The sequence below is a fragment of the Synechococcus sp. W70.1 genome (genome assembly GCF_047461515.1).
GTDB lineage: Bacteria > Cyanobacteriota > Cyanobacteriia > Thermostichales > Thermostichaceae > Thermostichus.
This window is the reverse complement of sequence record NZ_JANSHH010000034.1, coordinates 1-57,345: the sequence shown is the minus strand read 5'-3', so window position 1 is coordinate 57,345 and position 57,345 is coordinate 1. Positions and strand designations below refer to the sequence as shown.

At 60.9% G+C, this 57,345-nt stretch carries 48 protein-coding genes, 1 tRNA gene and 1 pseudogene (1 of these 50 only partly in view); 27 read left to right on the top strand and 23 right to left on the bottom strand.

Translation table 11 applies throughout. From position 1 onward, the window contains the following. On the top strand, positions 1–249 hold the 3' portion of the coding sequence (locus tag NW808_RS09980) for a thiazole synthase (RefSeq protein ID WP_414421087.1). Its footprint begins 579 nt before the window's first position; only the last 249 of its 828 coding nucleotides appear in the window; its start codon lies off the left edge, out of view; it ends in the stop codon at positions 247–249. A 3-nt stretch (positions 250–252) separates the two neighbouring features. Here NW808_RS09980 and NW808_RS09975 read toward each other — a convergent pair whose 3' ends face one another. Both NW808_RS09975 and NW808_RS09970 read right to left on the bottom strand, forming a co-directional pair. Further along, positions 253–885: a class I SAM-dependent methyltransferase gene (locus NW808_RS09975; protein ID WP_414421086.1), complete on the bottom strand. Its 633-nt coding sequence runs from the start codon at positions 883–885 to the stop codon at positions 253–255. Positions 886–969: 84 nt separating this feature from the next. Continuing rightward, entirely contained in the window at positions 970–1,689 is a 720-nt protein-coding gene (locus NW808_RS09970; protein WP_414421085.1) for a DUF554 domain-containing protein, read from the bottom strand. Positions 1,690–1,838: 149 nt separating this feature from the next. On the opposite strand from NW808_RS09970, the gene NW808_RS09965 reads away from it, so the two are divergent. Together NW808_RS09965 and NW808_RS09960 are read left to right on the top strand one after the other, a co-directional pair. Next, complete coding sequence (locus NW808_RS09965; protein WP_414395987.1) at positions 1,839–2,363, top strand: GNAT family N-acetyltransferase; 525 nt, start codon at positions 1,839–1,841, stop codon at positions 2,361–2,363. Between the two features lie 3 nt (positions 2,364–2,366). Then, positions 2,367–3,077: an esterase/lipase family protein gene (locus tag NW808_RS09960; protein ID WP_414421084.1), complete on the top strand. Its 711-nt coding sequence runs from the start codon at positions 2,367–2,369 to the stop codon at positions 3,075–3,077. On the opposite strand, the gene psb29 is transcribed toward NW808_RS09960, so the two are convergent. Continuing rightward, a complete protein-coding gene (gene psb29 / locus NW808_RS09955) occupies positions 3,074–3,793 on the bottom strand; it encodes a photosystem II biogenesis protein Psp29 (RefSeq protein WP_414410223.1) in 720 nt (239 codons plus the stop codon). The two genes, NW808_RS09960 and psb29, sit on opposite strands and share 4 nt — an antisense overlap. 104 nt (positions 3,794–3,897) lie before the next feature. Here psb29 and proB point away from each other — a divergent pair, with 104 nt between their 5' ends. Further along, positions 3,898–5,013 (top strand): glutamate 5-kinase, encoded by a 1,116-nt coding sequence (proB, locus tag NW808_RS09950; RefSeq protein ID WP_414421083.1) that lies wholly within the window; start codon positions 3,898–3,900, stop codon positions 5,011–5,013. Between the two features lie 3 nt (positions 5,014–5,016). On the opposite strand, the gene arsJ is transcribed toward proB, so the two are convergent. The 3 genes from arsJ to ahcY form a co-directional block, all read right to left on the bottom strand. Further along, positions 5,017–6,303 (bottom strand): organoarsenical effux MFS transporter ArsJ, encoded by a 1,287-nt coding sequence (gene arsJ, locus NW808_RS09945; RefSeq protein ID WP_414421082.1) that lies wholly within the window; start codon positions 6,301–6,303, stop codon positions 5,017–5,019. Between the two features lie 19 nt (positions 6,304–6,322). After that, on the bottom strand, positions 6,323–7,333 hold the full coding sequence (locus NW808_RS09940) for an ArsJ-associated glyceraldehyde-3-phosphate dehydrogenase (protein ID WP_414395978.1): 1,011 nt from the start codon (positions 7,331–7,333) through the stop codon (positions 6,323–6,325). A gap of 104 nt (positions 7,334–7,437) precedes the next feature. Further along, positions 7,438–8,718, bottom strand: coding sequence for an adenosylhomocysteinase (ahcY, locus tag NW808_RS09935; protein ID WP_414421081.1), 1,281 nt, complete (start codon positions 8,716–8,718; stop codon positions 7,438–7,440). A gap of 68 nt (positions 8,719–8,786) precedes the next feature. On the opposite strand from ahcY, the gene ruvX reads away from it, so the two are divergent. After that, positions 8,787–9,266 (top strand): Holliday junction resolvase RuvX, encoded by a 480-nt coding sequence (ruvX, locus tag NW808_RS09930; RefSeq protein ID WP_414395974.1) that lies wholly within the window; start codon positions 8,787–8,789, stop codon positions 9,264–9,266. Here the strand turns inward: ruvX and NW808_RS09925 are convergent. Beyond that, positions 9,233–9,640, bottom strand: a complete 408-nt coding sequence (locus NW808_RS09925) for a YraN family protein (protein ID WP_414421080.1) — start codon at positions 9,638–9,640, stop codon at positions 9,233–9,235. The genes ruvX and NW808_RS09925 overlap by 34 nt on opposite strands. Continuing rightward, positions 9,618–9,740 (bottom strand): hypothetical protein, encoded by a 123-nt coding sequence (locus tag NW808_RS09920; protein WP_414396121.1) that lies wholly within the window; start codon positions 9,738–9,740, stop codon positions 9,618–9,620. Before NW808_RS09920 ends, NW808_RS09925 begins: the two co-directional genes overlap by 23 nt. 132 nt (positions 9,741–9,872) lie before the next feature. Between NW808_RS09920 and NW808_RS09915 the strand changes: the two genes are divergently transcribed. After that, positions 9,873–10,736 (top strand): M48 family metallopeptidase, encoded by an 864-nt coding sequence (locus NW808_RS09915; RefSeq protein ID WP_414421079.1) that lies wholly within the window; start codon positions 9,873–9,875, stop codon positions 10,734–10,736. An 8-nt stretch (positions 10,737–10,744) separates the two neighbouring features. Then, positions 10,745–11,656 (top strand): PfkB family carbohydrate kinase, encoded by a 912-nt coding sequence (locus tag NW808_RS09910; RefSeq protein ID WP_414421078.1) that lies wholly within the window; start codon positions 10,745–10,747, stop codon positions 11,654–11,656. A gap of 3 nt (positions 11,657–11,659) precedes the next feature. Here the strand turns inward: NW808_RS09910 and NW808_RS09905 are convergent, their stop codons facing one another. From NW808_RS09905 to pyrR, 4 genes are read right to left on the bottom strand one after another with little or no spacing between them, the layout of a single operon-like run. Beyond that, positions 11,660–13,384: an ABC transporter ATP-binding protein gene (locus tag NW808_RS09905; protein WP_414421130.1), complete on the bottom strand. Its 1,725-nt coding sequence runs from the start codon at positions 13,382–13,384 to the stop codon at positions 11,660–11,662. Positions 13,385–13,429: 45 nt separating this feature from the next. Continuing rightward, on the bottom strand, positions 13,430–14,023 hold the full coding sequence (locus tag NW808_RS09900) for a metal-binding protein (RefSeq protein WP_414421077.1): 594 nt from the start codon (positions 14,021–14,023) through the stop codon (positions 13,430–13,432). 30 nt (positions 14,024–14,053) lie between these two features. Further along, entirely contained in the window at positions 14,054–15,031 is a 978-nt protein-coding gene (locus NW808_RS09895) for a putative 2-dehydropantoate 2-reductase (protein ID WP_414421076.1), read from the bottom strand. A 47-nt stretch (positions 15,032–15,078) separates the two neighbouring features. Then, positions 15,079–15,618, bottom strand: a complete 540-nt coding sequence (gene pyrR / locus NW808_RS09890) for a bifunctional pyr operon transcriptional regulator/uracil phosphoribosyltransferase PyrR (RefSeq protein WP_414421075.1) — start codon at positions 15,616–15,618, stop codon at positions 15,079–15,081. A gap of 170 nt (positions 15,619–15,788) precedes the next feature. Here pyrR and NW808_RS09885 point away from each other — a divergent pair, with 170 nt between their 5' ends. Further along, positions 15,789–16,253, top strand: coding sequence for a pentapeptide repeat-containing protein (locus NW808_RS09885; protein WP_414410232.1), 465 nt, complete (start codon positions 15,789–15,791; stop codon positions 16,251–16,253). 60 nt (positions 16,254–16,313) lie between these two features. On the opposite strand, the gene NW808_RS09880 is transcribed toward NW808_RS09885, so the two are convergent. Beyond that, positions 16,314–17,027: a heme oxygenase (biliverdin-producing) gene (locus tag NW808_RS09880; protein WP_414421129.1), complete on the bottom strand. Its 714-nt coding sequence runs from the start codon at positions 17,025–17,027 to the stop codon at positions 16,314–16,316. 435 nt (positions 17,028–17,462) lie between these two features. Here NW808_RS09880 and rpoB point away from each other — a divergent pair, with 435 nt between their 5' ends. The 3 genes from rpoB to NW808_RS09865 all read left to right on the top strand — a co-directional run bounded on the left by rpoB (position 17,463) and on the right by NW808_RS09865 (position 26,738). Beyond that, on the top strand, positions 17,463–20,849 hold the full coding sequence (gene rpoB / locus NW808_RS09875) for a DNA-directed RNA polymerase subunit beta (protein WP_414421074.1): 3,387 nt from the start codon (positions 17,463–17,465) through the stop codon (positions 20,847–20,849). A 97-nt stretch (positions 20,850–20,946) separates the two neighbouring features. Next, positions 20,947–22,830 (top strand): DNA-directed RNA polymerase subunit gamma, encoded by a 1,884-nt coding sequence (locus tag NW808_RS09870; RefSeq protein ID WP_414395959.1) that lies wholly within the window; start codon positions 20,947–20,949, stop codon positions 22,828–22,830. Positions 22,831–22,913: 83 nt separating this feature from the next. Continuing rightward, positions 22,914–26,738 (top strand): DNA-directed RNA polymerase subunit beta', encoded by a 3,825-nt coding sequence (locus NW808_RS09865; RefSeq protein ID WP_414421128.1) that lies wholly within the window; start codon positions 22,914–22,916, stop codon positions 26,736–26,738. 642 nt (positions 26,739–27,380) lie between these two features. Here the strand turns inward: NW808_RS09865 and NW808_RS09860 are convergent. Beyond that, positions 27,381–28,406: a long-chain acyl-[acyl-carrier-protein] reductase gene (locus NW808_RS09860; protein ID WP_414421073.1), complete on the bottom strand. Its 1,026-nt coding sequence runs from the start codon at positions 28,404–28,406 to the stop codon at positions 27,381–27,383. Between the two features lie 100 nt (positions 28,407–28,506). Then, complete coding sequence (locus tag NW808_RS09855) at positions 28,507–29,223, bottom strand: aldehyde oxygenase (deformylating) (protein WP_414421072.1); 717 nt, start codon at positions 29,221–29,223, stop codon at positions 28,507–28,509. Between the two features lie 203 nt (positions 29,224–29,426). On the opposite strand from NW808_RS09855, the gene NW808_RS09850 reads away from it, so the two are divergent. Next, complete coding sequence (locus NW808_RS09850) at positions 29,427–29,738, top strand: hypothetical protein (RefSeq protein WP_414395950.1); 312 nt, start codon at positions 29,427–29,429, stop codon at positions 29,736–29,738. Here NW808_RS09850 and NW808_RS09845 read toward each other — a convergent pair. Then, positions 29,735–30,223 carry a pentapeptide repeat-containing protein gene (locus tag NW808_RS09845; RefSeq protein ID WP_414410238.1) on the bottom strand — a complete coding sequence of 163 codons (489 nt, stop codon included), beginning with the start codon at positions 30,221–30,223 and terminating at the stop codon, positions 29,735–29,737. The genes NW808_RS09850 and NW808_RS09845 overlap by 4 nt on opposite strands. Before the next feature lie 121 nt (positions 30,224–30,344). Between NW808_RS09845 and NW808_RS09840 the strand changes: the two genes are divergently transcribed. Together NW808_RS09840 and atpD are read left to right on the top strand one after the other, a co-directional pair. Continuing rightward, positions 30,345–30,653, top strand: a complete 309-nt coding sequence (locus tag NW808_RS09840; protein ID WP_414421071.1) for a DUF5320 domain-containing protein — start codon at positions 30,345–30,347, stop codon at positions 30,651–30,653. 169 nt (positions 30,654–30,822) lie between these two features. Beyond that, on the top strand, positions 30,823–32,250 hold the full coding sequence (gene atpD / locus NW808_RS09835; RefSeq protein WP_414421070.1) for a F0F1 ATP synthase subunit beta: 1,428 nt from the start codon (positions 30,823–30,825) through the stop codon (positions 32,248–32,250). A 4-nt stretch (positions 32,251–32,254) separates the two neighbouring features. Here the strand turns inward: atpD and rsmI are convergent, their stop codons facing one another. Continuing rightward, a complete protein-coding gene (rsmI, locus tag NW808_RS09830; protein ID WP_414410240.1) occupies positions 32,255–33,163 on the bottom strand; it encodes a 16S rRNA (cytidine(1402)-2'-O)-methyltransferase in 909 nt (302 codons plus the stop codon). Between the two features lie 88 nt (positions 33,164–33,251). Here rsmI and NW808_RS09825 point away from each other — a divergent pair, with 88 nt between their 5' ends. Both NW808_RS09825 and cbiB read left to right on the top strand, forming a co-directional pair. After that, the gene (locus tag NW808_RS09825) at positions 33,252–33,716 is read left to right on the top strand and encodes an RrF2 family transcriptional regulator (protein WP_414421069.1); all 465 of its coding nucleotides are present in this window, start codon (positions 33,252–33,254) and stop codon (positions 33,714–33,716) included. 49 nt (positions 33,717–33,765) lie between these two features. Continuing rightward, positions 33,766–34,692 (top strand): adenosylcobinamide-phosphate synthase CbiB, encoded by a 927-nt coding sequence (cbiB, locus tag NW808_RS09820; RefSeq protein WP_414405218.1) that lies wholly within the window; start codon positions 33,766–33,768, stop codon positions 34,690–34,692. 538 nt (positions 34,693–35,230) lie between these two features. Here the strand turns inward: cbiB and NW808_RS09815 are convergent. Further along, a pseudogene (locus NW808_RS09815) lies at positions 35,231–37,381 on the bottom strand (CBS domain-containing protein); the annotation flags it as partial. A 54-nt stretch (positions 37,382–37,435) separates the two neighbouring features. Further along, the gene (gene frr, locus NW808_RS09810) at positions 37,436–37,984 is read right to left on the bottom strand and encodes a ribosome recycling factor (RefSeq protein ID WP_414348012.1); all 549 of its coding nucleotides are present in this window, start codon (positions 37,982–37,984) and stop codon (positions 37,436–37,438) included. A 196-nt stretch (positions 37,985–38,180) separates the two neighbouring features. Between frr and NW808_RS09805 the strand changes: the two genes are divergently transcribed. The 4 genes from NW808_RS09805 to crtH all read left to right on the top strand — a co-directional run bounded on the left by NW808_RS09805 (position 38,181) and on the right by crtH (position 42,777). Further along, positions 38,181–39,014 (top strand): PD-(D/E)XK nuclease family protein, encoded by an 834-nt coding sequence (locus tag NW808_RS09805; RefSeq protein ID WP_414421068.1) that lies wholly within the window; start codon positions 38,181–38,183, stop codon positions 39,012–39,014. Positions 39,015–39,090: 76 nt separating this feature from the next. Further along, positions 39,091–40,212: an ABC transporter ATP-binding protein gene (locus tag NW808_RS09800; RefSeq protein ID WP_414421067.1), complete on the top strand. Its 1,122-nt coding sequence runs from the start codon at positions 39,091–39,093 to the stop codon at positions 40,210–40,212. Then, the gene (locus NW808_RS09795) at positions 40,206–41,135 is read left to right on the top strand and encodes an ABC transporter permease (RefSeq protein WP_414395939.1); all 930 of its coding nucleotides are present in this window, start codon (positions 40,206–40,208) and stop codon (positions 41,133–41,135) included. The genes NW808_RS09800 and NW808_RS09795 overlap by 7 nt, the downstream gene beginning before the upstream one ends. A 94-nt stretch (positions 41,136–41,229) precedes the next feature. Continuing rightward, entirely contained in the window at positions 41,230–42,777 is a 1,548-nt protein-coding gene (gene crtH / locus NW808_RS09790) for a carotenoid isomerase (RefSeq protein WP_414421127.1), read from the top strand. A 116-nt stretch (positions 42,778–42,893) separates the two neighbouring features. On the opposite strand, the gene NW808_RS09785 is transcribed toward crtH, so the two are convergent. Continuing rightward, positions 42,894–43,028 carry an MGMT family protein gene (locus NW808_RS09785; RefSeq protein ID WP_414410243.1) on the bottom strand — a complete coding sequence of 45 codons (135 nt, stop codon included), beginning with the start codon at positions 43,026–43,028 and terminating at the stop codon, positions 42,894–42,896. On the opposite strand from NW808_RS09785, the gene NW808_RS09780 reads away from it, so the two are divergent. Further along, the gene (locus tag NW808_RS09780) at positions 42,990–43,169 is read left to right on the top strand and encodes a hypothetical protein (protein WP_414410259.1); all 180 of its coding nucleotides are present in this window, start codon (positions 42,990–42,992) and stop codon (positions 43,167–43,169) included. The two genes, NW808_RS09785 and NW808_RS09780, sit on opposite strands and share 39 nt — an antisense overlap. Positions 43,170–43,375: 206 nt before the next feature. Here NW808_RS09780 and NW808_RS09775 read toward each other — a convergent pair whose 3' ends face one another. Next, positions 43,376–44,608, bottom strand: coding sequence for an imelysin family protein (locus tag NW808_RS09775; RefSeq protein ID WP_414421066.1), 1,233 nt, complete (start codon positions 44,606–44,608; stop codon positions 43,376–43,378). A 390-nt stretch (positions 44,609–44,998) separates the two neighbouring features. Between NW808_RS09775 and NW808_RS09770 the strand changes: the two genes are divergently transcribed. From NW808_RS09770 to NW808_RS09750, 5 genes are all read left to right on the top strand, one after another. Beyond that, positions 44,999–46,033, top strand: coding sequence for a chlorophyll a/b binding light-harvesting protein (locus NW808_RS09770; RefSeq protein ID WP_414421065.1), 1,035 nt, complete (start codon positions 44,999–45,001; stop codon positions 46,031–46,033). Positions 46,034–46,089: 56 nt separating this feature from the next. Next, positions 46,090–46,599 (top strand): flavodoxin FldA, encoded by a 510-nt coding sequence (gene fldA / locus NW808_RS09765; RefSeq protein WP_414358087.1) that lies wholly within the window; start codon positions 46,090–46,092, stop codon positions 46,597–46,599. 48 nt (positions 46,600–46,647) lie between these two features. Beyond that, complete coding sequence (locus tag NW808_RS09760; RefSeq protein WP_414410246.1) at positions 46,648–48,228, top strand: chlorophyll a/b binding light-harvesting protein; 1,581 nt, start codon at positions 46,648–46,650, stop codon at positions 48,226–48,228. 736 nt (positions 48,229–48,964) lie between these two features. Then, positions 48,965–50,935: a tetratricopeptide repeat protein gene (locus NW808_RS09755; RefSeq protein WP_414421064.1), complete on the top strand. Its 1,971-nt coding sequence runs from the start codon at positions 48,965–48,967 to the stop codon at positions 50,933–50,935. A gap of 44 nt (positions 50,936–50,979) precedes the next feature. Continuing rightward, positions 50,980–51,063, top strand: a tRNA-Leu gene (locus NW808_RS09750). Here NW808_RS09750 and NW808_RS09745 read toward each other — a convergent pair. Then, positions 51,064–53,193: a glycosyltransferase 61 family protein gene (locus NW808_RS09745; RefSeq protein ID WP_414421063.1), complete on the bottom strand. Its 2,130-nt coding sequence runs from the start codon at positions 53,191–53,193 to the stop codon at positions 51,064–51,066. It lies immediately after the preceding tRNA gene. Between the two features lie 207 nt (positions 53,194–53,400). Between NW808_RS09745 and NW808_RS09740 the strand changes: the two genes are divergently transcribed. After that, positions 53,401–56,100 carry a phycobilisome rod-core linker polypeptide gene (locus NW808_RS09740; protein WP_414406304.1) on the top strand — a complete coding sequence of 900 codons (2,700 nt, stop codon included), beginning with the start codon at positions 53,401–53,403 and terminating at the stop codon, positions 56,098–56,100. 24 nt (positions 56,101–56,124) lie between these two features. Here NW808_RS09740 and ruvB read toward each other — a convergent pair whose 3' ends face one another. Beyond that, positions 56,125–57,174, bottom strand: coding sequence for a Holliday junction branch migration DNA helicase RuvB (gene ruvB, locus NW808_RS09735; RefSeq protein WP_414421062.1), 1,050 nt, complete (start codon positions 57,172–57,174; stop codon positions 56,125–56,127). Positions 57,175–57,345 lie beyond the last annotated feature (171 nt).

Sequence of the window (57,345 nt, the reverse complement as noted above, 5' to 3'; positions counted from 1 at the left end):
GCGCCGCTAATTGTGGATGCCGGCCTAGGCTTGCCCTCCCACGCTTGCCAGGTCATGGAGTGGGGCTTCGATGGGGTCCTGCTCAATACAGCAGTGGCCCTAGCCCGGGATCCGGTGGCGATGGCCGAGGCTTTCGCGGCAGCGGTGCGTGCAGGCCGCCAAGCCTACCTAGCGGGGGCAATGGCTCCGCAGGAAACACCCCAGCCCAGCACGCCTGTTCTGGGCACCCCCTTCTGGCACCAGGGTTAACTGTCAAGCGACAGGCTTTTGCGCCTGGATGACCTGCAGGGCTCCTCCAGCGTGCAGGGTTTGCCGGACGGACTGCCAGCCCTGGTGCTGCAGGTACTGGGGCAAGTCCAGCTTGAGGAAGTGCCAGGCAGTCTCGGTCTCAAACAGGGCTAGAAACAGGGCCAGTCCGGGCCAAAGTAGGGGCTGGTGGGGCGCGTGCAAATCGAGAAGTAAAAGCCTTCCCCCTGGCTTGAGCACCCGCCAGACTTCGCGCAGCGCTTGTTCGAGGTCGGGGAAGGTCAACTCGTGCAGGGCCAAGCTGGTGTGTACCCAGTCAAAGCTGCTGGCGGGAAAGGGCAGATCCTGGGCAAAGGCTTCCACAAATTCAACGTTGGGTAGGCGCTGGCGGGCTGCTGCTAGGGCTTTGGGTGAGGCATCCACGCCGACCACGTTTTGACATAGCTTGGCCAGAAGCGGTGTCACTTCCGCCGGCCCACAACAGAGATCCAACACCCGATCCTGAGGTTGGATGGGGATCCCTTGCAGGGGCAAGCGCCGCAGCCGAGCATACCCCCCCACTGCCAGGGCCGCCGCGCGGCTAATGCTGCGGTAAAGCCAGGGAAAGCGGTAGCTCCAGTCGCGGAGGAAGGTGGCCATAGAGGCTTCTCCTACCCCACTAGCGGGATCTCCCAGCGTCACTTGCCGCCAAGCTGAGGGGAGTTGCTCCTTGCTCTGGACAGACTAGAGGTCAAGATCCCACAGCGGGAAGAATCCCACCAGCAGCTCCACAATCAGCAAAGCCGGCAACAGGTTGGCCACCCGCAGGCGCGCTAGGCCAAGCAGGTTAATGCCAATACCTAGGATGAGGATCCCACCGGTGGCCTCCAGGGCTGCAAGCAGGTCTGGACGCAGCAGGGGCTGCAGTTGTCGCGCCAGCAGGGCCACTCCTCCCTGAACCAGGAGCACCGGCAGGGCGGAAAACAGCGTACCCCAGCCCAGGCTGGCGGTAAAAGCCAGGGTGGCTATGCCATCCAGGGCAGCTTTGACCAGGAGCAGCGAGGGATCCCCCAGGCCATCCTGGATGGATCCCAGCAGCGTCATGGGCCCAACCAAAAAGAGAATGCTGGGGGCCACGAAGGCGCAAGCAATGGGGCTAGGGCCCAGCCAGCGGCTTACCTGCTTTTCTAGGGCTTGTCCCAGCCGCTCAAAGGTAGCCTCGAGATCGCTCCATTCCCCCAGCCAAGCTCCCCCGATCAAGGCCAGCAAGACCGTGACTGCCTGGGCGGCGCTGCTGAGGGTAAGGGCCATTTGCATCCCCAGAACCAACACCAGCAAGCCCATAGCTTGGAGCAGGGTTTGGCTGATGCGCTCTGGCAAACGACGGCCTAGTGCCCAGCCAAGGCCGCTGCCCAAGAGGATGGCGAGGGCATTGACGAGGGTGCCAGTGCCAGGGGGAGCCATAAAACTTCTCGCCGGCCAGCCTGAATTATAAGTCTCCCTCAAAATCTTCTCCAAGCCGACAGGGAAGCACCCGGGCAGACTGGCCGTTTCTGCTGCCAATCCTGGCTATACTGGGGACATGCTCACAGAGGTGGGCTTTTACTCCACTCATGGGTTTTTGGAAAGGCCTGTTTGGGTCAGCAGGGGCTGCCACCGCCAAAGCGTCAACGCAAACGGCTACACCTGCCCCTCGCCAGGAGACGGTGGCGGTGGGGGGGGAGACTATTGTCTTTAGCCTGGATCCCAACGTAGATGTGTACGAGCTGGAAGAGCTTTGCGATGCAGTAGGGTGGTCGCGTCGCCCCATCCACAAAGTTAGGAAAGCTCTGCAGCACAGTTTTTTGGTGGTCTCGATGTGGCAGCAGCGGGGCAGCTACCGACGTCTCATTGGCTTTGCCCGCGCCACCTCGGACCATGCCTTCAACGCCACCATTTGGGATGTAGTGGTCCATCCTGAGTTTCAGGGCCGGGGGCTGGGCAGGCGGCTGATGGAAAAGGTCATTCAGGAGCTGCGCGCTCAGGACATCAGCAACATCACCCTCTTTGCCGACCGGGAAGTGGTCAGCTTCTACGAGCGGCTTGGCTTTACGGCCGACCCCGAGGGGATCAAGGGCATGTTTTGGTACCCGCGCTAGCCCATGGCTCCCCTGCCCACAGTGATCTTGCCCGGTTATCTAGCAGGCGCCTCGGAGTACGAGCCTTTGCGCCAGGAGCTGGAGAAGCGTGGCTATCCAGCGCGAGTGGTACCGCTGCGGGTAGCCAGTTGGCTGCCCACGCTGGGAGGAAGGCCGGTCACGCCTATCTTGCGGGCTCTCCAGGCCACTGTCCGACGTACCCAGGCCGAGTTTGGAGCTGAGCAGGTGAACTTGGTGGCCCACTCCGCTGGCGGCTGGATTGCTCGCATCTACCTGGGATCGGTGCCCTACGGAGGTCAGGTCTGGCAAGGGCGGGATCACGTGGCCACCCTGATTAGCCTGGGATCCCCTCACACCAGCCGGGAGCGCTGGACAAGGCGCAACCTGGACTTTGTGAACACCCACTACCCAGGCGCCTTCTGGCCTCAGGTCAAGTACGTGTGCGTGGCTGGCAAGGCCATCCAAGGACGGCGCGTGGGCTGGGGATCCCTGTGGCGGCGAGAGCACTACCTCAGCTGGCTAGCCTACAACAGCTACCGGCTCACTGCCGGCCAGGGAGAACTCTGGGGAGATGGCATCACTCCCATCGAGGCGGCCCATCTGCCGGGAGCTATCAACCTCACCCTTCCCAATTGCTACCACTCGGGCCGCGGCGCGCGATGCTGGTATGGTTCGCCAGAGGTAGTCGAGAGTTGGATTGCTTACTTGGCCTAGCTGCTGGATCTTGGGGGATCGGCGGTGGAGCCGCCGGGCAGGGAAGCCGCCGACTGGCGACGTTCCTGTTGACGCCGGGCCGCTTTTACCATCTCCTCGAGAGCAGCGCGCGCCTGCTTCAGGCGGTCCAAGCTGCTGCGGTAGAGCTCCAGGTCTTTTTTCACCCTCTCTGGCGAGAAAGGCAGCTTCCTAATCACCTCCTCCAGAAAGCGGCGGCTGCGCTCTTCGGGATCCTTATAGAGGGAGGCAGCTACTGCCTCGTAGGCCGTGTAGAGGCCAACGGCCAAAACTCGGCTGTAGGCATAGGGAGGCTGGGTCATGCGCTGCAAAATGGCCTTTAGCCCCCCCACATCCTCCGCCTCTGGTTTGAGGCAGAGCAGGTTGTAGCGCTGCTGGGGATCCCCACTGCGCAGGAGCTCCAGCAGGTCACGGGCATTCCTGCGCACCACCTCCGGCTTGAGGTGGAGAGCCTTACAGAGGGCGTTGAAGATGACCTCGCGCTGCTCAGGAGAAGGGTAAGTCTCCATCAGCCCGTTGTAGAGGGTAACCAGCCCCAGGGCAAAAAAGGGATCGTAGACAAAGGCGCTGTTGACCGTGGCTAGGTGCAGCTCCACCAGCAACTCTTCCACCACCCGGCGATAGGCGGGGTGAATAGGGCGAGGATAGGCGCTCAAAAAAGCCGCTTTGGTGGCCGAAAAGGTGCGGACAGGATTCACAGGCAAAGAAAGAGAGCGGGAGGCAAACTTATAATATTCTCCCTCGGAGCGACCCCGCGGGCAAGCCGGGCTCTAGGGTTCAGTGGAGTGGGAGGGTTAGCGATATGGCAGCTGCAGAGGGAACCATTGTCGTCAAAATCGGCACCTCCAGCTTGACGGATCCGCAGACGGGCTCCCTGCGCCTTTCGGTGTTGGGGCCCCTGGTGGAGGTGCTGACACGGCTGCGCAACCAGGGCTATGCGGTAATCCTGGTCTCCTCGGGGGCGGTGGGGATAGGCTGTGCCCGCCTGGGCTTGCGCCAACGGCCGACGGCAATTGCGGAAAAGCAGGCGGTGGCGGCGGTGGGTCAGGGACGGCTGATTCGCCTGTACGACGATCTCTTCTCTGCTCTCAACCAACCCATTGCCCAGGTGCTGCTCACCCGAGGCGACTTCGTGGAGCGCAGCCGCTACGTCAATGCCAATCGCACCTTCACCCAACTGCTGCAGATGGGGGTTATCCCCATCGTCAACGAAAACGACACGGTGGCGGTGGAAGAGCTGAAGTTTGGCGACAACGACTCCCTCTCTGCCCTGGTGGCGAGCATGGTGCAGGCCAAGTGGCTGATCCTCCTCACCGATGTGGACAGGCTCTACTCCGCTGATCCCCACCGCGATCCCTCCGCCGAGCCCATCGAGCGGGTGGAGCACGGCATGCCTTTGCGGGTGAAGGCGGAAGCCCACGGCAACAGTGGCTGGGGCACCGGCGGCATGGCAACCAAGCTCGCTGCGGCTCAAATCGCCACCGCTGCCGGCGTGACGGTCGTGATCACCAACGGCAAACGGCCCGACCAGATCCCAGCCATCTTAGCCGGCGAGCCCATTGGCACCCGCTTTGAGCCCGCTCCTCAGCCGGTTAGCGCCCGCAAGCGGTGGATTGCCTACGGCCTTATCCCCGAGGGATCCCTGACCTTGGATGAGGGAGCCGTGCGGGCAATCTGTGAGCAGGGGCGCTCGCTGCTGCCAGCGGGGATTACCGACGTTTCTGGCGACTTTGAGGCGGGGGCTGCCGTGCGCCTGTGCGATCCCAGCGGGCGAGAGGTGGGGCGGGGCCTAGTCAACTACAGCGCCGAGGAACTGCGGCGGATCAAAGGCAAGAAAACTGCTGAAATCCCCTACATCTTGGGCTACGAGGGAGTCGATACCGCTGTCCATCGGGATAACCTGGTCCTGCTGGAGTGACCCTCAGTCGCCGGGCTTGACCACCCACTCCACAGGGGTTTTGGTGGGATCCGGCAATTTCAGCGAAAACAGCCCCGCCATCAAAATCAACAGGGTGGAAAACCAGAGGCAGCCCTCCAAACCGTAGAACTGGAAGACAAGCCCCGAAGTTACCGTTCCCAGCAGCCGCCCGCCAGAATTGGCCATGTAGTAGAAGCCCACATTGAGGGCCACCTCGTCGTCTTCGGTGTAGGCCAGCACTAGATAAGAGTGCACCGCCGAGTTAAAGGCAAAAACCATCCCAAAGAGGATGAGGCCGCCAGTGACCACCCACTCCGGCGGGAGGTCGGCCATGAAGGCGGTGGCAATGATGGCCGGCACTGCGGTCAAGGTAAACGTCCAGATTTGGAGAGTGCGGGCCTTGGGCGCGCGGCTTGGGCGACCCCCTCCCAACAGCTGCGGCGCCAGAAACTGGATGATCCCATAGCCGATGACCCAGATGGCCATGTAGCTACCCACCTGCATGAAGGTCCAGCCCAGGCTGTCGTAGAGAAACACGGGCAGGGCCACCACAAACCACACATCCCGCGACCCGAACAGGAAGAAGCGGGCTGCTGAGAGAAGGTTGATCTCGCGGCTTTTGGAAAACAGGCGTTTGAAGGGGATCTTCGCCTTAACCTTGCCCATGTCTGCTGGCAGCAGCGCCCCCGAACAGAAGATCAACGCCAGCGCCCCCGCCTGCACGAAGTTGGCCATGCGGAAGCCCATGGGATCGCCGTAGATCTCGGTGAAGATCTGCAGCAGGGCCGCTCCCACAAAGAACCCCACCCCCTTGAGGGCGTTTTTGGATCCCGTCAGCATGGCCACCCAGCGGAAGAGGCGGGATTCAGCCTCCCTGGGCACCACCAGGCGGATGGCGCTCTTGGAGCTCATCTTGGTGAGATCTTTGGCGATCCCGGCTAGGGCTTGGGCCGTCATTACATAGGCCACCTGGCCCCAGACCGGCCACTGCAGGTTGATCACCCCCAGCATCACCAGGCCAAAGATCTGAATGGCAATGCCGCCGTAGAGGGTCAGCCGCAGACCAAAGAGGGATCCAATCCAGCCGCCCAGGAAGTTGGTGATCACCCCGAAGATCTCGTAGAAGAGAAACAGCATGGCAATCTGAATCGGGGTGAAGCCCAACTTGTGGAAGTGAAGTAGCACCAACATGCGGATGGCGCCGTCGGTGATGGTAAAACCCCAGTAGGCAGCGGTTACCAGGGCGTAGTTGCGCACAGCAGCAGCCTGGGCGCTTGAGGCAGCAGTCATGGGCAGGTCTCCAAAGGACTTACAGACTAAGGGCCACCTTGCGGGCCAATTCCGCCATGCGGTTGGCGTAGCCCCATTCGTTGTCGTACCAGGCCAGAACCTTTACCTGGGTGCCGTCCACCACCAGGGTTGAGAGGGCATCCACAATGCTGGAGCGGGGATCTCCCTTGAAATCCACGGAAACCAAGGGCAACTCCTCATAGCCCAGGATGCCCTTGAGTTCGCCCTCGGCTGCCGTTTTTAAGAGACGATTAACCTCTTCCACGGTGGTAGGCCGCCTCACCTCAAACACGGCGTCGGTCAAAGAGGCATTCAGCAGGGGCACGCGCACCGCAATGCCGTTGAGCTTGCCATTTAACTCGGGGTAGATAAGGCCAATGGCTGTGGCAGAACCGGTGGTGGTAGGCACCAAGGAGAGCAAAGCCGAGCGGGCTCGCCGCAGATCCTTGTGGGGAGCATCCACCAGCGTTTGAGTGTTGGTAACAGCGTGGACGGTGGTGATCACCCCGTGCAGGATGCCGATCCCCTCGTGGATGACTTTCACCAAGGGGGCCAAGCAGTTGGTGGTGCAGGAGGCGGCGGTAAGCAGGTGGTGGCGGGACGGGTCGTAGAGGTGGTCGTTGACGCCCATGACGATGTTGAGGGCCTCTTTGTCCTGGACGGGAGCAGCCACAATGACCTTGCGCACCCCAGCCTTGAAGTAGGCCTCTAGCTCTGCGGCTTTCACAAACTTCCCTGAACACTCCAGCACCAGGTCGATCCCCAACTCAGCCCAGGGCACTTCGCCAGGAGATTTGCACTCGCTAAAGGTCAGGATTTTGTCCTGGATGCGCAACTTCTGGTCGGATCCCTCGATGTCGAGGTTCCAGCGGCCCTGCACCGAGTCGAACTTAAGTAGGTGAGCTGCGGCAGCAGGCCCGCCCTTGATCTCGTTGATGTGGGCAAACTCCAGCTCCGGCCAACCCCAAGCTGCCCGCAGCACCAAGCGTCCAATGCGGCCAAAACCATTGATGCCTACCCGCGCTGCCATCCCCCTCTCCTTCCAACGTGCAGCTAGGGAGAACCTCGCCCAGAGCTTATCAGAAGCACCCCTGCATTTCAAGTTGGGAAGTTGGGCAGCAGCGGTGTGTATTTCTAGGTTCCTACAGTCCAGGTGTTGCTGTACTCAATCTGCTCCGGGGTGAGGCTGTCGATCTGGACCCCCATGGCCTTGAGCTTAAGGCGGGCAATGGCCTCGTCCACCTCAGGGGGGATGGGGTGCAGCCCTGGAGCCAGCCGACCCCGGTTTTTCACCAGGTACTCGCAGGCCAGCGCTTGGTTAGCAAAGCTCATGTCCATAACGCTAGCCGGGTGGCCTTCGGCAGCAGCTAGGTTGATGAGCCGGCCCTCTCCCAGCACGAATACCGATTTGCCCGATTGAAGACGGTACTCTTCCACGAAGGGGCGTACTGTCTGTCGGGAAACGGCTCGCTCCTGCAGGGCCCCTAGGTCAATCTCGATATCGAAGTGGCCGGCGTTACAGACCATTGCCCCATCCTTCATGGCGTCGAAGTGCTCGCCGCGGAGGACATGCTTGTTGCCCGTGACTGTGATGAACAGATCCCCCAGGGGGGCAGCCTCGGCCATGGGCAGAACGCGAAAGCCGTCCATGACCGCTTCCAGGGCCCGCACCGGGTTGACCTCGGTCACGATGACCTGGGATCCCATGCCGCGGGCTCGCATCGCCACTCCCCTGCCGCACCAGCCATATCCGGCCACCACCACCGTCTTCCCGGCCAGGAGAAGGTTGGTACAGCGCAGAATCCCGTCTAGGGTGGATTGGCCAGTGCCGTAGCGGTTGTCAAACAGGTGTTTGGTTGCAGCGTCGTTAACGGTCATCACCGGGAAGCTGAGCACCCCTGCTTTAAGCATGGCCCGCAGACGCACCAAGCCGGTGGTGGTCTCCTCCGTGGTGCCGATGATCTCGGAGATCTGCTCCTGCCGATGCTGCACCAGCTCCGCCGTTACATCGCCGCCGTCGTCGATGATGAGGTTGGGGCGGTGATCCAGGGCAATCTGGACATGGCGGCGGTAGGTTTCCACATCCTCCCCCTTGATGGCGAAGACTGAAATGCCGTAGTCGGCCACCAGGCTAGCGGCCACATCGTCTTGGGTGGAAAGAGGGTTGCTGGCAATGAGGACGCTCTCGGCTCCACCCGCCTGCAGGGTCAAGGCCAGATTGGCAGTTTCGGTGGTGACATGACAGCAGGCTACTAGACGCAGGCCAGCCAAGGGCTTTTCTTGGGCAAAGCGCTCCCGGATCTGGGCCAGCACCGGCATCTCCCGCGCCGCCCACTGAATCCGCTGCTTGCCCAAGGGAGCAAGGCTCAGATCCTTGACTTCATGCTTAGGTAGAGACAGAGTAGCACTGCTCATGAGAAGACTCCCAACGAGGACTCCAGACAGGGAGAGGCCGTTCCAATGTCGCCAAGATGGAGACCCGCATGTCGACAAGCCTGAACTATTCTCCCACAAGGGAGCCCTTTTCGGCGCTGGGTCTGGATGTGGGCGATCGCCGCATTGGTGTCGCCGGCTCCGATGGGCTGGGGCTGTTGGCCACTGGCCTGGGGGTGATCCAGCGCCGTTCCCTTGCAGAAGATATCGCCCAAGTGCAGGCGTGGATTCGCCGCCGCCAGGCCACCGTGGTGGTGGTTGGGATCCCTCTTTTGGCCGATGGCTCAGTGGGATCCCAAGCCCGCAAGGTGCAGCGCTTTGTGCGGGCTCTCCAGGCGGCTGTGGATTTACCCATAGAGACAGTTAACGAGTACCTAAGTACCGTGCAGGCGGAGTGGGATCTGCGCCAGGCAGGGATACCCGCCAAAGCCCAGAAGGGTTTAATCGATCAGCAGTCGGCGGCCGTAATTTTACAAACTTGGCTGGATGAGCGGCGCTACCGCTCCACCTCAAAAGCTCCCTGCCGATAGTCGGCCAAAGCGTAGCCACCACCAGGCCGATATTCCACCAGGGCCACATCGAAGCGGCAGGCTGCTTCCGCTACCTGGGGATGCTGGCTTAGGAACGCCTGGGCAGCTCGGATCAAGCACTGCTGTTTTCGCATCCCAACTGCCAAAAGTCCGCCCTGATCCCAGCCCTGGCCGCGGCGGGTTTTAACTTCCACAAAAACCAGCAGCCCTGCCTTGTAGGCCACCAGATCCACCTCCCCCCACTGACAACGCCACCGCCGGGCCAGGATCTGCCAGCCTTGCTCTTCCAGGTACCGCTGCACGCAGGCCTCCCCGGCCCTGCCAGCCTCTTGAGGGGCGGTGTGCTTGCGCCTAGTGGGCAGAGCCGTTGCCATGATACTTGTCAGTGTCGTAGAAGCCGTTGCGGGTGCCAAAGTAGAAGCTTGCCAAAGAGAGGATCAGGGCAACCGCCACCAAGATCGATTTTGCCTCCACGCGGTTTTCTCCCACCTTTGTCCTCAGCCATGATAGCTTGCTCCGCCTTACCCCCTACCAGTTGAGGCAGAATGGGAGGAGCGTCGCTACTGCTTTTTGCCTCTCAAGCTTACCGTTTTCCTGCAGCCTCCTATGTCTTCCGCGCCCTCTATGCCAACTGCTTCCAGCGAGCCTCGCCTCCTCTTGGGCCTGCGGGCCGACGAGTTTCGCCATCCAGTGGATCTGCAAGCCACCCGCTCTCTGCAGCAACTGCCGGGCCTAGGCCTGCTAATTCAAAACTTGCTTGGCTCCACGGCGGGGGAGATGTTTTACCTGGATAACATTGCCTCCAGTATCCAAATCAACGAGCAGCAGTTGCCGGAAGTTTACCAGCTTTTGGTTCAAGCCTGCCGCATTTTGGATCTGGAGGTGCCCCAGCTCTATGTGCGGCAAAACCCTGTGCCCAACGCCTACACTTTTGCCATGCAGGGGAAAAAGCCTTTCATTGTCTTGCACAGCTCCCTGCTGGATTTGCTGGAGCCAAAGGAACTGCAAGCTGTCATTGCCCATGAACTGGGCCATCTCAAATGCAACCACGGCGTCTATCTGACAATGGCCAACCTTCTCGTGCTCTCCACCAGCTTGCTCCCCTTTGGCGGCCTGTTCTACCGCGCCCTGCAGGATCAACTGCTGCACTGGCTGCGCTGTGCTGAGTTTACCTGCGACCGGGCAGCGCTGCTGGTTACCCAGGACGCCAGAACCGTAATCTCAGTGCTGATGAAGCTGTGCGGCGGCTCGCCGCAGTTGGCCGCCAAGCTCAACGTGGATGCCTTTCTGGAACAGGCCCGCACCTACGAGGAGCTGGATAGCGATCTCTGGCAACTGGAGCTCAAGCAACTCCAAACCCTTGGCCGTACCCATCCGTTGCCGGTGCTGCGAGCCCGAGAGATCGAGCGCTGGTTCCGCAGTAACACTTATCAGCAAATTCTCGAGCGGCACGGCGTCCCCGCGTTCTAGAAACCAGGATGGCTCTTCTCGAAGCGCCGCTTGGCCCGCCTCTGATCTTGGGAGAGGTTCTTCTGGATTGCTTCCCTGACAGGGTGGTGCTGGGAGGAGCCGCTTTGAATGTGGCCTGGAACCTCAAGGGACTGGGGTTGGATCCCCTCCTGATTAGCCGCATTGGCCAGGATGAGGCAGCGGAACAGGTGTTGAGGGCGCTGCGGCGGCAGGGGCTACGTCTAGAGGGGCTGCAGCGGGATCCAGCTCACCCCACCGGTCAAGTCCAGGTCGCCCTCGACAGAGAGGGAATCCCAACCTTTGCCATCCTGCCGGAGCAGGCCTATGACTTCATCGAGCTGGATCCGGCTGTCCTTAGGGCCTTCCAGCCCAGCCTCCTCTACCGGGGTAGTCTGGCCGCACGGCAAGAGTCAGCCCACCGCCATTTCCAGGAGGCCATCCTGGCTTTAGGCTGTCCGGTGTTTTTGGACCTCAACTTGCGGGATCCCTGGTGGCACCCAGGCCCCATCCGGGAGATGCTGCGCACCTGCACTTGGCTGAAGCTCAACCAGGCGGAGCTAGAGCAAGTGGTTCAGCTGGAAGGGATCCCTGGCGGGGAGGTGGTGGAGCAGGGGCAGCTCTTGCGGGCGCAGTTGGGCCTCAAGGGCTTGTTCCTAACTTTGGGGGCTGCAGGCGCGTTCTTGTTTACGGCTGAGAGGGTGTATCGGGCGGAGGCGGTGCCAGCGCTACGGCTGGTGGATACAGTAGGGGCAGGGGATGGGTTTAGCGCTGTGGCCATCCTAGGCCTGCTGCGAAGGTGGCCAGAAGCAGTACTGCTGCAGCGGGCAGTGGAGTTTGCCGCAGCCATCTGTGAGGTTGCAGGGGGTGCACCCCAAGACCCAGAGTTCTATTGCCCTTTCCGCCAGCGGTGGGGGCTCTAGGAGCTACTGAAACTGGCGCCAGTGGAGCTGGGCGTAGCGTCCTCCTTTAACCAGGAGCTCGCGGGGGTTGCCCTGCTCTAGAAGTTGCCCCTCTTCGAGGACAAAAACGCGATGGGCGCTGCGCACCGTGGAGAGGCGGTGGGCAATAACAAAAACGGTACAGCGCTGCATGAGCCGCTGCAGGGCCTCCTGCACCAAGGCCTCTGACTCGTTATCCAAGGCGGAGGTCGCCTCGTCCAGGATCAGAATCTTGGGGTTGAGCAGCACAGCGCGGGCAATAGCTAGCCGCTGCCGCTGACCGCCGGAGAGGGTGATCCCACGCTCGCCGATTCGGGTGGCGTAGCCCTCAGGCAGGCTCTCAATGAAGCTATCAATATTGGCCACCCGGGCCGCCTGGCGCACTGCCTCCAGGTCAACGTGCTCCTGGCCATAGGCGATATTGCTGGCAATGGTGCCGGAAAAGAGAGTAATCTCCTGGGGGACGATGCCAATTTGGCGACGCAAACTTTTGAGGGTGACGGTGCGGATATCGATGCCGTCGATGCGAATACACCCCTGCTGCGGATCGTAGAAGCGAGGGATCAAATTCACCAAAGTCGACTTGCCGGCCCCGGAGGATCCCACTAGAGCAACAATCTCGCCGGGGGCCACCTGGAAGCTGATGTCTTTAAGCACCGGCTGGCCCGGCTTGTAGGCAAAGGAGACCCGATCGAACTCCACCCAGCCCTGAATCGGCGGCAGGGGGCGGGCGCCAGGCAGCTCGCGCACGCGGGGTCGGGTATCCAGGAGCTCAAAGATCCGCTCCACGGAAGCCTCCCCTTGCTTTAGGTCGCTGTAGTTATTGGTGATGTGGACAATGGGATCGATGAGCAGAGCCACCCCCGCAATGAAGCCGAGGAACTGGCTGCCGGTCAGGTTGCCCTCGCTAATCTGCCAGCCCCCTACCCAGAATACCCCCAGGACGCTCATGGCGTAGAGAAAGCCCACCACCGGGTCTTGGATGGCTTTGACCTGTTCGGTTTGAAAGCGAGCCAGGCGGTTGCTTTCGGCCAGGGCGCTGAAGCGGCGGATCTCGTAGTCCTCGGCAGCAAAGGCGCGGGTGAGGCTGACGGCGGCAAAGACTTCCGTTAACAGAGAAGACAGGTCGGCCATGCTCTCCTGGTTGCGGCGGGAGCGCTGCAGCAGCCGCTCTCCAAACCAACTGATCAAGGCGCCCATCAGGGGAGCAATCGCCAGGGTGGTTAGGGTGAGGATGCCGTTGAGGTAGAACAAGTAGGCCACCACGGCTAGGATGGTGAGCACGCTGGGGATAAAGCGGTGGAAAAACCGCTGTACCACCTCCCCCACCCGATCCAGGTCGCTGGTGAGGCGATAGACAAGGTCACCCGTGCGGCTCCCGGAAAAATAGTCCACGTCCAATCCTTGCAAGTGGGCGTAGACTCGCTGCCGCAGCTCCAACACCATCTGCAGGGAGGCCCTGGCCATGAGGGTGTCCTGGCCGTACTGGAAGGCGCCACGCACTAAGAAGAACACCACCCCAATCAAGGCCAACGTCCGCAGTTGCCTGAGATCCCCAGCGCCAATGGAGCGAGCCACCCACTCGATCAAGTAGGCAAGGGCAGGCATGGTGAGGACAAAGCCGAGGGTACAGACTAGCCCCAGCAGCAACATCCATAGATGGGGCCGAATGAAGGGAAAGAGACGGCGATAGCTACGCAGCGGCTGCACCAAGGGCCATCCAAAAGGCTTCTGCCCCGATCAGCTTAGCGGAGATTAGCTCCTCAACGGCTGCCGGGATCCCCTCCTAGCAGCTTTTTTGCGGGATCTGAGGGAAACTGGCTCTCCTTTGGCCTCCCCCTGCCATCTTTTGCGCCAACGGCGCCAGCGGGAGACCAGGCAATCGCTGAGGCTGTGGTTAACGGATCCCAGCTCCAGCCCTAGGCCCACCCACCCCAGGGTCTCGGCGTGGGCTTGCAGCCACTGCCAGAGGTTGTCCCGCCAGATCCCCGGCTGCCACGGCCACCAGCCCAGGTGGGATCCCAGCCAGGCGACGGTCAGGCCCACCCCTGTCACCCACAAGCCCAGGTAGAGCAGCCGCAGAGCAGTGCCCACCAGCGGCCCGTGGGACCAGAAGGAGCGGTGCCGCAGCCAGCGGCGGTAGGGAAGCCAAATCCAGCGCAGGAACAGCCAGCGGCGATACTGGCGAGAGTCAGTGTCCAGATCCCCGGAAAACATCAGGCCGCTGAAGAGATAGGCCGACCCCACCGCCAAAGCCACAGCGGCACTGTTGCCCAGCAAAGCCACTGCCAGGGTAATGCCGGGAGCTGTCCAGAGGATGAGGCGATCGTGGGTGGATCCCCAGGGCATAAAGAGCGCAGCCCTCCCCTGGGGCTGAGTCTAGCCGCAAGTGGGGGAAAAGGCAGGGATCCCTCGATTGAGGCGATCCAACACCTGCAACTGCCGGTAGAGCATCTCCACCCGCGGCATTTGGACTCCACCCTGCTGGGCATAGCGGAGAGGGTTGGCAAAAATAGCCTCCAGCTCCAGGGGACGCTTGCGCTCGTAGTCGATCTTCATGCTGGTGCGGTAGGGGACCATCTTCTCGGTGTTAGCCAGCATCTCGGGAATTAGGGAAGGGGGAAGCCGGCGACCACAGGCCGCAGCTCCCTCCACCACCTCTTGCATCAGGGCTTCTGCCAGGGCGCGGGCTTCCGGATCCCGGATTATCTGCTGGGTGTCGGCATTGAAAACAACCGAGAGGCCATTGAAGGGAATGTTCCAGACCAACTTCTGCCAGCGGGCCTCCATCAGATCCGGCGAGAGGGAGGTAGGGATCCCAGCCCGTTGAAAATCGGCCTGGATCTGTTGCAGACGGGGCGTGATCCCCTGGGGGGCATAGCCAGGGCCATATTCGGCCAGCAGTACCGAGCCATAGTCGAGGTGGCGGATATGGCCAGGGCCAACTTTATTGGAGCTGATGAAACAGAGGCCACCCACGACGCGCTCAGGGCCGACGCAGTTGGCAATCTCCGGCTCTGCGCCCAAGCCGTTTTGCAGCAGGATCACCACGCCCTTTTCAGCCAGCACAGGCGGCAGCAGCCGGGGCAGAAGGTGATTTTGGGTGGCTTTCAGGGCCACGATTACTCCCTCACAAGGGGGCATTGCCTCCACGGAGGCGTAGGCATTGACCTGGGGCAGGTGAAAGTCTCCCCAGCAGGATTCCACCCACAAGCCGTTTTGGCGCACCTGCTCGTAGTCGCTATGGAGCAGGAAATGCACCTCAAAGCCGGCCTGCTGTAGCTTGGCCCCGTAGAATCCTCCCACGGCGCCACTGCCCAAAACCGCATAGCGGCGGCTTTCCGGCAACTGGGACATCGCAAAACCTTGAGCCGATATCCCCACCCTAGCGCACTCTGGAGAGCTCACTCAGAATCAGGGTTGATCAGCAGCACCCGCTCCTCGCCGTCGGTTTCGCGCAGGTGCACCTTGACCATTTGCTCGGGAGTTGTGGTCAGCCTATGGCCGCAGTAATCCGGCTGAATGGGGAAGTGCCGATGGCCGCGGTCAATCAGCACGGCCAAGCGCACCCGTTCTGGGCGCCCAAAGTGGTTCAGGGCCTCCAAAGCCGCCCGAACAGTGCGGCCGTGAAAGATAACGTCGTCCACTAGCACCACCTCTTGGCCAGTGAGATCCCGGGGCATTTCACTGCGATCAGGAGTGCGCAGCCGGCCAGAGCCCAGATCGTCGCGGAAGAAGGTGATGTCCAACTCCCCTACCTGGGGCGGTATCCCAAACAGCTCGGCTATGCCATCCCGGAGCCGGTAGGCCAAAGGCACCCCGCGGGTGCGGATGCCGATCAACACCAGCCTGTCCAGGTGGGGGTGATCCCTGCCAATGGCCGCCGCCAAAGCCGCCATTTGCCTAGCCATCTCCTGGGCATTGAACACCTCGGTTGTGGACATGGACAGTTGAGGCCGACCTATAGGAGCCCAAGTTAGCCCAGATCCGCAGCCAGTAGGATAGGATATAAAGCCCTAGAAGGGAGAGATCCGCCATGTCCACTGCAGTGTCCGCTACAGGTCCAGCTTCGACGGAGAAAAGAGGGCCTAGGTGGGCCCGCTGTTTACGGGCCGTGCTGGCGGTTCTCCCTCTGCTGGCCTTGGGGTTATTCCTGCTGGGATCCCCGGCCTGGGCGGAAGACTACAGCAAGCGGGAGCTGCAGGGGGCAGACTTTGCCGGACAAGACCTGAGCGGCTGGAAATTTCTCAAAGCCAACCTGCGACAGAGCAATCTCAGCCACGTGAAGGCGGCAGGAGCCAATTTTTTCGGAGCCAACCTCAGCAAAGCTAACCTACGCGGGGCGGATCTGCGCGGCGCCACCCTGGACATGGCCAATTTGCAGGGTGCTGATCTGCGGGAAGCCCAACTGCAAGACAGCATGATGTGGCTGGTGCGGGTGGAAGGGATCGAGATCGAGGGAGCAGATTTTACCAATGCCCTAATCCGCAAGGATGCCCTCGCCATCCTCTGCGAGCGGGCTAGCGGCGTTAACCCGGTTACCGGCCGGGCCACCCGCGACACCCTGGGGTGCAACTAGCCCTCACCCCCAGCCCCCCTCCCTGGGAGAGAGGGGCGAAACTTTGGAAATAGCCCTAGCTTACGAGCTGGGGGCAGCCGCCTCTGAGGGGGCAGGCTTGCGCTGAAACTGACCCAGGAGCGAGTTCCAGGCTATGCGTGCCATGGACAGCAGCCAGTTGCCCTCCAGCTCTCTAAACAAGTCCATGTTGAGCTTGAAGGCGTAGTTGGCTTCTGCCACAATGCGCTCGATAGTAGCCTGGTCCAGCCCCAGCGCATCCAGTTGAGCGCGGTAGCGCTGCTTAAACTTGCCCTCGTGCGGGATCTGTTCAAAGTCGTAGAAGGCGGTGCCTTCCCCTGGTGGCAGGCGCAGGGCCCGGCGGGCAATGTTTTTCAGGATCTGGCCGCCCGACAGGTCGCCAATGTAGCGGGTGTAGGCGTGGGCAATCAGCAGAACCGGATCTTTTTCCACCACTTCTTGAATGCGGTTGACATAGACTTGGCAAGCGGGAGAGGGCTTGACCACAGAGGGCCAATGGGGACCGATGAAATAGTTCAAATCTTTCTCTAGGCTGGCCTTGCGCCACAATTCGGGGTAGTAGAGCTGACCCACTATCGGGTGCTCTCGCAACCGCGCAAACCCCTCTTCCAGCGCACTGTAGACAAAGTAGAAATTGCCCACGTAGCGGCTGTAGGTACGCCTATCAACCACTCCCTTGAGGAAACATTTGATAAAGGTCATATTCTCGGCCATGGTGTGGGACTGCTTGGTGCCCTCCCGCAACTGGGTTGACAGGCCAGCGTTTTGATTTTCTTGGCTGGGCAAACCTTTACTCACAAAACCCTCCTTGTAAAAAGTTGCTTGGCTCCGGCCATTGACCGGCTTATGGAGGCAGCGAGGGATGCCTCAGCAGCAGACCCGGCAAAGGCAACGCAGACCGCTCGCTGCGGCAGCTAAACGCCCTTCTCCGGGGCTCGATGCTTCTTTTTCCCCGCCATCCCTATCTAAGCAGCACTCGACTGGCGGTCAATGGCTTAAGCTTAGAATAATCCGCCCGAGTGTGAATGGATGTGAACAATCCTTAAGGCAGGTTGGAGAGGAAGCAGAGCTTGCTAGCTCCCAGGCTAAAGGCAGGAGTTGCCGCCAACCCTTGTAAAGTTCGTTGACGATCGTTGGCGGGGCTTCTATAATTGGAGGCCTGACTGCAGCGCAAGCCCTGCTAAGCAACGCATGAGCTCGTTAGCTGTTCCCTCCCCTGTTCTTACCTTACCTGACCTGGTAGAGATTCAGCGGGAAAGTTTCCTCTGGTTTTTACGGGAAGGGTTTGAAGAGGAGCTCCTGAGTTTTTCTCCCATCGTCGATTACACCGGCAAGCTGGAGCTGCACTTTCTGCCAGACTACCGGCCTGGGGATCCCTCCAAGGGGTACAAGATCAACAAGCCGCGCTACGACCCAGAGGAGGCCAAGCGGCGGGATGCCACCTATCAAGCCCAAATCCGGGTGCCGACGCGCTTAATCAACAAGGAGACGGGCGAAATCAAAGACATGGACGTCTTCATGGGCGAGCTGCCCTTGATGACGGATCGAGGCACCTTCATCATCAACGGCGCGGAGCGGGTGATCGTCAACCAGATTGTGCGCAGCCCCGGCGTTTACTACAAGGCGGAGCTGGACAAAAGTGGCCGCCGCACCTATAGCGCTAGCCTCATTCCCAACCGTGGTGCCTGGCTGAAGTTTGAGACGGACAAAAAGGGGCTGGTGTGGGTGCGCATCGACAAAACCCGCAAGCTCTCGGCAGCAGTTTTGCTCAAAGCTTTGGGCCTAAGTGACTCGGAGATCTACGACAGCCTGCGCCACCCCGAATTTTTCCAAAGGACCATGGAAGAGGAGGGGCAATACAGCGAAGAAGAGGCGCTGATGGAGCTCTACCGCAAGCTGCGGCCCGGGGAGCCTCCTACAGTCTCTGGCGGCCAGCAACTGCTGGAATCGCGCTTTTTTGATCCCAAGCGCTACGACCTGGGGCGGGTAGGGCGCTACAAGCTCAACAAAAAGCTCAACCTGACGGTGCCCGAAAATGTTCGGGTGCTTACCGTTACCGACATTCTGGCCGTTATCGACTATCTCATCAACTTGGAATACGACATTGGCCAGGTGGATGACATTGACCACCTGGGCAATCGGCGGGTGCGCTCGGTGGGCGAGCTGCTGCAAAACCAGGTGCGGGTGGGCCTCAACCGCCTGGAGCGGATTATTCGCGAGCGCATGACGGTTTCCGAGTCGGAAAACCTTACCCCTGCCTCGCTGGTTAACCCCAAGCCCCTAGTGGCAGCTATTAAGGAGTTCTTTGGCTCCAGCCAGCTCTCCCAATTCCTGGATCAGACCAACCCCCTGGCAGAGCTGACCCACAAGCGGCGGCTGTCGGCTCTGGGCCCTGGGGGGCTGACGCGGGAGCGGGCTGGCTTTGCCGTGCGGGACATCCACCCCAGCCACTACGGGCGCATCTGTCCCATCGAAACCCCCGAAGGGCCCAACGCCGGGTTGATTGGGTCTCTTGCTACCCACGCCCGCGTCAACCAATACGGCTTTATTGAAAGCCCCTACTACCGCGTCGAGAACGGCGTGGTGCGCAAAGACCTGGGGATGGTCTACCTCACCGCCGACGAAGAGGACGAGTACCGCGTGGCGCCAGGGGACGTTCCGGTCGACGCCGAAGGCCGCATCACTGCCGAGGTGGTGCCCGTGCGCTACCGCCAAGAATTCACCACTGCTCACCCCAGTGAGGTGCACTACGTACAGGTGTCGCCGGTGCAGGTGATCTCGGTGGCCACCTCGTTGATCCCCTTCCTGGAGCATGACGACGCCAACCGCGCCTTGATGGGAGCCAACATGCAGCGCCAGGCGGTGCCCCTGCTCAAGCCAGAGCGGCCCTACGTGGGCACAGGCCTGGAAGCCCAGGCGGCGCGGGACTCCGGCATGGTGGTGGTGTCGCGCACCAACGGGGTGGTGACCTATGTTTCCGCCGATGAAATCGTGGTGCGGCCCGAGGATGGGGGAGATCCCATTGTCTACCGCCTGCAAAAATATCAGCGCTCCAACCAAGACACCTGCCTCAACCAGCGTCCTCTGGTCTACGTGGGGGATCGGGTAGTGGCCGGCCAGGTGCTGGCTGACGGTCCAGCAACCGAGGGCGGCGAGCTGGCCTTAGGCCAGAACGTGCTGGTGGCCTACATGCCCTGGGAGGGCTACAACTACGAAGACGCCATCTTGATCAGCGAGCGGCTGGTCTACGATGATGTCTTCACCTCCGTGCACATCGAGAAATACGAAATTGAGGCCCGGCAGACCAAGCTGGGGCCAGAGGAGATTACCCGCGAGATCCCCAACGTGGGGGAAGATGCCCTGCGCAACCTGGACGAAAACGGCATCGTGCGCATTGGGGCTTGGGTGGAAGCCGGCGACATTCTGGTGGGCAAGGTTACGCCCAAAGGGGAGTCGGATCAGCCTCCGGAAGAGCGGCTGCTGCGGGCCATTTTTGGGGAGAAAGCTCGCGATGTGCGGGACAACTCCCTGCGCGTGCCCAACGGTGAGCGCGGGCGGGTGGTGGATGTGCGCATCTTTACCCGCGAGCAGGGGGATGAGCTGCCGCCGGGGGCCAACATGGTGGTGCGAGTCTACATTGCCCTCAAGCGCAAAATCCAGGTGGGAGATAAGATTGCTGGCCGCCACGGCAACAAAGGCATCATCTCCCGCATTTTGCCGGTTGAGGACATGCCCTATCTGCCTGATGGCACGCCGGTGGACGTGGTGCTCAACCCCCTGGGAGTGCCCTCCCGCATGAACGTGGGCCAAGTGTACGAGTGCCTGCTGGGCTGGGCCGCGGAGCACTTGGGGGTGCGCTTTAAGCTAATGCCCTTCGATGAAATGCACGGCCTGGAGGCTTCCCGACTGACCGTGGAAGCCAAGTTGCGGGAGGCGCGCGAGAAGACCGGCAAGGACTGGATCTTCAACCCTGAGGGCAAATACTGCGGCAAGGTGCAGGTGTTTGATGGCCGCACAGGCGAGCCCTTCGACCAGCCGGTTACGGTGGGCCGGGCCTACATGCTGAAGCTCGTGCACTTGGTGGACGACAAGATCCACGCCCGCTCCACCGGCCCCTACTCGCTGGTAACCCAGCAACCGCTGGGGGGTAAAGCCCAGCAGGGTGGCCAGCGCTTTGGGGAGATGGAGGTGTGGGCTTTGGAGGCGTTTGGGGCGGCCTACATCTTGCAGGAACTGCTGACTGTCAAGTCGGACGACATGGTGGGGCGCAACGAGGCCCTCAACGCCATCGTCAAGGGCAAGCCCATTCCTCGGCCAGGCACGCCGGAATCTTTCAAGGTGTTGGTGCGGGAGCTGCAGTCCCTGTGCCTGGACGTCTCCGTGTACAAGGTGGAGGTGGACAGCAAAGGCCAGCCCCAGCATGTGGAGGTAGACCTAATGGCCGATGTCTCGACCCGCCATGTCCCTTCTCGGCCCACTTACCAGTCAATTACGGCTGAGGATCTCTCCCCAGCAGCCAGGGAAGGCTTCGTAGCTAGCCGCAGCCGGGACGAGGAAGAAGACGAGGACGATTTTTAGGTGGCGCCAGGCAGGTTTCAGCTAAGGGAGGAAAGGGGGGAGGATCCCTCTCTCCTTCCTATCTAGGTGCTAAGGCAGCAAGTCAGGAGAAATGGCTATGGCCAGACCAGAGCAGCGCTTTGACTACATCAAGATTGGGTTGGCTTCTCCCCAGCGGATTATGGAGTGGTGCCAGCGCACGCTGCCCAACGGCCAAGTCGTGGGAGAGGTTACCAAGCCAGAGACCATCAACTACCGCACCCTCAAGCCGGAGATGGATGGTCTCTTCTGTGAGCGCATCTTCGGGCCGGTTAAGGACTGGGAGTGCCACTGTGGCAAGTACAAGCGCGTGCGGCACCGCGGCATTGTTTGCGAACGCTGTGGGGTGGAAGTGACGGAGTCGCGGGTGCGCCGCTATCGCATGGGCTACATCAAGCTGGCTGCCCCGGTTACCCACGTTTGGTATCTAAAAGGGATCCCTAGCTACATTGCCACCCTGCTGGACATGCCGCTGCGCGACGTGGAGCAGGTGGTGTACTTTAACGCCTACGTCGTGGTGGATCCGGGCAATGCCCCCAACCTCTCCTACAAGCAGCTGCTGACGGAGGATCAATACCTTGAGATCGAAGATCAGATGTACGAGGAGGGATCCAACCTGCAGCTGCCGGAAAACTGGGCCATGATTGGGGCCGAGGCCATCGAACGCCTGCTCAAAGACATTGACCTAGAAAAAGAGGCGGAGAAGTTGCGCGAGGAAATCGCCAGTGCCCGCGGCCAAAAGCGAGCCCGCCTGATCAAGCGGCTGCGGGTCATCAACAACTTCATTGCCACGGGAGCTCGGCCTGAGTGGATGGTGTTGCGGGTGCTGCCGGTCATCCCCCCCGATCTGCGCCCGATGGTGCAGTTGGATGGGGGCCGTTTTGCCACCAGTGACCTCAACGACCTCTATCGCCGCGTGATTAATCGCAACAACCGCCTGGCGCGCCTGCAGGAGATCATGGCGCCGGAGATCATTGTGCGCAACGAAAAGCGCATGCTGCAGGAGGCGGTAGATGCCCTCATTGACAACGGGCGGCGCGGGCGCATGGTGGTGGGAGCCAACAATCGTCCCCTCAAGTCCCTGTCGGACATCATCGAGGGCAAACAGGGCCGTTTTCGGCAAAACCTGCTGGGCAAGCGGGTGGACTATTCAGGGCGCTCGGTGATTGTGGTGGGGCCCAACCTGCGCATGCACCAGTGCGGCTTGCCCAAAGAGATGGCCATTGAGCTATTTCAGCCCTTCGTCATCCATAAGTTGATCAAGCGAAATATCGTCAACAACATCAAAGCCGCCAAAAAGCTCATCCAAAGCAATGACCCGCAGGTTTGGGACGTGCTGGAGGAGGTCATCGACGGCCACCCAGTTTTGCTCAACCGCGCTCCCACGTTGCACCGCCTCGGGATCCAAGCCTTTGAGCCGGTTCTGGTGGAGGGGAGGGCAATTCAGCTCCATCCCTTGGTCTGCCCCGCCTTTAACGCTGACTTTGACGGCGACCAGATGGCTGTCCATGTGCCTCTGTCCTTGGAAGCCCAGGCGGAAGCGCGCCTGCTGATGTTGGCCACCAACAACATCCTCTCCCCAGCCACTGGTGCCCCCATCATTACCCCTACCCAAGACATGGTTTTGGGCTGCTACTACCTGACGGTGGACAACCCCGAGGCACCCGAGGTTAACGACCGCTATTTTGCTAGCCTGGAGGATGCTCTTGTTGCCTACGACCGCGGCATCATTGGCCTGCACAGCAAAATCTGGGTGCGCTACAGCGGCCCGATGGAGTTAGGCAAAGGAGAAAAAGAGTCAGAGCCCCAGATTGTCGAGGAGCCAGGCGGTACCCGCCTCAAGATCACCAACTACCGCCGCATCCGCGAGGATCAAGAGGGCAACGTTATCAGTCAATACATTCGCACTACGCCAGGCCGGATCATCTTTAACAAGACGGTGCAGGACATTCTGTTGGCATAGCCATGAGCGAAAAAGGACAAATTTCCCCCAGCCTGCGGTGGCAGCCTGCCTCTAGCTCTAGGGCCGAGACCCCGCCGCCTCCTATTCCCTTTCGCAACTATCAAATCGGCAAAAAAGAGCTGCACAACCTCATTGCCTGGGCTTTTGCCCGCTACGGCACTGCCCGCACAGCGCAGATGGCGGATGCCCTGAAGACATTGGGCTTCAGGTACGCCACCCAAGCTGCCGTCTCCATCAGCATTGAAGACCTGCGCATTCCGCCCAGCAAGCGGCAGCTCTTGGCCCAGGCAGAGGCGGAGATCGAGGCGGCCACAGAGCGCTTTATCCGCGGCGAGATTACCGAGGTGGAGCGCTACCAAAAGGTCATCGACACTTGGAACCAAGTCAATGAGCAAATTAAAGAGGAAATGCTCAACAACTTCCGCCAGAACGATCCCCTCAACTCCGTCTACATGATGGCCCACTCGGGGGCAAGGGGGAACGTCTCGCAAGTGCGGCAGTTGGTGGGCATGCGCGGCCTGATGGCCAATCCGCAGGGGGAGATCATCGACCTGCCCATCAAGGCCAATTTCCGCGAGGGCTTAACCGTGACCGAATACATCATCTCCTCCTACGGCGCGCGCAAGGGCTTGGTGGACACGGCGCTGCGGACTGCCGACTCCGGCTACCTCACCCGCCGCCTGGTGGATGTCTGCCAGGACGTGATTGTGCGAGAGGCCGACTGCGGCACGGATCAAGGGATCCCGCTCCAGGCCTTGATGGATGGCGATAAAGTCGTTGTGCCGCTGGAGGAGCGCCTGGTAGGGCGGGTGCTGGCCCAAGATGTGGTGCATCCGCAAACCCAGGAGATCCTGGCCCGCCGCAACCAAGAGGTAGATCACGACTTGGCCAAAACCATTGTGGAGGCGGGCATCCAGCAGGTAATGGTGCGTTCTCCCCTTACCTGTGAAGCCAACCGCTCAGTGTGCCGCATGTGCTACGGCTGGAGCCTGGCCCACTCTCGCTTGGTGGATCTGGGGGAGGCGGTTGGGATCATTGCCGCCCAATCGATTGGAGAGCCGGGCACGCAGTTGACCATGCGCACCTTCCACACGGGAGGGGTGTTTACAGGGGAGGTGGCTCGCCAAATCCGCGCCCCCTTTGCCGGGGTAGTGCGCTTCCCGAAAAACCTGCGCACCCGCCCCTTCCGCACCCGCCACGGCGACGATGCCCTCCAGGTGGAGGTCAACAACCAAATCGTTCTGGAAGGGCCAGAGGGACAGCGAGAAGTCTTCGACCTGACCCAGGGATCCACCCTGCTGGTGCGAGATGGGGCCCTGGTGCAGCGGGATCAGTTAATTGCGGAAGTGGCCGTAGCCAAAGCGGTGCGCAAGAGCACCGAGAAAGCCCAGAAGGAAGTGGTGGCCGATCTGGCGGGGGAAATTCGCTTTACCGACCTGCTCATCGAGGAGAAAGCCGACCGCCAGGGCAACACCACCTCTACTGCCCAGCGGCAAGGGCTGATCTGGGTCCTGTCTGGCCAGGTGTACAACCTGCCTCCCGGCGCTGAGCCAGTGGTAAAAAACGGGGATCGGGTGCAGCCGGGGGATGTCATTGCCCAAACCTCGCTGGTCACCGAGCACGGTGGCATCGTGCGCCTGCCAGAGCGCAGCGACATCAAAGGCGGACGGGAGGTGGAGATCATCAATGCGGCGGTGGTGCTCCACGAGGCGCGGGTGCGGGTGGAATCTCACCAAGGCCGGGAGCAATTTTTGCTGGACACGCCCAGCGGCCAGACTTTTGTTCTCAAGGCTACACCAGGTACCAAGGTGGGCAACGACGAGGTGGTGGCGGAGCTCATCGACAACCACTTCCGCAGCCACACGGGAGGCTTGGCAAAGTTTGCTGGCGTTGAGGTAGCCCGGCGGGGCAGAGCAAAGCAGGGCTACGAAGTCATCCGCGGCGGCACCCTGCTGTGGATCCCGGAGGAGACCCATGAGGTGAACAAGGACATCTCCCTCCTCAATGTGGAAGATGGCCAGTACGTGGAAGCCGGCACCGAGGTAGTGAAGGACATCTTCTGCCAAAATGCCGGTGTTGTCGAGGTTATCCAGAAAAACGACATCCTCCGGGAAATCGTCATCAAGCCTGGATCCCTGCATCTGGTGGAGGATCCCGCTGATCTGGAAATCCCCACCGGCACCTTCATCCAGCCGGGTCAAAAGCTGCTCAGCAGCATTGTCCCTGACCGACTGGTCTATCTGGAGCAGGTGGAAACTCCCGAAGGACCCGGCATCCTGCTGCGGCCGGTGTATGAGTATGAAATCCCCGACCGACCGGTGGTGCCCACCCAGGAGTCTACGAGCGAGTCCGGTCGCTCCATTCGTCTGCGGGCTGTCCAGCGGGTTCCCTTCAAGGATGGGGAGCGGGTCAAGTCGGTGGGCCCGGTGGAATTGCTGCGCACGCAACTGGTGCTGGAGATCGATACTGACGCGCCGCAGCTCAAGGCCGATATTGAGCTCATCCAGGATGAGAAGGATCCCAGTATCCGCCGCCTGCAACTGGTGGTTCTGGAAACCTTGCTGCTGCGCCGCGATGTAGAGGCAGATCTAGCTCAGGGGAGTACCCACACCCGGCTGTTGGTTAACCAAGGAGACACCGTCGGCAGAGGGGGGGTTATCGCCCGCACCGAGATCCAGGCCAAAAAAGCTGGGATTGTGCAAGGGATCCGCGAGGGCACCGAGGTGGTGCGGCGGGTGCTGGTGATTACCGACGACGATCTGCTGACGGTGCCCTTAAACGGGCCAGCCAGCGTCGAGGTGGGAGCGCTAGTGCGAGCTGGAGAAGAACTGGCGCCGGGGATCCCTGCTCCCGAGTCGGGACAAGTGATGCAAATTGCGGAGGATCACCTGGTGCTGCGGCGGGCGCGGCCCTACCTGGTTTCGGCAGGTGCCATCCTCCAGGTGCGAGATGGAGATCTGGTTCAGCGGGGGGATGCCCTAGCTATCCTAATCTTCGAGCGGGCCAAGACCGGCGACATCATCCAGGGGCTGCCGCGGGTGGAGGAGCTGCTGGAGGCTCGCAAACCCAAGGAAATGTGTGTCTTGGCCAAGCGACCCGGCACCGTGCAGCTAAGCTGGCAAGGAGAGGAGCCGGATCTCAAGGTCATTGAAGCTGATGGCACGGTTACTCCCTATGCCGTGCTGCCAGGGCAGAGCTTGATGGTGGTGGACGGCCAGTCGGTGGGGGTAGGGGATCCCCTGACTGACGGCCCTGCCAACCCCCATGACCTTTTGGAGATCTACTTCGAGTACTACCGCCAGACCCTGGGAGATGACCAAGCGGCGCGGCTAGCCCTACGGGAGGTGCAGCGCTTCCTCGTCAACGAGGTCCAGAACGTCTACCGCTCGCAGGGGGTGGAGATTGCGGACAAGCACATTGAGATTGTGGTACGCCAGATGACCTCCAAGGTGCGGGTGGACGACAGCGGTGACACCGTCTTGCTGCCGGGTGAGCTGGTAGAGCTGCGGCAAATCCAGCAAGAGAATGCCTCCCTAGCCGTCAGTGGCGGGGCGCCGGCCAAGTACACACCTGTCCTCCTGGGGATCACCAAGGCCAGCTTGAATACCGACAGCTTCATCTCGGCAGCTAGCTTCCAGGAAACCACGCGGGTGCTCACCGAGGCAGCCATCGAGGGCAGATCCGACTGGCTGCGGGGTCTGAAGGAGAACGTCATCATTGGCCGCCTGATCCCGGCAGGCACAGGCTTTAGCACCTACCAGGAGATGGCTCCAGAGCCGGAGCCTCCTGAGGAGGAAGAACCTCCAGCCGTGCTGCCGACGGTGCCACGCCGCGTGGTCCTGGAGGACGACCAACTCATCGACGACTCCACCCCTGTCGACGAGCCGGAGGAGGAGGAAGAAGAGTAAGCCGCGCTTGCCTGAGTTTGGGGATCCGGCCCAGCACTGGCAAGCTGGCGGCAGTAAAACACCCCCTACAGCTGCTGCCAGAGCCAATGCCAGTAGCAGTTGCTGCCCCGTCAGCTGACTCCCTTCTCTTCCTGGGAGGAAATAGCCATCCAGGCGAGAGGCAGTCAAAAATGCCGCTTTGTGGCACAATGGGCAACCTTGCCAACGCACCTTCTGCCTTCACGTGGATTAGCTAGGCTGGCAGGTACATTTCCTCTAGTAGGCCTTTTGCCTAGGCTAAAGTTGGCTCTGTCTTGAGCCTGTGTGCTCGAACAAGAGCAAGGAGCAGCTACCGTCAGCTCGACGGGAAGTGACGCCTGGGGAGATCCCTCTAGTGGGGTAGTGGAGGTGAACTCTGCTGCTAGCTATATGTCATGGAAGCAGGAAGAAAGCCTCAACCTGGAGCAAAAGTCCGCTTTTGTCCGGGGTTGTATGAGTCTTTCAGAGCGGATGTGGGCTGCAACGCAGCCAAGATAATTGCCTTGCTTGGAGCTTCTGTAAACTGGCGCAGGAGGGTGGTTGGTTTGCCAACCTCTAACCGGCGGGGGAGTTTACCTTCTCCTGCATCGCTGTATAGAAGCGCTCCCGCAGCTGTCTTTGAACCTAAGCTGCCGGCATGAGGGGACGGAAGCCGTGCTTGCGAGACAATTCCCCGATGAGATCTAGTTTCTCCAGGGTAATCAGGTTGCGGCCCCAACTGAAATTGGTGTGCAGGCCCTCAAACTCCAGCAGCATTGACTCGGCAAAGCAGGCAAAGAGGTGACGGGCAGGGTTGGCCACATTCAAGAACTGCATGATAGTCCACTCAATATCCAGCGAGTGCTCCACCATGCCGCCGTCAATGACATATAGCCCCTTGCGCTGCAACTGGGAGGCAATGTTTTTTGGATAGCCACCGTCGATGATGACGCAGGGATCCGGCAACACCTGTGGATCAAGGGTTACCCCCTGGCTCAGGCTGGCCACCCAGACGATGAAATCGGCACGGGGCAAGGCCTCTTCCAGGGAACAGATCTCTCCCTTTTTAAGCTTGGCCTGCAGCTCTTCTAGGCGTCGCCGCTCGCGGGCTATAAGCAACAGCTTGGCCACTGAAGTGCGGTTCACCAGCCACTGGCAAACAGCACTGCCAATATCGCCGGTAGCTCCCACCACGGCAACGGTGGCAGCGGCCAAGTCCATAGCGTAGCGCTGGGCTGCCGCCTGTAATTGTTGACAAATGATGTAAGCGGTGTGGGTGTTGCCAGTGGTGAAGCGTCGGATCTCCAGGTTGACGTTGCGCACCCGCTTGAGGGTTTCGAGGCGAAAATTCTCAAAGATAATGCTACTAAACCCGCCCAGGGCAGTGATATCAAGGCCTCGCCGCTGGGCTAAAGCCATCGCGTTTAAAACCTTGCGACAGGCGGCTTTGACCCGACCGCTGGCCAGCATTTCCGGCAGGAAACAGGATTCGACGTACTGACCATAAATTTTCTGGCCAGTGATGCTGGTAACTACAATCTCGTCCACCACCTGAGGTGGAGCCATGCACCAAAAGTCCAGGTCACTTTCTGCATATTCGGCATACCCCAGCTTGTCTGCCACTTGCTTTGCATGGGCCAGGCTGGTCAAGTGCCCAATCAGGCCAAACATAGAGGCTCACTCACGTAGCTTGCGGATCCTCTCCGGATCCCCTCAAGGAGGATAGGAAGTGCCGCAGCTCAGTCAGGAATCCCCACAAAGCGGAAGGAGGTTAGGCAGCCCGCAGCCCCTGGGCTGACAAGCGCATCACCTCGCGCGTGTTAAAGCCAATGTTGGCCAGCGCTTCGCCATAGGCAATGAGGAAGTCTTCCACAATGGCCTCGCGATCCATGTAGATAGCTTCTATGTCTTCATTCACCTGCTGCAGCATCTTCCAGACCAGGGGCAGGTTTTGGGCGTTGGCCGTTTCAATTTGGGTTTTGACCTCGGCAAAGTGCTCGCCCAGCCAGCGCTCCCCAAAGTTGAGGTGGAGATACTCGTCCTTAACTACCCCTTCGGTAATCTTGCGGGCAAACTCATCGGCAACCGGGATGTAGATGTTGTAGGCGGCAATGGCAAAGCACTCGATGATTAGCGACTGAATGACCAAGCAAGTCACCAGGTCTGCAGCTACTGCCGCTTTTTGGAAATTGTCCCGCAAGGGGGCAAAGAAGGCACGGGCAAACTCCCTGTCCGGTTCTACCTTCAGGTTTTTGCCGCAGGCTTGGAAGCCCTTCATGTGGCGCAGTTCCATCTTGGCCAGCTTGCGCAGCTCCTCTGCTGCTGCCGGCAACATTTCGGCCAAGCGGAGGTAATTGTCGTGGGCTTCCTGTTCGCCTTCAATAACAATGCCGTTGATGCGAGAGTAGGCCTGCCGATACGCGGGGCTGCTGTAGTCTAGGGTGGTGTCGCTGGCATTGGCTGGGAGGGAAACGTTTGCTGGGGCCATACTCGTGCATCTCCTTGATGGGCTGTCGAGCGCCGGGATCCCTTTGCTAGCTGTGCAATAATCCTAGCGCTTGCTGGTCTAGGGTTACTCCACTCAGGATAGCCCTAGCTGGAACAGGATGGGTCGCATCCCTTTCGTTGGGAGAGACAAGCCTGCTAGGGTGGGTACTTAGGCAGCAGGGGAGGGGAGAGGGAGCCAAGAGGATGTCTGCCCTTGGGGATGGCCTAGAGCGGCTGCGCCAGCTGCTGGTGGAGCTGGAGGAACAGTCCCTGGATCAGCCCATTGACAGCGCTGAGGAGGTGTTGCAGGCTATCGAGCTGGCAACGGCTTTTGAACTGTTCGAGGTAGAAAGCCGTCGCTTGTTGCTCCAGACTGCGGCCAATCTTTGGGAGCGGGTGCGCCAGCACAATTTGGCAGCCCAGGAAATTGAGGTAGTGGCGGAGAAGCTGCGGGCAGTGGGCTACACGGACGCTGAGATCGAGGAGATTTTGGAGTTGGAGCCGCAGGAGGACTAGGCAAAAACCATGCCCAGTTCCTCAGTAGCTGCTTCCAGTTGGGTGGCGGCGTCATAGCAGGCTCCGCGCAGGTTGGCCAGTTTGAGTTTGCAGCCGCTGAGCTTGGCCCCTTTGAGGTTGGCATCGCTGAGGTTGGCCCCTGCTAGATCGGCCTGGCTGAGGTCGGCGCCACTGAGGTCGGCTTGGCTGAGGTTAGCGCCGCGCAAGTTGGCTTTTTGAAGTTGGGCTCCCGGCAACTTGGCTTTCTCCAGGTTGGCTAGGCGCAGGTTGGATCCCTGGAGGTCAGCTTGGCTGAGATCGGCGCCGCTGAGGTAGGCCCGCTCCAGGTTAGCCCCAGCTAGCTTGGCCTGCTGGAGGAGGGCTCCCCCCAGATCAATCCCGGCTAGATCCGCGCCAGCCAAGTCAGCTCCTGGCAGTTGGCTGTTGCTGAAATCGCGCTCACCCTTGCCGTAGCGCTGCAGCAGTTCTGTTGCGCTCTCAACCATTGCCTTTCCTCCACTAGACAAGTCGGATCCTACTGGGGGAGACAGTTGCTGCCAAGAACACAGCTCCTTCTTCTTTTCAAAACCGCGCTAGGATAGGCACATGCCCTTGAGACCTCTTGCGATGAGCTTGCCTCGCCTGCCTCGCTCCCGACCTCGGCCCAAGTTGCGCTCGATCCCTCGCCGCAAAGCTGAATCTGCCCTCTATGCCGAGATGCAGCAGCTCTCAGCGGAAAAGCAGCGGCTTAATCAGGAACTGGAGTTTCTCCAGGAACGGCAAGAGCAAATTCAGGCACGGCTTCAGGAAATTGAACAAGCGCTGCAGCATTTTCAGCAGGCAGCAGAGGCTTTTCGAAATCCCGTTTCTTCCCCAAAGCCCAGCTCTTTCGGCTTTTCTCCCTCGCGCTTTCTATCCATGACCTTTGAGTACTGAGCCAGTTTGCCAGCGGGTGGGCAAGAGCCGCGGGGCCAAACTTTGGTTATAGAGTGGTAGGCTGATCCTAGCAGTGAAACCAAGTCCTACAACGAAGCCGTCCCCGGCTTTCCCTACCGGGATCCGCTGACGTTTTGACACCTGAGCAAACAAGGAGCTAAACCCCAACATGGTTACTGCCACTGCAGCTAACGTTGGCTACATTACCCAAGTCATTGGACCGGTTGTTGACGTTGAGTTTCCCAGCGGCAAACTCCCTCAAATCTACAATGCCCTCAAGGTGGAGGCCACAACCGAAAGTGGCTTGAAGGTCAAAGTTACCTGCGAAGTCCAGCAGCTTTTGGGGGATAACCGCGTGCGGGCCGTGGCCATGTCCTCCACCGATGGGCTGGTGCGGGGTATGCCGGTGGTGGATACAGGCGCCCCAATTACCGTGCCAGTGGGCGAGGCCACCCTGGGCCGCATCTTCAACGTGCTGGGAGAGCCGGTGGATCAGAAGGGGCCGGTACAAGCTAAGGAGTTCGCCCCCATCCACCGCAGTGCCCCGCCCCTGGTGGAGCTGACGGTCAAGCCGGAGCCCTTGGAAACTGGCATTAAGGTAATTGACCTGCTGGCTCCCTTCAAAAAGGGCGGCAAGGTGGGTCTGTTTGGGGGTGCCGGCGTAGGCAAGACGGTGCTGATCCAGGAGCTCATCCACAACATTGCCGAGGAGCACTCCGGCCTGTCGGTGTTTGCTGGGGTGGGAGAGCGCACCCGCGAGGGGAACGACCTCTACAACGAAATGAAGGAGTCCGGGGTGCTGAGTAAGGTGGCGCTGGTCTACGGCCAGATGAACGAGCCGCCAGGTGCCCGCATGCGGGTAGGCCTCACTGCTCTGACGATGGCCGAGTACTTCCGCGACGTCAACAAGCAAGACGTCCTGTTGTTTATCGACAACATCTTCCGCTTTGTGCAGGCCGGCTCGGAAGTGTCGGCGCTCCTAGGCCGCATGCCCTCGGCGGTGGGCTACCAGCCCACCTTGGCTACGGAAATGGGCAACCTGCAGGAGCGGATTACTTCCACCAAACAGGGATCCATCACTTCCGTGCAGGCAGTGTATGTACCTGCCGACGACCTGACCGATCCGGCACCGGCGACGACGTTTGCCCACCTGGACTCGACCGTGGTGCTGTCGCGCAGCTTGGCGGCCAAGGGCATCTACCCAGCCGTGGATCCCCTGGAGTCTTCGTCCACCATCCTGCAGGCGGACATTGTGGGGGAAGAGCACTACAACACCGCCCGGGCCGTGAAGCAGACGCTGCAGCGCTACAAGGAGCTGCAGGACATCATCGCCATTTTGGGCCTGGACGAGCTCTCTGAAGAAGACAAGCTGGTGGTGGCCCGTGCCCGCCGCATCGAGCGCTTCCTGTCGCAGCCCTTCTTCGTGGCGGAAGTGTTCACCGGCTCGCCTGGCAAGTATGTGAAGTTGGAGGATACCATCAAGGGCTTCCAGCGCATCCTGTCGGGAGAGCTGGACCATCTGCCAGAGCAGGCCTTCTACCTGGTGGGCACCATCGAGGAGGCCATCGAGAAGGCCGAGAAGCTCAAGTCCAGGTAATCCCCTACCCCAGGGATTCCGCCTCGTCGTCGGGATCCCCGCTGGGAAGGGGCTCCAACTGCAAGGAAAGCTGGTAAAGGCGGCGCCGCGTCCAGAGGGGGGATCCCTGCAGACGCTGGGCCAGTTGCCGGCTGGCAGCGGAGCGGGACAGGCCCTTAGCCAGCAGGCGAGCCAGCTCCTGGCGCACTTCTGCTTCGGAAGGGGAGAGCTCCTCGGCTTTTTCTGAGCAAGGCCGTCCCTCCAAAACCAGGGTAAATTCTCCTCGCGGCGGCTGGGCTAGGCAGTGCTCCAGAGCAGCGGCCAGGGATCCCCGCCAAAAGGACTCGTGCCATTTGGTGAGCTCGCGGGCCAGCACGATCTGCCGCTGAGGGCCGCAGTGCACGAGGAGATCCTGCAAAGTCCGCTGCAGGCGGTGGGGGGCTTCGTAGAGGACGATGGTGCGCTCTTCCTGGGCCAGTTGCTGCAGGCGTGCTTGGCGCTGACGGGGCTTGAGGGGCAAAAAGCCCTCGAAGACAAATCGGTCGGTGGGCAAGCCCGAAGCTGTCAACGCGGCCACCGCCGCCACAGGGCCAGGTATTGGGATCACCGGTATCCCAGCTTGGATACAGGCGCGCACCAGCTCCTGGCCTGGATCGGAAAGAGCAGGTGTGCCGGCATCGCTGATGAGGGCCACCGACTGCCCTGCTGCCAGGTACTTGAGGATTTGCGGGATCCGCCGGCTTGCATTGTGCTCGTGGTAGCTCATGAGGCGAGCGGAGATTTGAAAGTGGCTAAGCAGCTGGCCGGAGTGGCGGGTGTCTTCTGCCGCCACCCAGTCCACCTCCTGCAAAACTCGCAGGGCCCGCAGGGTGATATCTTCGCGGTTGCCAATGGGAGTGGCCACTAAGTAAAGGGCGGCGCTGGGGCGCTCCATGGCCAAGCCTTAAGGCTAAGGGGATCCTGAGATCTCCAGGCTAGCTGCCTGTGACAGGATCGAGGGGAAAAGGGAGAAGAGACTGCCGGTGCGCCTGACGACGCGAGCCACCTACAGCATCAAGGCTTTGCTGGATCTGGCGATGCTTAGCAAGGGCCAGAGGGCGTCGGTGCGGGCGATTGCCGAGCGACAGCAGATCCCGGCCCCCTACTTGGAAAAGCTGCTGATAGAGCTACGCCAAGCTGGCTTGGTCTGCTCCCAGCGAGGGGCGCAGGGGGGCTATCGGCTGGCACGGCCGCCGCAGCGAATCCCCATTAGCGCCATTTTGGCGGCGGTGGGGGAGTCCTTGGATCTCCGCACCAACAGCTCAGAGGGGGCAAGAGCTCCTCAAGAAAGCGCCGGCGCGGGAGCGGACTGGGTAACGGCGGCCCTCTGGGCACGGATTGCCCAGCGAGTGCGGCAGGTGTTGGAGGAAACGACCCTGGAAGATTTGTATTTTGACGCCCGCAGTTGGCAGGCAGCCCAAAGCCAGGAGGGAAAGTTTGTGGTCTGAAGCTTGGCTGTTTTTCCCCGCTCAGCCAACGGCCCCGCTGGTGCTGGCGATGGCTTTGGCCCTGGACTACCTGCTGGCAGATCCCTGGGGGTGGCCTCACCCAGTGCGGGTCATGGGGGCGGTGATTGCCTGGGGCCAAGGCTATATCCTCCAGCACTGCCTAACTCCCTCAGCCCAGCGCTGGGGCGGGGCAATGCTCACCTTGGCGTTGGTGGCGGGCTCCTACGCGGCGGGCTGGAGTCTGATTGCCATCGCCCAGGCACTCCACCCCTGGGCAGGGATCCTGATGCAGACCGTCCTAATGGCCAGTTGCCTAGGGGGGCGCAGCCTGCGCTTTGCCGCCTTGGAAGTGTTGGATTCCCTGGAAAAGGGGGATCTGCCCCAGGCCCGCCAACGCCTTAGCCGCTACGTAGGCCGGGATACGGAGCACCTGACGGAGCCAGAGATTTTGCGGGCGGTGATCGAGACCGTGGCAGAGAATACCCCTGACGGGGCAACGGCCCCTTTGTTCTACGCCTTTCTGGGGGGAGCGCCGCTGGCTTTGGCCTACAAGGCCAGCAGCACGCTGGACTCCATGGTGGGCTATCGCCATGCCCCCTTTACCTACCTGGGCACAGTGCCAGCCCGCTGCGAGGACGTCCTGACCTGGCTACCCTGCCGGCTGACGGTACTGACGCTGGCGCTGCTCGGCGGGGATCCCTGGGAGTTTTGGCAGCGCTGTCGCCGCGACGGTCAGGCAGACCCCAGCCCCAATTCGGGCTGGAGCGAGGCGGCCTTTGCTTGGCGGCTGCAAATTCAGTTGGGAGGCACCAACTTCTACCGCGGCGTTCCCAAGGTTAAGCCGAAGTTGGGGATCCCGGCTCGCCCCTTGAGCCCCCAGGTGGTGCGGGAAAGTTTGCAGTTGCTGCGACAGGTTTTGGGAGTGTGGAGCGGTCTAGGGGTGGGGCTGGCCCTTCTCTGGAGGCTTTGGGATTGAGAGGGTAGTGTTCCCGTAGCCAGGCTTCTGCCTCGGCGCGGGTGGAGAGCTTGCCATTGAGGGTAAGGTAGCGCAGGCCATCCAGAATCTCCTGAAACAGAGGGCCTGGCCCGTAGCCCAGGCGACGCAAATCGTGGCCGTTAAGAGGCGGCTTTACCCAGTGCCACTCCTGCAGGTAGCGCCAGATCAGCCGCCGCGCTGGCTTGTCGGCAAGCCCAGCCAACAGGATTAGCGCCGGGATGCGCAGCCTCTGCAGTAGCTGCACCACCTGAGCTGGGGAGAGGGATCCGCTCTCCAGTTGCGCCAGCAGAGTCTGGTAGGAGGGGAAATGGCGGAGGCGTTCGATGCCTGCCTGGGTGAGGTGGAGCTGGCTGGCCACCTGGGGCGCCTGGGGCAGCGCCAGAAGCAGGGCTTCCAGGCGCAGTTGCCAGATTTCCTGGGATCCCAGCTCGGGGTAGCGGCGGCGGAAGTGAGAGGCCCAGCGGCCCACCCGCTGTAGCCGCCGGTACAGGGAGGGCTCCCAGCTTAAATCAGGGTGGATGCAGCGCAGGGCTCCCCACGCTGAGAGCCGCTCAAAGGCCAAGGGCCAGTCACGAGAGCGGAGGATGTAGGCCAGCTCCTGCTTGAGGCGCTCCCCGCCGACAGCGTCGTGAAGGCCGCTAGCTACCGCGGCGCGGATCCACTCTTCCGTCGCCGGGTCTAGCCTAAAGCCCAGGTGCACGGCAAAGCGCACTGCCCGGTAGATGCGGGTGGGATCCTCGATGAAGCTGTTGGGGTGCAAGGCGCGGATAATTCCCTTTTGCAAATCAGCTTGCCCGCCGAAAAAATCCAGCAACTGACCCCGCTGCGGGCCGTTGAGGCGCAGGGCCAGAGCGTTGATGGAAAAGTCTCGCCGGTAGAGATCCTGGTGGATGGATCCCATGGCCACCTCAGGAGGCGAGGCCGGGTAGGGGTAAAACTCCGTGCGGGCGCTGGCAATATCCACACAGAAGCCCCCTGGCCAGATCAGGGCGGCGGTTTGGAACTTGCCGTGGATCTCCAAGCGCGCCTCCGGGAAGTGCTGCTTGAGGGCTTTCCCCAGGATCAACCCCCAGCCTGGCGGATCCGTCCCGGGGGAGGTTGAGGGGTAAGGCCCATCCACCACCAAGTCCAGGTCCAGCCGTTCCAGGCAAGAGGGAGGCTGCCGACCCCACTGGTGCAGCAGCAGATCCCGCACCGCTCCCCCCACCAGATACAGCCGCAGACCCTTTTCGTCGGCAAGGCGGGCCGCCACCTCCAGCAAGCGGCGGTGCTGCGGCGACAGGGCCGGAAAGGAGAGATCCAGGGGGCAGGAAAGCTCAGGAGCGGCCAACCGGGGCGAGAGAGCCGGCAGCTCGTGCAGGTGCCGCAACACGTCGGTGCGGGTAACGATGCCCACCAACTGGCCATCCTGGAGCACGGGCAGACGGCCAATGTCCCACTGCACCATCAGCCGCTGGATCTCCGCCAGCGGAGTATCGGGGGAGAGGGTCTTGACCTCCGTGGTCATGTAGCCCTTAACGGGGGCATGGCCAAAGCCGTGGTGCAGGGCAATGTCAATGTCCCGCCGCGAGATCACCCCCACCAGGCAGCCCTGGGCATCCACCACCACCAGGCCGGAGTGGCCATAGCGCAGCAGCACCCGCTGGGCCTCCTGGATGGTCACCTCCGGTCGGATGGTGCGCACCGGCGAGGACATGAGATCCTTAGCGGTCACCGGCGGCGGGATCCGCTCCTTAACCGCCTGCCTGAGGTCGGCCAGCACCTGGGCTGGATCGGGCAAGGGCCGGCCCGGGGAAGCTTTCAGCGTGGCTGCCGCCGCGCAGTCGTGGCCGCCGCCGCCGTAGCGGGCCATCACCTGGCCCAGTTGGGCAAACTCCTGCCGCGCCCGCCCAATGAGGCTGAGCCGCTCCCCCTGCCGCGCCACCAAGAGCAGCACGTCCACCCCCGTCAGCTCCATCAGCCGCATCACCAGGCCGGCCAGGCCAGGCACAAACTCCGGCAGATCCAGCAGCCACGTGCCCAAGCGGTACTCCCCCACCGTCTCTACCTGGATCTGGGCAAGCCCCTGGCCAAGCAGCTCCTGCATCGGCGGGGTGAGGCCGTCCCCCAAAAAGCGCCGCAACAGCACCAGGTTCACCCCCTGCTGCAACAGCCAGGTGAGGGCAGCGCCGTCGCGGGCGGTGGTCTCTGGGAACGTCAGGGATCCCGTGTCCACGTGAATGCCCAAGGCCAGGGCCAGCCGCTCAAATGGACTGAGGCAGATCCCGGCCGCCTGCAGCCGCTCCACGAGAAGGGTACAGGTGGAGCCCACGGCTTCAATGTGAGCGCTGACCTGCTGCTGCGGCCATACCTCCTCCAGCGAGGTGGCAGGCAGGTGGTGGTCGAAAATCTCAATCTTCGCCCCAGGAACGCTCAGCCAGGCCGCAGCCTTACCGAGGCGATCCGGATCGTAACAATCCACCAAGATCCAGCGCTGAACCTGTCGGGGATCCACCGAGCGCAGCTCGATGAGGGGAAACTCGTCCCGGTAGAGGGCCAAGAACTCCTGCACTCCCGGCAGGGATCCACCAGCTAGGGCAATGCGGGCGCCTGGATACAGCCGTGCTGCGCCTACCGCCGCTCCCAAGGTGTCGAAGTCCGCCGACTGGTGACACAGGATGAGATCCATGCTGGCAGCAGCGCCTTGCTGGCCTAGGCCCAAAAAAGTAATGGAAAGGGGCGTTTAGATTGTGGTCAGCTCCTTTTCTTTTTCCGCCAGCAGCTCATCAATCTTTTTGATGTAGCGATCAGTCAACTTTTGGATCTCTTCTTGCCGACTCTTGGACTCGTCTTCGGAGATCTCGCCGTTTTTCTCCTGCTTGCGCACGGCGTCAATGGCGTCGCGGCGGATGTTGCGAATGGAAACCCGCCCCTCCTCTGCCAGCTTGGCCACCTGTTTGGTTAGCTCTTTGCGCCGCTCTTCCGTCAGGGGGGGGAGGGTGAGGCGGATGACCTTGCCGTCGTTGCTGGGCGTCAGGCCCAGGTCGGAGGCGAGGATGGCCCGCTCAATTGCTGCCAGGGTCGAGGGATCAAAAGGCTGGATCAGGAGAGTGCTGGCATCTGGAGTGGTAATGCTGGCTAGCGCCTTCAGGGGAGTGGGAACGCCGTAGTACTCCACCTGAACCCGATCCAGTAGGCTGGCGTTGGCTCGCCCCGTGCGCACCGTGCTAAAGGAACGCTGGGTGGCCTGCACCGCTTTGCTCATTAACTCCTCGATCTCAGCTAGCTCCACGGCGTTTTCCTCGCTTAAGTAAGACAGTTTGCAGACGCTCGGCCACTAGCGGCAAAAAACCAAGACCTCTAGCGTGAGCCTGAGTTTAATTTTATCGCTTTGTCTAGCCCCCCTTGGGGATCCAGAGGCCGCTCTTTTCCTGGCAGCCGACCCCCTAGCAGTCCAATAGAATGGCCATAATGCTTCTCCTTGAGCCATGTTCGCTGCTCCTTCCCCGCTGAGGTGGAGTCTTGATGAGGTCAACCTCTCGGCCGCAGCCCTGGCGCTATTCGACTACTGCCCCCGCTTGTTTTGCTACGTGTACCTAGAGCGGCTGATTTGGCCTGCCGCCGATGCCTTTGAGCACGAAGTGGAGCAGCAGCGGGGACGGCAGTTTCACCGCCTGGTGGAGTGGTATAGCCGCGGGCAGCAGGTGGAGCCGCGCCTGTCGGCCCTAGACGAAACAGTACGCCAGTGGTGGCAGGTGTTCTTGGCCAGTCCCCATGCCCAACCGCAGGGGCGGGTGTTGGCGGAATTGCCCCTCCGGCAGCGGATTGAGGGGTTTAACCTCACTGCCCGTCTGGATCGGCTGGTGATTGCCCCGGGATCCCTGCACATTGTCGATTGGAAGACGGAGCGGCAGCGCCCGCCCGACGAACAGTTGGCCCAGGACTGGCAGGTGCGCCTCTACCCGCTGCTCGTGTGTGGGTTGGCCCACCAACTGCCCCTGGAAGGCCCTTTTGAGCCGGAGCAGGTGCAACTGACCCTTTGGTATGTGCAACACCCCCAGCGGCCTTTTCAGTGGCGCTACAGCGCTGCTGCCTACCAGCGGGATCTGGCCCACCTCAAAGCTACCCTGAACCGCCTGCGGCAACTGGAGGCCCAGGACTTCCCTCCCCTACCCTATGGCGAGCGCTGTGCTGCTTGCCTGTTTTGCGCCCGCTGCCACGGGCTAATGGGGCAAGGGATCCCCAACCAAAATCTCACGGATTGGGTCTGGGCAGCCCAGGAGCCGTCAGGGGAAGAGATGCCGGAGGCAGAATGGCGGTAGGGTGCCGGCCTCCCCATCCCCCTGGCGCCGCCAACTTGCATACTGGGTTAAGAATTGAGCAGGGCTGTTAACTGCAATGGCCGGTGTCGTTGCTGACCTCTCCCAGGCTTGCCAATGGAGTGTCGAGCTTAGAGGAATCCGCAAGCGCTTTGGCGATGTTGTGGCCCTCGATGGCATTGACCTGCAGATTCAGCGGGGGGAGTTTTTTGGCCTTTTGGGCCCTTCCGGCTGCGGCAAGACCACCCTGCTGCGCATCATCGCTGGCCTGGAGGTTGCCGATGGCGGAGAGGTGGTGATCCGGGGGCAGCCGGTGGGCCATCTGCCTGCCCACAAGCGCAACGTCAACACCGTGTTCCAGAGCTATGCCCTCTTTCCCTTTATGACCGTGGAAGAGAACGTCGCCTTTGGCCTGCGCATGCGGGGAGTGCGAGGGGAAGCGCTGCGCAAGCGGGTGGCCGCCGCTTTGGAGTTGGTGGAGATTGGGGATCTGGCTAAGCGCAAGCCCCAGGAGCTCTCCGGCGGGCAGCAGCAGCGGGTGGCCCTAGCCCGCGCCTTGGTCAATGAGCCAGAGGTGCTGCTATTGGACGAGCCGCTCTCGGCTTTGGATGCCAAATTGCGCAAGCAGCTGCAGGTGCAGTTGTGCGAGTTGCAGCGCCGCCTGGGCATGACGTTCATTTTCGTGACCCACGACCAAGAGGAGGCCTTGGTAACCAGCGACCGGGTGGCGGTGATGCGGGCTGGGCGCATTGAGCAAGTGGGCCCCATTGACGAGGTGTATGAGCGCCCGGCAACGGCCTTTGTGGCGGACTTTTTGGGGGCCAGCAACCTCATTGAAGGGATCGCCTGCGGCACCGACTGCGTCGAGACGCCCCTGGGCAAGCTCAAGGTGCCTGGGATCCAACCCACCCTGGAGCCAGTGCAGTTGGCCATTCGGCCGGAAAAGATTCGGCTTTCTCGGAGCGGCTGGGATCTGCTGCCCAACCAAGTGCCCGTGCGGGTGGAAAACCTCATCTACACGGGGGCAGAAAACCAGTACCTCCTGCGCACAGCTAGCGGCCAGCAGCTCAAGGCCCTCACCCTCAACGCCGACATCGAAGACCAGGATTTTGCCATTGGGGAGGCCCTGGTGGCCCATCTTCCTCCCAAAAACTTGGTGCGCCTGCGGCCGGATCCCCGGCGGGAGGACTCCCCATGCTGAAGCGCTTGGAGAAGCCTGCCCAAGTGCGCGCCGGGGAATTGCTCACGCCCTGGCAGGAGCTGCTGCACAGCCTGATCTTTGCCGGGCCGGGGGTGCTGTGGGTGGTAACGTTTTTGGTGCTGCCGGGGCTGCTGCTCTTGGCCTGTAGCTTTCTCAGCCGCGGCGAGTTTGGCCAGGTGGGCCTGCCCTTGACGCTGGCCAACTACCTGCGCGCTCTTGGCTACGGTCCCCTAGGGTGGACGCCCATCTACTGGCAGATCCTGGGCCGCAGCCTGCTGGTGGCGGCAGTTACCACCTTCTTCTGTGTGCTCCTGGCCTATCCCCTGGCCTTTTTTATCGCCGCCCACCCGCCCCGACAGCGGGATCTGTTGCTGACGCTGGTGGTGGTGCCCTTCTGGACCAACTTGGTGATCCGCACCTACGCCTGGATGGTGGTGTTGGCCCCGGAGGGGTGGCCGGCGCGGCTAGCGGCCTGGCTGGGCTGGATTCCGCCCCAGACGGCTCTCTACCCCAGTTGGCTGGCGGTGTATCTGGGCATGATCTACACGTTCTTGCCCTACATGGTCTTGCCCCTCTACACAGCCGTGGAGCGCATCGACTGGCGCCTGGCCGAGGCGGCACGGGATCTCTACGCCAACGGCTGGCAGGTTTTCCTGTGGGTGCTTTTTCCCCAAACGTTGCCGGGGCTGGCAGCGGGGCTGATTTTGGTTGGGATCCCGGCCCTGGGCATGTTCGTGGTGCCCGACTTGCTGGGGGGCAGCAAGACGCTCTTGATTGGCAATGTCATTCAGATGCAGTTTGGCGCGAGCCTGGACTACCCCTTTGGAGCGGCCCTTAGCTTTCTGGTTACTGGCCTGAGCCTGGGGCTAGTCTACGCCTACAGCCGCTACGTCGGCAGCCGCGGCCTGGAAGATCTAATCTAAGTCGCTGCCCTGAGATGGGATGGCGGATGCTGCCTGAAGCTCTGGTAGGTTGAGGATACTGGCGTTGCGCTAGAGGGATCCCTTGACCCAGACGCTGTTTTCTCGACCTCAAGCTGCGGCACCTCCCGCTTCCCCCCCTTCTGTTTGGGATGTCATTGTCATTGGCGCTGGGATTGGCGGCCTGGTGGCAGCTACCCAGTTGGCGGCCAAGGGCTACCAGGTGTTGGTTTTGGAAAAATACCTCATCCCCGGTGGCAGCGCTGGCTACTTCGAGCGCCCAGATCCCAACGGCAACGGGATCTATCGCTTTGATGTCGGGGCTTCCATGATCTTTGGCCTGGGCACTCAAGGCACCACCAACCTGCTCACCCGTGCCCTGGCTGCTGTGGGCCAAACTCTGGAATCCATCCCCGACCCCGTGCAGATTGCCTACCACCTGCCCCAGGGGCTCAGCCCGCGCGTACACCGGAACTACGAGGAGTTTTTGCAGGAGCTAGCTAGCTATTTCCCTCAGGAAGCGGGCAGCATCCGCCGTTTCTACGACAGCTTCTGGCCTATCTTCAACAGCCTTAACGCCCTGGAGCTTCTCTCTTTGGAGGAGTGGAGCTATCTCTGGCGCTCTTTTGTCGGCCACCCGCGCGCCTGCCTGACTTTGGCCCGCTATTTGCCGGTGAATGTGGGCCAGGTAGCGCGGCGCTACCTCCGCCATCCGGCGCTGCTGCGCTTTGTGGATATGGAGTGCTACTGCTGGTCGGTGGTGCCGGCAGAGCGCACGCCCATGATCAACGCTGGCATGGTGTTCTGCGACCGCCACTACGGTGGCGTCAACTACCCCAAGGGAGGGGTGGGGCAGATTGCTCAAAAGCTGGCCCAGGGGCTAGAGACCTGCGGGGGGCAAATCCGCTACCGAGCGTCGGTGCGGCGGATTTTGGCAGAACGGGGCCGGGCCGTGGGCGTCGAGCTCTCCACGGGGGAAAAGCTCTTTGCGCGCAAGATCATCTCCAATGCCACCCGCTGGGATACCTTTGGCCGCCTCTGGCCAGGACCCTTTCCGGCAGCGGAGCGGCGCTGGCAAAGCCGTTATCAACAGTCCCCCAGTTTCTTGAGCCTGCACTTGGGGGTGCGGGCCGAGGCCCTGGCCGGTGAGCGCTACTGCCACCACATTCTTCTCGAAGACTGGCAAGCCATGGAGGCGGAGCAGGGCACGATCTTCGTCTCCATCCCCACCCTTTTGGATCCGGAGCTGGCCCCACCAGGCCGCCACATTGTCCACGCCTTTACCCCCAGTTGGATGCAGACGTGGCAGGGCTTGAGCCCAGAGCAGTACCGGCAGCAAAAACAAGCGGCAGCCCAGCGCCTTATCCGCCGCCTGGAGGCCCTCTGGCCAGAGCTGGGATCCCACATTGAACTTCAGGAAGTGGGCACGCCCCGCACCCACCGCCGCTTCTTAGGCCGCGTTAATGGTACCTACGGCCCTATCCCTCGCGGCACTCCCTGGGGACTCTTGGGCATGCCCTTCAACCGCACGGCCATCCCCAACCTCTACTGCGTGGGGGATAGCACCTTCCCCGGCCAGGGACTCAACGCCGTCGCTTTCTCTGGCTTTGCCTGCGCCCACCGGGTAGCGGCGGACTTCTCCTAAAGCTGTTTCCAATTTCTATGAACCCCCCGCAGTCGTCTTGCATTGAACCCCTTCCGACTGCGAGAGCTCTTGCATGAGCGTCGGGGTGAGGCATTGAAGCGGGCAGCCTAGAGCGCTCAACCGACCCTGCGTGCAGCGGAGCGTACCCCCAGGGCCTCGGCAAGGTGACCGTAGGTAGTAACTTTGCCTGCCAGAATCTGGCAAACCACTTTGTGGACTCGCTCGAAGCAATCCCGATAATTGGCAGACATGTTCCGCGACCGCGATTGCCAGAGCGCATCGTGTGCTTGACGGAGGAGACGGCAGAGACGCTCTACGCCCTGGGTGCTGGGGATCTCGTCGTCGGCTGTCCAGGGATCCCCACGAAGGGGGAACGCTGCACAGGCGCGTGAAGTTTGGGAGCACCTGGCGGTTGTTTCCAATTTCTAGGGATCCCCACAAAGGGGGAACTCTAGGAGTTTCTTTCGCTCTTCGTCCAGAGCGATCAGGTGTTTCCAATTTCTAGGGATCCCCACAAAGGGGGAACCATGAAAATCTGGAGAAGACGACGCATCGGCTATCAAAATATCGGCAACTCAGCTCTTTTGGGACTTTCTTACTACTGCAGGAGCGGCACAACTTCCTGAGCAAAGCTGTCGAAAGCGTCTTCAATTTTTTCCATAGCGGCAGTAATAGATCCACGGGCATTGGCATCGCAAAGGCTTTTTTCGATAGGGGCAGGGATCCCCTGGAGAGCCGCCGCCGCTGCTTGTAACTCCGACTGAATTTGACTATCCAAATTGGGATTGATGTCCCGGACAAATTGGCTCAGGCCACGACCTTTTCTATCTCTAAATCCGCCCAAGTAAGCATACTGAACGCTGCGCACATTGGCCTGGAACTCCGGCAGCGAATGGTGGGCAAAGCGACTTTCCAGCAGAAAAGGATTTTGCTGGGCGAAGGCTTCGCCAATTTTGACCTTGCCCAGCTCGTCCAACATGCCGAGAATACCTTGGGCTATTTCTTCAGCAGCAGCTTGCAGCGTGAGATAACTCTTGCTGCCCTCGCCGGCTTTTACCCATTCTTCGCGAAAAGCAGGCAGCCCTTGCACTCCCTCTGTCCAGCTTTTGAGCAGCTTTGCCGCCGTATCCGCCAAAACTGGGCCAAGGGCAGCCAAGTACTCCCGATCCCGCTCGGTAAAGTCTTGCAAAGACTTGTTGTTATCCACGCCAAAGAGCAAGAAGGCCACGGCATGAAATCCCTTTTGCCCGCTTTCCAACTTGGCCACGGTCTCTGGAGTGAGGGGATCGCCGCTGTTGAGAACTTCCAGCACCTCCACCTCGTTCAGGGGCCATTCGTCCAAATCCGCATCCAGCCCCAAATAAGCCGCCGGCCCAAAGGCAAAAGCCTCGCTCTCCTCCCAAGTGATGCGGGCAACAGACCAAGCCTGGCGAGCCGCTTGCAAAGTCTGGGCATTGGGATCTTGCACGAAGGCCTGGATGGCCTGAGACAGGGCCTGGGTATCGGCGACCAACTGCTCATAGGCAGGGATCACCACCTGATCGGCAAAGTCGAGCAAAATCTGCCGATCCTGAAACCGCTGCTCAGGAGAGAGCACAACGGCTGGCCGGCGAGAGCCTGCCCCTTCTTCCCCACCCTCGCCGCCGCCATCCACCGGGATAGGCCGACACTCCGGGTTCATTTGAGCTGCCTGCTGAGGCGAAGCCTGGCTCAGGGCCGGTGGATCCCCGCCGCCCGCAGCCGAGGGATCCTTTTGGGTTTCCCCGCAAGCGGCCCCGCTGACCAGAACATAAAGCCCTATCCCCGTCCACAGCTTCAGATACCTCGACATCTCCTCCGACTCCTTCGCCCTCGACTTGGCCAACTTTGGCTTGATTGTAATCCAGCTATTGCGACTCAATCTTAAGAAGGGAGAGATTTTTATCACCGGCTGCCACCGGATCGCCCGGCTCGTCCCTCTGCGGGCCAGCTTCCATCTGCAGTTTCCCCAGGTGGGGCTATGGGCGGATACAAGTCCGACTCTTAACAAAACTTAACTCTAAAGACATTGATATTTGTTTGCAAGAAGCCTAGAGTAGGTCACAGCTCGCTGTTGAGATTTACTCTCAACAGTTGGTTACGTGTCTCGAAAGGATGTGTCCGTGCGGCCAGAGGCGGGCCTGGGGCAAGGTCTCTGGCCTTTTCCTAGAAAAGCTTGTTTAGAAACGCAAGAGGAGCGGAGATGACAGCGACGACACTCAAGCAAGAAGGGGGATCTGGCTCGCAACAACAGATCCCGTGGTGGGCGGGCAACGCCCGTTTGACCGATCTTTCTGGCCGGCTGCTGGGGGCGCATGTGGCCCATGCCGGGCTGATCGTTCTCTGGGCAGGGGCGATGACCCTGATCGAGTTGGCCAAGTTTGACCCCAGCCGACCGATGTATGAGCAGGGGCTGATTCTCTTGCCCCACCTGGCCAGCTTGGGGCTGGGGGTGGGATCCGGCGGGGAAGTCCTGGATACGGATATCTACTTTGCGGTGGGAGCGATCCACCTCATCAGCTCTGCCTTTTTGGGGTTTGGCGGCATTTTTCATGCCCTGCGCGGGCCGGCGGTGCTGGATCCCAAAGCCTTTCCCCTGTTTAGCTACGACTGGCAAGACAAAAACAAGATGACCACCATCCTAGGGATCCACCTGGTGCTGCTGGGATTGGGAGCCTGGCTTTTGGTGCTCAAGGCAGTGGTGTTTGGCGGCTTGTTCGACCCGGTGGCAGGAGAGGTGCGCCTGGTGTCTCCCAACTGGAACCCCTTTGGCCACCTGTTGGGCATAGAAGGGCGCCACTGGATCGCCGGGGTGGACACTTTAGAAGACGTGGTGGGCGGCCACCTCTGGCTGGGCTTGCTCCTGGTGGCAGGTGGGGTTTGGCATATCGCGACCAAGCCTTTTGCCTGGGCAGAACGGATTTTTATCTGGTCTGGGGAAGCTTATCTTTCCTACAGCTTGGGAGCTTTGGCCTTGATGGGATTTATTGCCGCCTATTTCGTTGCCGTTAACCCAGTGGTCTATCCCGAAGTTTTCTATGGGCCGCTGCTGCAGGTGGGCTTGGATCGCTATCCCTTCTTTGAGCAAGGGGGAGCTCTCACATCTAGGGTTTGGCTGGCCAATGCCCATTTTTGGCTGGCCTTTTTCTTCCTTCAGGGCCACCTGTTCCATGCCCTGAAAGCGCGAGGGTTCAATTTCCGTACCGGCAGAGTAGAACTTGCAGCGCAGCAGGCCTAACGGCAATCTAGCCATCTGATTTTGAGCTTTGCACTTGCAGTTTCGAGGTAGGAGCAATGGCAAAAGTAGGTCTATTTTTCGGCACTCAAACCGGAAATACCGAGAGAGCCGCTGAGATGATCCAAAAAGAGCTGGGCGAAGACAATGTAGATTTGATCAACATTGCCGAGGCCACGGTTGAGGACTTTGATAGGTACGACTACTTAATCATCGGCTGTCCAACTTGGAATATCGGGGAGCTGCAGGCCGATTGGAATGGGTTTTTCCCCTATTTGGATGAAATCGATTTTTCCGGTAAGACGGTAGCCTATTTTGGAGTTGGGGATCAGTTGGGCTATCCCGACAACTTTCAAGATGCCATGGGGATCCTGGCCCAAAAAATTGCCGAGCGCGGCGGAAAAAACGTCGGCTCCTGGCCTACAGAAGGCTACGAGTTCAATGAGTCCAAGGGAGTGGTTAACGGCGAGTTTGTCGGCCTTGCTCTGGATGAAGACAATCAGCCGGAGCTGACGGAAAAACGAATTAAAGAGTGGACGGCCAAACTCAAAACACTCTTCAATCTGTAATCTCAAACTCGGCTTCTTAGCTTGTTGTGGATACTGTGGGAGTTTGTCATGACTGGCGCAGTTCTATCTTCATCGCCTACCTCTGCTGAGGGATCCCCTCAGGTGAGCTGGCTGGCGGGCAATGCTCGCTTGGTGAATCTGTCCGGAAAGCTGCTGGGGGCCCACGTGGCCCATGCGGGGTTGATCATGCTGTGGGCCGGCGGCATGACTTTGTTTGAGGTGGCCCACTGGGATCCGGCTCAGCCCATGGGCAGCCAGGGGCTGATCTTGCTGCCCCATTTGGCCACGTTGGGCATCGGCGTGAATGCAGAGGGGGTGGCCACGGATCCCTATCCCTTTTTTGTGGTGGGCGTTCTGCACCTGATTGCCTCGGCGGTGCTGGGGGCAGGAGGGATCTTCCACGCCCTTTTGGGGCCGGAGGTGCTGGCCAAGGGAGAAACCTTTGCCGAGTTTTTCGGCTACGACTGGGAAGACGACGACAAGATGACCACCATCCTGGGGATCCACCTGCTGCTGCTGGGGCTGGGGGCCTGGTTGCTGGTGGCCAAAGCGCTCTTCTGGGGAGGGCTGTACGATGCTCAACTGGGCCGCGTGCGCGTAGTTACGGATCCCACCCTCAATCCGCTGCGGATCTTTGCCTACCTGACGCCGCTCATGGGCCAGCAGGGCATGGCCGCCGTGAACAATCTGGAAGATCTGGTGGGAGGGCACATCTATGTCGGCCTGCTCTGTGTGCTGGGGGGATGGTGGCACATAGCCACACGGCCCTTTGCCTGGGCCAAGCAGGTGCTGATCTACTCGGGCGAAGCCTACCTCTCCTACAGCCTGGGGGCCCTGGCCTACATGGGCATCTTGGCGGCCTATTTTGTCAGCGTCAACGAGATCGCCTATCCGGTGGCTTTCTACGGGCCGCTGGGGCTGGCTGCCGACGAGATGGGTGTGGTGAGCAGCCGCACCTGGTTGGCCACAGCCCACTTTGTCTTGGGGATCCTGTTTTTGGCGGGGCACATCTGGCATGCCATCCGGGCGCGGGCGGCAGCCAGCGGCTTTGACTTCCAGCACGGGGGCTGGGTGCGAGCCACAGATCCGCAGGTGGGCAACTTGGACACGCCGGTAAACCGGGGCGATCTCACCCTGCTGCTGCTGCAAAACCTGCCCATCTACCGGGAGGGCCTCTCTCCTTTTTTGCGCGGCTTGGAGATCGGCATGGCTCATGGGTACTTCCTGGTGGGGCCGTTTTACAAGTTGAGTCCGCTGCGGAATTCGGAGGAGGCCCTGACGGCAGGGACGCTGGCGACCATCGGCCTGGTGCTGATCCTGACGGTTTGTCTCTCCATTTACGGACGGGTGTCCTTTCCTCGCTCGCGGCTGGTGGCAGTGGTCAATACCCCCTACGGCGAGGTGGCCTATCCGACGCCGGGCGTGCAACTGATGGCCGAATCGCAGGGATCCCCTCAGCCGGTGCGCGTGCCGGCAGGCTCTGAGGATTTGCCGGAAAACTTGCGCACCCGCGCCGGTTGGAGCCAGTTGGCCGGAGGGTTTCTGGTGGGCGGCGTTGGCGGTGCCCTGTTTGCCTACATGCTCCTGGGCAGCGGCGATGTGGTAGCCCAGATTTTGCCGGGGCTGTAAAGGAGGGTTGAGGCTTCTCAAAGCAGGGAGGGGAGATCCTCATCCCCTCCTCTCTGTCGAGATCTGGCTCTACCTTTTGCCTGCCGGCTTCTGGATCCGATAACCCTTTTTTATGAAGCTTTTGTCAGCCAGCAACTTTAATCTTTCGACCGTCGAAATGGGATGGATAAAATGAGCTTAGGTTCCGCTTCTGCGCCTTCTTTTGAAGCACTTTATTTGGGCGTTTCTCCCAGTCTAAAGCTTTTCGATCGGCCTCTGTTGGGATCCCTGGGAAAATGTTTCCGTGTAGCCTACTGGGAGTATCACCAAACCCAGGATGAGCCCTGTAGTTTGGAGACAGTCGTGACGCTGCTATACGAATACCTAAAAGCTTGGGATCGACCGGTACATCTCATCGGGTTTCCAATTTCTAGGGATCCCCACAAAGGGGGAACTCTACCCCCATTAAACCCAAGCAGGGCAAGGGATGCAAGACCCATTTGCGAGGGATCCGAGAAAAAGTTGGCAAAAAGAGCTTTGGCGAGGGGGCTTTGGGGCCTGAAAGCCTTGTGGCGCAAGGCGTCGAGGGATCTGACGAAAGAATCAGCCTTTTGGGGTTTTGGTGGATTGCTCGCAGAGCTGCGGATACCGTTTTCTTGTGCTTTTGGCAACATGAGCCTCAGGGGGCGGTGAGGAGGGTTCTGACCGAGCTGAAGCGCCTATAGTGGGGGAAGTTCTCCGGCTTCCGTGGCTGTCGATGTCGGATCTCACCCTTACAGAGAAGCTTCTAGCCGGGATCCAGGCCCAGCAGGCTGGCGACCTGCGGACAGCGGAAGCCATCTACTCAGAAATTCTGGTGGAGTTTCCAGATCAAGCCGACGCTCTCCATCTGCTGGGGACGGTGGCCCACGCCAAAGGGGAGGAGGAATGGGCGGCTGCTTTGATTGCCGAGGCCATTGAGCTCAATCCCCGCGTAGCCCTCTATCACCACAACCTGGGCGTTGTCTATGAGTCTTTGGGGCAACTGGAAAAGGCTCTATCTTGCTATCGGCAGAGCCTGAGCCTCAATCCCAAGGCTTACCTTTCTGCCTTTCAAGCGGGCAAGATTCTTGTTAACCTAGGCCGCCAAGAAGAGGCAATCTCCTTGCTGGGATCGTTGTTAGAAAATCCAGATCCACTAGCAGGGATCCCTTGGGCTGAGGTGCATTTTTATCTGGGGATAGCCCATCGCGAGCAAGGGGAACACAGCGCGGCTCTGGCTCACCTGGAAAAGGCATGGACTTTGGATCCTAACTTGGTGCAAGCCCGCTGGCTTTACCATCTCTATCTGCCGGCTATCTATCAGGATGAACAGGAGCTGCACCGCTTTCGCTTGCGCTTTGTAGAGCACCTGGATCGCCTCATTCAGGAGACGCCCCTAGACACCCCAGAGCAGCGGCGGCTTGCCTTTTTAGGGTCAAGTTGGGGAACGCCTCACCTTCTGCAGTACCAGGGCTACGACGACTTGGAGCTGCAGAAGAAATACGCTCAGTTTGTGCAGCGCATTGTGAAAGCCTCCTACCCCGATTGGGAGTATCTTCCCCGGCAAGCCCGGCCAGGGGATCCCATTCGCGTTGGGTTTGTCTCGGCCTCCATGCGCGCTTGCTCTTACAGCCGCCTTTCTTTGGGGTGGGTGAAGTACTTAAAGGCCAGCTCCAAGCAGCCTTTCCAGGTCTTTGCCTACCACTTGGATCCCAGAGTTGATTTCCTGACGGAGCAATACCGTCAGCATGCCGATGTCTTCCGCCACATTCCCACCGGCTTTGAAGAGGCTGCCCGCCAAATTTTGCAGGATCAGCTGGATGTTTTGGTGTACTTGGAAATTGGCCTTTCTCCTCTTATGTTGCAGCTGGCGTCCTTGCGGCTAGCCCCCGTCCAATGCTCCACCTGGGCTCATCCCGTTACTTCGGGACTGTCGACCATTGACTACTTTCTCTCCAGCGACCTCATGGAGCCTGAAGATGGGCAGGCCCACTACAGCGAAACCTTGGTTCGACTGCCCCGCCTGGGTACCTGTTTTGAAAAGCCCGTTTTGCCTCCCCAGAGACGTTACCGCCAGGACTTTGGTCTGCCTCAAGAGGCCGTTGTCTATCTCACCTGCCAGTATTTGGGCAAGTACCTGCCGCAATACGACTACCTTTTTCCAGCTATTGCTCGGCAAGTGCCCAGGGCCCAATTTGTCTTCTTGGCCTTGCCCAATGCCGCCATTGGTCAGCGCTTCTGGCAGCGGCTTGCCTCCATCTTTTCCAGCTATGGCCTTGCGGTGGAAGACCACTGTAGGATCCTGCCCGCCTTGGATCATCAAGACTACCTAGATCTCAATCGCTGTGCGGACATCATGCTGGACTCCTACGGCTGGTCGGGCGGGATCACCACCCTGGAAGCCATTGCTGCCGGTTTGCCAGTGGTCACCTGCCCTGGCCGGTTTCTGCGGGGCCGCCACACCTACGCCATCCTCAAAAGAATGGGCCTTGAGCTTCTAATTGCCCCAGACCTCCAGCGCTACGAAGAGCTGGCCGTACAACTGGGAACGGATCCCCAATTTCGGCAGCAAATCGCTCAGCAAATCCAAGAGCGGCGCGACCTGCTTCTTGAGGATCGAGACTGCGTGGCGGCCTTAGCTCATTTCCTGCGCCAGGCTGTCTGCCAGAAGCTGGCATGCCATACTCTCCCTATAGAAGCCTCCTAGCCCCCCCACAGCAAACCCTTTGGTAGAGTAGTACGGCTACTTCAGGGATCGTGGCGGAATGGTAGACGCTACGGACTTAAAATCCGTTGTTCCCCAAGAACGTGAGGGTTCGAGTCCCTCCGATCCCATTACTGCAGCCCTGTTTGCTCTAGCAAGGCCAGTAGAGCCGGAACCGACACCCAGGCATCCTCCCGGTCTAGCTCTGGGCTAGCCAGCAGGGCCACCAGGGCGGGGTCGCAGGTTGGGGCCACTAGGGGAAAGTAGTTTAGCCCCACCACCTGGGCAAGGCTCCAGAAGTAGGGGAGCACGGCGTTGCTGGGGAAGATCTCGATGGCAATTGTGCCAGGCTGACAAAAGGCAAGGTTGGTCAGGCCCGCCCCGTGGATCCCCATGACTGCCTCTGCCCTTTGCATCAAGGCTATCTGTTCGGCTAGGGAAAGGGCTTCCAGTTGCACAGGCACAAAGCCCCAGGGGCGCAGGGCCTCCAGAACCTCCGTCTCGTTGATGACCCGCCGCCAGCGTGCAGCACGACGGCTAATGTAAACCCGCCGCGGCAACAAGGGATCCGCCGCCTGCCCCAGAGGAACCAGTCGCTGCAGCACCTTCCAGCCCCTGGGGGTTAGACACCCCACCGGCCCAGCTAGCGAGGGCACAATGAGGTTCTGCGCTTGCAGATGGGATCCCCCCACCTGCTCGAAGCTTAGAAGGCGTTCTGTGGGGATCCCCAGGGCAGCTAAGCTCTGCACTTGGAAGGGCTTGCCCTGGTAGCCATGGATCAAGATGGGAATGTCCTTTTCGAGGAAGCCGGCGCGGCGTAGGAGCTCGAGGGCGGGCAGGATGTCCACCATCCAATGGAAGTAGTTGACCGCCCCCAAGGGTAAGAGGGCAGCAGAGCCCTCCAGCGGAATCGGCGGCGGCAGGTGGGGCAAGTCCAAAATGGGGTGGTGTTCCAGGTGCTCCGACTTCCAGTCCCAGTCGAGAAACTCCGGCGGTGGCAAGCCGGGGGAGACATCGGCCAGCAACTCCCCCCTACGGGTAAGCACGGCGCTGGCAAAGCTGGCGTAGAGGTGGCGGGGATAGTGGCCCACGTGCACGGATCCCTGCGGGATCTGGGCCACAAAGGTCTCGGCCAAGGGGATCCGCTGTGAGCGCAGCTTTTGCCCAAGGGCAGGGTCAGCCGTCGGAGGGGCTTGCAGGTAGAGAACCCCTTCTGGATCCAACACCCGGTAGCTGCCCTCGCCCGTGGCCTGGTGCCACTGCCGGGTGGTGAGGTAGCCCTGGCTGGGCACGGGCAGGGGGTCGCTGGCCCTGGGCGATGGGCTCTGGCAGGCCGGGGAAGGGGGAGCTGCCTCTGCAGGGATCCAGCGCTGCCGCCAGAGGCGATACCGCTCTTGCCAAAGCTTGCCCGGGGATCCCTGGAGGGCTTGCTCCAGCTCCAGCCGCAGGGAGCTGTCTCTGCCGCTGCCTTCACACCAAGCCTGCAGCCACTGCCGCTCGGCAGCCAGCGCCTGCTGGAACTTCTCCCAAGCTGCCGGGGGGTCGTCCCGCCGCACCTGGGCCTCCGCCCAGTAGCTGTAGAGCTCCGCTGTCTGGGTGCCCCGCGCCGCTGCCTCCTGAAAGCAGACCACCGCCTGCTCCAGCTCCCCCAGATCCAGCCAAGCCAGGCCCATTTGCACCCAGGGATCCCCCCAGTCTGGCCTTAGCCTCGCTGCCTCCTGGAGAGGGGAGAGCGCCTCCCGCAGCCGGCCCAACTTGAGCAGGGCCAGACCCCAGCGCCAAAAGCTTTCCGCGGCTGTTGGATCCCGGCGGCAAGCCTGCTCAAACCACGCTGCTGCTTCTAGCCACAGCCGACGGCGCTCCTGGACTCGGCCAAGGCGATGGGCGGCCAGGGCCTGCCTAGGTTCTAGCTCGGCGGGAAGGGATCCCTCCACCAGTTGCCGATACAAGGCCGCCGCCTGCGGCCAGTGGCCTCTTTCCCACAGCCCCTCCGCCAGCTCCTGCAGCCCTTCTGCCCAGCAGCGGCTAGCTTCTAGCTCGCCCAGGCCTTTTCCCATTAGCAGCGCCACCCCTTCCTGCCAGGTAAGCTGGGCTTCCAGCTCTCGCCCTAGGAGCAGGTAGGCGGCTCCCAACCACCAGTAGAGCAGGGGATGCTGGGATCCCTGCTCCAACTGCTGCAACAGCTCTTGGGCAACCGACTCGTAGGATCCCTGCTCCCAATGGCTCCGGAGAGGGTCCTGGACAAGAGGGGTAGAGGCCATGGCTTTTGCTGAGAAGGGAGCTGAGCAGGAGTGTTACAAACTGCAACAACCTCCCCACTCCGGGCGCATCCCCCTAGTATTCTAGGCTTGGCTTCTCCCTCAGGGGTCCGGCGTCCCTACTTCCTCGACGGCAAGAGGGGGGTGGAGCAGGGCTCGTGGTTTTGGTTGGAAACTTTTCGGTAATCGATAAGCGGAGTTTAAGAAGCGATGGGTATCAACGCATCCGGCGGCGCCGTCCTCTCCAGTCCGCGTCTTTACCAAACTCTGCCCCTATCGACCATCTCCCAGGCGGAACAGCAGGATCGCTACCTGTCGCGCACTGAGCTGGATCGCCTCGAGGACTTTTTCTCCACTGGTCTAAAACGGCTGGAGATTGCCGAGGTTCTGGCGGCCAATTCTGAAATCATTGTCAGTCGGGCCGCCAACCGCATCTTCACCGGCGGCTCCCCCATGGCCTATCTGGAGCGGCCAGAAGCCACGCAGGATGAGAAAGAGGCCTTCAAGCTGGGCACGGCCTTCTACGTGGAATCCACGGGGGGCTTTATCGAGGCCATCCGCAACCTCTTCAGCGCCAGTGGCGTCGAGATCCCGCCCAACTTCCGCCCCATCAGCATCGCCCGCTACGGGGCTGCCAACATGCGCAAGTCGCTGCGGGATCTAAGCTGGTTCTTGCGCTACGTCACCTACGCCCTTGTGGCCGGGGATCCCAATATCCTTGTGGTTAACACCCGTGGCCTGCGGGAGATTATCGAAAATGCCTGCTCCGCCGAAGCCACCATCGTTGCCCTCCAGGAGATGAAGCGGGCCTCGGCCAGCTACTTCCGCAGAGATGCTGAGGCGGTGGCCATCATCAACCAGTATTTTGACGTCTTGTTGAGCGAGTTCATTGCCCCTGCCCCCTCCGACAAGCTGCGGCAGCGCAATGCCAGCACCGCCGACGGCCTGCCCCTGCAGGGACTCCAACTGCCTCAGGTCTACAGCTTGGCGGCAGAAAAAGTGCCCGTCTTTGCCATGAAGCCGGGGCTCTCCAACGCCGAGAAGGAGGAAGTGATCAAGGCTGCCTACCGGCAGGTGTTTGAGCGGGATATCCGCCGCGCCTATGGCCTCAAGCTGGCCGACTTGGAGTCCAAGGTGAAAAACGGCGAGATCTCCATGAGGGAGTTCATCCGCCGCCTAGGCAAATCAGACCTCTACCGCAAACAGTTCTACGAGCCCTACATCAACAGCCGTGTGGTGGAGCTGGCCTTCCGCCACTTCCTGGGGCGGGCCCCAGAGACCCGCGAGGAGGTGCAGACCTACTTTGCCATCGTCTCCAGCAAGGGCTTGGCAGGTCTGGTGGACGCCCTGGTCGACAGCCGCGAGTACAGCGACTACTTTGGTGAGGAGACGGTGCCCTACCTGCGCAAGCTGGGGGTGGAAGCCCAGACCAGCGCCAACTGGGGGCCCAAGTTCGACCTTTACAACTACGCGGCTCCTCGCCGCAAGGTGCCACAATTTATCACCCTCTTCGCCCGCTACAACCGTCCTCTGCCGGATCAGCACCCCTATGGCGTCGGCAACGATCCGCTGGAGATCCAGTTTGGCGCCATCTTCCCCAAAGAGACCCGCTCCCTCAACGCCAGCCCGGCCCCCTTCAACAAGGATGTCAAGCGCATCCTCATCCGGCGCGGCTTTGCTCTTACCAACGCTCGCACCAACCCCAAGGCGGTCGGGGATCCCGGCAGCCTTGGCCCCAAAGTCTTCAAGCTTACCCAGACCCCTGGGGATCGCAGCCGGCGGCTAGGGGTACGGGCTGGGATTGTTGGCAGCGAAGTCTCGACGCAAGCGGTCATCCGCGCCTGCTACCAGCAGGTGTATGGCTATGTGCCCTACGCCGGCCAACGGCTAACCCGCTGGGAAATCAAGCTGGAATCCGGAGAAATCAGCGTCAGAGAGTTTGTCCGCCAGTTGGCCAAGTCGGATCTCTTCCGCAACAAATACTGGTCTAGCCTCTACGTCTGCAAAGCCATCGAGTTCATCCACCGCAAGCTGCTGGGCCGGCCCACCTACGGGCGGCAGGAGATGAACCGCCTGTTCGACATTGCCTCCAAGCAGGGCTTCTACGCCGTGGTAGACGCCATCCTCGACAGTGAGGAGTACCAGCAGGTCTTTGGGGAAGATATCGTGCCCTACGAACGCTACCTCACCCCTGCTGGCCTAGCGCGGCGGCGGATGCGCCCTGGATCCAGCGACATGGCCGTGGTTACCCGGCCCATCCGCACCGACGACGATATCCCCCTCTTCGTCAAGCTGGGCCAGCCTCAGGACAAGCCCTCCGGCGAGCTGGAAATCCAGCGGCGCGTCCAGCAAGGGGTGCCCAGGATTCGTCAGGAGATCCCTGTCTTCAAGCTCACCAGCTTGGCCAACAAAGCCGAGGTCAACAACCTCATCCGCGCTGCTTACCGGCAGATCTTCGAGCGCGACATGGACATCTACAACATCAGCGCCGAGCTTAGCTCTGCCGAGTCTAAGCTGCGCAATGGCGAGATCACCGTCAAGGAGTTTATCGAGGCGCTGGGGTGCTCCGAACTGTACCGCGCTGAGTTCTATGCCCCCTACCCCAACACCAAGGTCATCGAGCTGGGCACCAAGCACTTCCTAGGCCGCGCACCCCTAAACCAGCAGGAGATCCGCAAATACAACCAGATCTTGGCTACCCAGGGGTTAAAGGCCTTCGTGCGCGCCCTGCTCAACACCCAGGAGTACCGGGATCTCTTTGGCGAGGACACGGTGCCCTACCGCCGCTTCCCCACCCTGCCGGCAGCCAACTTTCCCAACACCCAAGAGCTGTATGGCCGCCTCACCAAGCAAAACAAAGAGTTGGTGGTACCTAGTTTTAGGCCGGTGGGGAAAAACGATCGCAGCTAGCTCCTTTTTGCTCTTGGGAGAGGGCTAGGCGGCGTAGCCCAAGTGTCGCAGTGCTGCAGGGGTAACTACCCGCCCGCGGGGTGTGCGCTGCAGATAGCCAATCTGCAGGAGATAGGGCTCGTACACCTCCTCGATGGTCTGGGGATCCTCGCCGGTTATGGCCGCCATTGTCTCCAGGCCCACCGGCCCTCCCCCAAACTGCTCCACCAGTAGGGTTAGCAACTTGCGATCCGTCCAGTCCAAACCCATGGGATCCACCTGGAACAACTCCAAAGCAGCAATCGCAACCTCGCGGCTGATGTGGCCATTGCCCCGCACCTGGGCATAATCGCGCACTCGCTTGAGAAGGCGGTTGGCTATGCGAGGCGTGCCTCGAGAGCGGCGAGCGATCTCCTCGGCTCCCTCCCGATCAATGGAGGTGTTCAAGAGGCGGGCGCTGCGCAACACAATTTCCGCCAGCTCGTGAGGCTCGTAGAAGCGCAGCCGCTGCACCTGACCAAAGCGATCCCGCAGCGGCGAGGTCAGAGCGCCAATGCGGGTAGTGGCTCCGATGAGAGTAAAGCGCTCCAGGGGTATGGAGGTAATGCGGGCAGAGCGGCCTTTGCCAATGGTGATATCGAGGCGAAAATCTTCCATTGCCGGATAGAGCAATTCCTCCGTAACCTTAGGCAGGCGGTGGATCTCGTCGATAAACAGCACGTCGCCCCGCTTGAGACGCACCAAGTAGCCAGCAATGTCGCGGGGGCTCTCCAGCGCTGGAGCGGTGGTCATGTAGAAGCGGGATCCCATCTCCGCTGCCAGCACTGCCGCCACGGTGGTTTTGCCCAGGCCAGGGGGCCCGTAGAACAAGAGGTGATCCAGAGGCTCCCCGCGGGCGCGGGCGGCTGCAATGGCAATCGAGAGCACTTCCTTGAGCTCCGTCTGGCCGATGTACTCAGCTAGGGTGCGCGGGCGCAAGGAGTCTTCCTGGGCTTCGCCAGCCTGAGCCTGGGGCTGCAGCAGCAGCCCCCTTCCTGCTTCGCTTGCGTCAAGAGGCGACTCTGGGCTTCGTTCTCGAGAAGAAATAATTGCCATCTGTTACCTGCAGATACAACGGCCCAACTTTAACTTTAAAAGGCCAAAGGGGAAAACGTCGCGGTCTTTCTAGCCGCCAGGAGAATTGCGGCAACCAAAAAAACCCCTGGCGCTGGGGCCAGGGGAAGTAGAGTCAGGAAACCTGGGGAGGCACTAGCCCCGCACAGCCGG

Coding starts and splice junctions, on each gene's coding strand:
- NW808_RS09975 (WP_414421086.1), bottom strand. CDS start 885: ATGGCCACCTTCCTCCGCGACTGGAGCTACCGCTTTCCCTGGCTTTAC.
- NW808_RS09970 (WP_414421085.1), bottom strand. CDS start 1,689: ATGGCTCCCCCTGGCACTGGCACCCTCGTCAATGCCCTCGCCATCCTC.
- NW808_RS09965 (WP_414395987.1), top strand. CDS start 1,839: ATGGGTTTTTGGAAAGGCCTGTTTGGGTCAGCAGGGGCTGCCACCGCC.
- NW808_RS09960 (WP_414421084.1), top strand. CDS start 2,367: ATGGCTCCCCTGCCCACAGTGATCTTGCCCGGTTATCTAGCAGGCGCC.
- proB (WP_414421083.1), top strand. CDS start 3,898: ATGGCAGCTGCAGAGGGAACCATTGTCGTCAAAATCGGCACCTCCAGC.
- arsJ (WP_414421082.1), bottom strand. CDS start 6,303: ATGACTGCTGCCTCAAGCGCCCAGGCTGCTGCTGTGCGCAACTACGCC.
- NW808_RS09940 (WP_414395978.1), bottom strand. CDS start 7,333: ATGGCAGCGCGGGTAGGCATCAATGGTTTTGGCCGCATTGGACGCTTG.
- ahcY (WP_414421081.1), bottom strand. CDS start 8,718: ATGAGCAGTGCTACTCTGTCTCTACCTAAGCATGAAGTCAAGGATCTG.
- ruvX (WP_414395974.1), top strand. CDS start 8,787: ATGTCGACAAGCCTGAACTATTCTCCCACAAGGGAGCCCTTTTCGGCG.
- NW808_RS09925 (WP_414421080.1), bottom strand. CDS start 9,640: ATGGCAACGGCTCTGCCCACTAGGCGCAAGCACACCGCCCCTCAAGAG.
- NW808_RS09915 (WP_414421079.1), top strand. CDS start 9,873: ATGTCTTCCGCGCCCTCTATGCCAACTGCTTCCAGCGAGCCTCGCCTC.
- NW808_RS09910 (WP_414421078.1), top strand. CDS start 10,745: ATGGCTCTTCTCGAAGCGCCGCTTGGCCCGCCTCTGATCTTGGGAGAG.
- NW808_RS09900 (WP_414421077.1), bottom strand. CDS start 14,023: ATGCCCTGGGGATCCACCCACGATCGCCTCATCCTCTGGACAGCTCCC.
- NW808_RS09895 (WP_414421076.1), bottom strand. CDS start 15,031: ATGTCCCAGTTGCCGGAAAGCCGCCGCTATGCGGTTTTGGGCAGTGGC.
- pyrR (WP_414421075.1), bottom strand. CDS start 15,618: ATGTCCACAACCGAGGTGTTCAATGCCCAGGAGATGGCTAGGCAAATG.
- rpoB (WP_414421074.1), top strand. CDS start 17,463: ATGAGCTCGTTAGCTGTTCCCTCCCCTGTTCTTACCTTACCTGACCTG.
- NW808_RS09870 (WP_414395959.1), top strand. CDS start 20,947: ATGGCCAGACCAGAGCAGCGCTTTGACTACATCAAGATTGGGTTGGCT.
- NW808_RS09860 (WP_414421073.1), bottom strand. CDS start 28,406: ATGTTTGGCCTGATTGGGCACTTGACCAGCCTGGCCCATGCAAAGCAA.
- NW808_RS09855 (WP_414421072.1), bottom strand. CDS start 29,223: ATGGCCCCAGCAAACGTTTCCCTCCCAGCCAATGCCAGCGACACCACC.
- NW808_RS09850 (WP_414395950.1), top strand. CDS start 29,427: ATGTCTGCCCTTGGGGATGGCCTAGAGCGGCTGCGCCAGCTGCTGGTG.
- NW808_RS09845 (WP_414410238.1), bottom strand. CDS start 30,223: ATGGTTGAGAGCGCAACAGAACTGCTGCAGCGCTACGGCAAGGGTGAG.
- NW808_RS09840 (WP_414421071.1), top strand. CDS start 30,345: ATGAGCTTGCCTCGCCTGCCTCGCTCCCGACCTCGGCCCAAGTTGCGC.
- atpD (WP_414421070.1), top strand. CDS start 30,823: ATGGTTACTGCCACTGCAGCTAACGTTGGCTACATTACCCAAGTCATT.
- rsmI (WP_414410240.1), bottom strand. CDS start 33,163: ATGGAGCGCCCCAGCGCCGCCCTTTACTTAGTGGCCACTCCCATTGGC.
- cbiB (WP_414405218.1), top strand. CDS start 33,766: ATGGCTTTGGCCCTGGACTACCTGCTGGCAGATCCCTGGGGGTGGCCT.
- NW808_RS09805 (WP_414421068.1), top strand. CDS start 38,181: ATGTTCGCTGCTCCTTCCCCGCTGAGGTGGAGTCTTGATGAGGTCAAC.
- NW808_RS09800 (WP_414421067.1), top strand. CDS start 39,091: ATGGCCGGTGTCGTTGCTGACCTCTCCCAGGCTTGCCAATGGAGTGTC.
- NW808_RS09795 (WP_414395939.1), top strand. CDS start 40,206: ATGCTGAAGCGCTTGGAGAAGCCTGCCCAAGTGCGCGCCGGGGAATTG.
- NW808_RS09785 (WP_414410243.1), bottom strand. CDS start 43,028: ATGTCTGCCAATTATCGGGATTGCTTCGAGCGAGTCCACAAAGTGGTT.
- NW808_RS09775 (WP_414421066.1), bottom strand. CDS start 44,608: ATGTCGAGGTATCTGAAGCTGTGGACGGGGATAGGGCTTTATGTTCTG.
- NW808_RS09770 (WP_414421065.1), top strand. CDS start 44,999: ATGACAGCGACGACACTCAAGCAAGAAGGGGGATCTGGCTCGCAACAA.
- fldA (WP_414358087.1), top strand. CDS start 46,090: ATGGCAAAAGTAGGTCTATTTTTCGGCACTCAAACCGGAAATACCGAG.
- NW808_RS09760 (WP_414410246.1), top strand. CDS start 46,648: ATGACTGGCGCAGTTCTATCTTCATCGCCTACCTCTGCTGAGGGATCC.
- NW808_RS09755 (WP_414421064.1), top strand. CDS start 48,965: ATGTCGGATCTCACCCTTACAGAGAAGCTTCTAGCCGGGATCCAGGCC.
- NW808_RS09745 (WP_414421063.1), bottom strand. CDS start 53,193: ATGGCCTCTACCCCTCTTGTCCAGGACCCTCTCCGGAGCCATTGGGAG.
- NW808_RS09740 (WP_414406304.1), top strand. CDS start 53,401: ATGGGTATCAACGCATCCGGCGGCGCCGTCCTCTCCAGTCCGCGTCTT.
- ruvB (WP_414421062.1), bottom strand. CDS start 57,174: ATGGCAATTATTTCTTCTCGAGAACGAAGCCCAGAGTCGCCTCTTGAC.